The 57,671-nt window shown below is 49.0% G+C and carries 41 protein-coding genes (1 of these 41 running past the window's edge); 9 read left to right on the plus strand and 32 right to left on the minus strand.

The window, feature by feature from the left end; all coding sequences use genetic code 11:
- Positions 1 to 5: 5 nt before the first annotated feature.
- From ACXIT9_RS00005 to ACXIT9_RS00050, 10 genes are all read right to left on the minus strand, one after another.
- Complete coding sequence (locus ACXIT9_RS00005) at positions 6 to 872, minus strand: metallophosphoesterase family protein (protein ID WP_458054191.1); 867 nt, start codon at positions 870 to 872, stop codon at positions 6 to 8.
- Positions 826 to 2,250: a sodium:solute symporter family transporter gene (locus ACXIT9_RS00010; RefSeq protein ID WP_458054192.1), complete on the minus strand. Its 1,425-nt coding sequence runs from the start codon at positions 2,248 to 2,250 to the stop codon at positions 826 to 828. The genes ACXIT9_RS00005 and ACXIT9_RS00010 overlap by 47 nt, the downstream gene beginning before the upstream one ends.
- Positions 2,235 to 3,692 (minus strand): SusD/RagB family nutrient-binding outer membrane lipoprotein, encoded by a 1,458-nt coding sequence (locus ACXIT9_RS00015; RefSeq protein ID WP_458054193.1) that lies wholly within the window; start codon positions 3,690 to 3,692, stop codon positions 2,235 to 2,237. The genes ACXIT9_RS00010 and ACXIT9_RS00015 overlap by 16 nt, the downstream gene beginning before the upstream one ends.
- Positions 3,693 to 3,704: 12 nt before the next feature.
- Positions 3,705 to 6,941 carry a SusC/RagA family TonB-linked outer membrane protein gene (locus ACXIT9_RS00020; protein ID WP_458054194.1) on the minus strand — a complete coding sequence of 1,079 codons (3,237 nt, stop codon included), beginning with the start codon at positions 6,939 to 6,941 and terminating at the stop codon, positions 3,705 to 3,707.
- A 204-nt stretch (positions 6,942 to 7,145) separates the two neighbouring features.
- The gene (locus ACXIT9_RS00025) at positions 7,146 to 8,015 is read right to left on the minus strand and encodes a sterol desaturase family protein (protein ID WP_458054195.1); all 870 of its coding nucleotides are present in this window, start codon (positions 8,013 to 8,015) and stop codon (positions 7,146 to 7,148) included.
- A 62-nt stretch (positions 8,016 to 8,077) separates the two neighbouring features.
- Positions 8,078 to 10,792, minus strand: a complete 2,715-nt coding sequence (locus ACXIT9_RS00030) for a hypothetical protein (protein WP_458054196.1) — start codon at positions 10,790 to 10,792, stop codon at positions 8,078 to 8,080.
- Between the two features lie 344 nt (positions 10,793 to 11,136).
- Positions 11,137 to 12,750 carry a RagB/SusD family nutrient uptake outer membrane protein gene (locus ACXIT9_RS00035; RefSeq protein ID WP_458054197.1) on the minus strand — a complete coding sequence of 538 codons (1,614 nt, stop codon included), beginning with the start codon at positions 12,748 to 12,750 and terminating at the stop codon, positions 11,137 to 11,139.
- Between the two features lie 11 nt (positions 12,751 to 12,761).
- The gene (locus ACXIT9_RS00040) at positions 12,762 to 16,013 is read right to left on the minus strand and encodes a SusC/RagA family TonB-linked outer membrane protein (RefSeq protein ID WP_458054198.1); all 3,252 of its coding nucleotides are present in this window, start codon (positions 16,011 to 16,013) and stop codon (positions 12,762 to 12,764) included.
- Between the two features lie 28 nt (positions 16,014 to 16,041).
- Complete coding sequence (locus ACXIT9_RS00045; RefSeq protein ID WP_458054199.1) at positions 16,042 to 17,037, minus strand: FecR family protein; 996 nt, start codon at positions 17,035 to 17,037, stop codon at positions 16,042 to 16,044.
- Between the two features lie 116 nt (positions 17,038 to 17,153).
- Positions 17,154 to 17,666, minus strand: a complete 513-nt coding sequence (locus ACXIT9_RS00050) for an RNA polymerase sigma factor (protein WP_458054200.1) — start codon at positions 17,664 to 17,666, stop codon at positions 17,154 to 17,156.
- A gap of 307 nt (positions 17,667 to 17,973) precedes the next feature.
- Here ACXIT9_RS00050 and ACXIT9_RS00055 point away from each other — a divergent pair, with 307 nt between their 5' ends.
- Positions 17,974 to 18,228: a hypothetical protein gene (locus ACXIT9_RS00055; RefSeq protein ID WP_458054201.1), complete on the plus strand. Its 255-nt coding sequence runs from the start codon at positions 17,974 to 17,976 to the stop codon at positions 18,226 to 18,228.
- A gap of 24 nt (positions 18,229 to 18,252) precedes the next feature.
- On the opposite strand, the gene ACXIT9_RS00060 is transcribed toward ACXIT9_RS00055, so the two are convergent.
- From ACXIT9_RS00060 to ACXIT9_RS00115, 12 genes are all read right to left on the minus strand, one after another.
- A complete protein-coding gene (locus ACXIT9_RS00060) occupies positions 18,253 to 19,959 on the minus strand; it encodes an amidohydrolase (protein WP_458054255.1) in 1,707 nt (568 codons plus the stop codon).
- Between the two features lie 128 nt (positions 19,960 to 20,087).
- Complete coding sequence (locus tag ACXIT9_RS00065) at positions 20,088 to 21,407, minus strand: aminotransferase class I/II-fold pyridoxal phosphate-dependent enzyme (protein ID WP_458054202.1); 1,320 nt, start codon at positions 21,405 to 21,407, stop codon at positions 20,088 to 20,090.
- 89 nt (positions 21,408 to 21,496) lie between these two features.
- Entirely contained in the window at positions 21,497 to 22,264 is a 768-nt protein-coding gene (locus ACXIT9_RS00070; protein ID WP_458054203.1) for a formylglycine-generating enzyme family protein, read from the minus strand.
- Positions 22,254 to 23,414, minus strand: a complete 1,161-nt coding sequence (locus ACXIT9_RS00075; RefSeq protein WP_458054204.1) for a 6-bladed beta-propeller — start codon at positions 23,412 to 23,414, stop codon at positions 22,254 to 22,256. Before ACXIT9_RS00075 ends, ACXIT9_RS00070 begins: the two co-directional genes overlap by 11 nt.
- Before the next feature lie 51 nt (positions 23,415 to 23,465).
- The gene (locus ACXIT9_RS00080; RefSeq protein WP_458054205.1) at positions 23,466 to 23,726 is read right to left on the minus strand and encodes a hypothetical protein; all 261 of its coding nucleotides are present in this window, start codon (positions 23,724 to 23,726) and stop codon (positions 23,466 to 23,468) included.
- A 453-nt stretch (positions 23,727 to 24,179) separates the two neighbouring features.
- Positions 24,180 to 24,662, minus strand: coding sequence for a hypothetical protein (locus ACXIT9_RS00085; protein WP_458054206.1), 483 nt, complete (start codon positions 24,660 to 24,662; stop codon positions 24,180 to 24,182).
- A 5-nt stretch (positions 24,663 to 24,667) separates the two neighbouring features.
- The gene (locus tag ACXIT9_RS00090) at positions 24,668 to 26,077 is read right to left on the minus strand and encodes a RagB/SusD family nutrient uptake outer membrane protein (protein ID WP_458054207.1); all 1,410 of its coding nucleotides are present in this window, start codon (positions 26,075 to 26,077) and stop codon (positions 24,668 to 24,670) included.
- Between the two features lie 9 nt (positions 26,078 to 26,086).
- Complete coding sequence (locus ACXIT9_RS00095) at positions 26,087 to 29,488, minus strand: SusC/RagA family TonB-linked outer membrane protein (RefSeq protein WP_458054208.1); 3,402 nt, start codon at positions 29,486 to 29,488, stop codon at positions 26,087 to 26,089.
- 81 nt (positions 29,489 to 29,569) lie between these two features.
- Positions 29,570 to 30,610 (minus strand): FecR family protein, encoded by a 1,041-nt coding sequence (locus ACXIT9_RS00100; RefSeq protein WP_458054209.1) that lies wholly within the window; start codon positions 30,608 to 30,610, stop codon positions 29,570 to 29,572.
- 97 nt (positions 30,611 to 30,707) lie between these two features.
- Positions 30,708 to 31,295, minus strand: a complete 588-nt coding sequence (locus ACXIT9_RS00105) for an RNA polymerase sigma factor (protein ID WP_458054210.1) — start codon at positions 31,293 to 31,295, stop codon at positions 30,708 to 30,710.
- A gap of 345 nt (positions 31,296 to 31,640) precedes the next feature.
- Positions 31,641 to 33,947, minus strand: coding sequence for a catalase/peroxidase HPI (gene katG / locus ACXIT9_RS00110; RefSeq protein WP_458054211.1), 2,307 nt, complete (start codon positions 33,945 to 33,947; stop codon positions 31,641 to 31,643).
- A 254-nt stretch (positions 33,948 to 34,201) separates the two neighbouring features.
- Positions 34,202 to 35,803: a calcineurin-like phosphoesterase C-terminal domain-containing protein gene (locus ACXIT9_RS00115; protein ID WP_458054212.1), complete on the minus strand. Its 1,602-nt coding sequence runs from the start codon at positions 35,801 to 35,803 to the stop codon at positions 34,202 to 34,204.
- A gap of 392 nt (positions 35,804 to 36,195) precedes the next feature.
- On the opposite strand from ACXIT9_RS00115, the gene ACXIT9_RS00120 reads away from it, so the two are divergent.
- From ACXIT9_RS00120 to ACXIT9_RS00130, 3 genes are read left to right on the plus strand one after another with little or no spacing between them, the layout of a single operon-like run.
- On the plus strand, positions 36,196 to 37,953 hold the full coding sequence (locus tag ACXIT9_RS00120; RefSeq protein ID WP_458054213.1) for a hypothetical protein: 1,758 nt from the start codon (positions 36,196 to 36,198) through the stop codon (positions 37,951 to 37,953).
- 2 nt (positions 37,954 to 37,955) lie between these two features.
- On the plus strand, positions 37,956 to 40,757 hold the full coding sequence (locus tag ACXIT9_RS00125; protein WP_458054214.1) for a tubulin-like doman-containing protein: 2,802 nt from the start codon (positions 37,956 to 37,958) through the stop codon (positions 40,755 to 40,757).
- On the plus strand, positions 40,754 to 42,976 hold the full coding sequence (locus ACXIT9_RS00130) for a hypothetical protein (protein WP_458054215.1): 2,223 nt from the start codon (positions 40,754 to 40,756) through the stop codon (positions 42,974 to 42,976). Before ACXIT9_RS00125 ends, ACXIT9_RS00130 begins: the two co-directional genes overlap by 4 nt.
- A 6-nt stretch (positions 42,977 to 42,982) precedes the next feature.
- Here the strand turns inward: ACXIT9_RS00130 and ACXIT9_RS00135 are convergent, their stop codons facing one another.
- Complete coding sequence (locus ACXIT9_RS00135) at positions 42,983 to 43,270, minus strand: hypothetical protein (RefSeq protein ID WP_458054216.1); 288 nt, start codon at positions 43,268 to 43,270, stop codon at positions 42,983 to 42,985.
- Between the two features lie 20 nt (positions 43,271 to 43,290).
- Positions 43,291 to 45,009, minus strand: coding sequence for a helix-hairpin-helix domain-containing protein (locus ACXIT9_RS00140; protein ID WP_458054217.1), 1,719 nt, complete (start codon positions 45,007 to 45,009; stop codon positions 43,291 to 43,293).
- A 179-nt stretch (positions 45,010 to 45,188) separates the two neighbouring features.
- On the opposite strand from ACXIT9_RS00140, the gene ACXIT9_RS00145 reads away from it, so the two are divergent.
- The 3 genes from ACXIT9_RS00145 (at position 45,189) to ACXIT9_RS00155 (ending at position 48,349) form a co-directional block, all read left to right on the plus strand.
- Positions 45,189 to 46,805 (plus strand): hypothetical protein, encoded by a 1,617-nt coding sequence (locus ACXIT9_RS00145; protein ID WP_458054218.1) that lies wholly within the window; start codon positions 45,189 to 45,191, stop codon positions 46,803 to 46,805.
- 63 nt (positions 46,806 to 46,868) lie between these two features.
- The gene (gene pyrR, locus ACXIT9_RS00150; RefSeq protein WP_458054219.1) at positions 46,869 to 47,423 is read left to right on the plus strand and encodes a bifunctional pyr operon transcriptional regulator/uracil phosphoribosyltransferase PyrR; all 555 of its coding nucleotides are present in this window, start codon (positions 46,869 to 46,871) and stop codon (positions 47,421 to 47,423) included.
- 2 nt (positions 47,424 to 47,425) lie between these two features.
- Positions 47,426 to 48,349 (plus strand): aspartate carbamoyltransferase catalytic subunit, encoded by a 924-nt coding sequence (locus tag ACXIT9_RS00155; protein WP_458054220.1) that lies wholly within the window; start codon positions 47,426 to 47,428, stop codon positions 48,347 to 48,349.
- Between the two features lie 155 nt (positions 48,350 to 48,504).
- Here ACXIT9_RS00155 and ACXIT9_RS00160 read toward each other — a convergent pair whose 3' ends face one another.
- From ACXIT9_RS00160 to ACXIT9_RS00175, 4 genes are all read right to left on the minus strand, one after another.
- Positions 48,505 to 49,704 (minus strand): 6-bladed beta-propeller, encoded by a 1,200-nt coding sequence (locus ACXIT9_RS00160; RefSeq protein WP_458054221.1) that lies wholly within the window; start codon positions 49,702 to 49,704, stop codon positions 48,505 to 48,507.
- Between the two features lie 124 nt (positions 49,705 to 49,828).
- Complete coding sequence (gene pruA, locus ACXIT9_RS00165) at positions 49,829 to 51,463, minus strand: L-glutamate gamma-semialdehyde dehydrogenase (protein WP_458054222.1); 1,635 nt, start codon at positions 51,461 to 51,463, stop codon at positions 49,829 to 49,831.
- Between the two features lie 81 nt (positions 51,464 to 51,544).
- Positions 51,545 to 52,240, minus strand: coding sequence for a YjjG family noncanonical pyrimidine nucleotidase (locus ACXIT9_RS00170; RefSeq protein ID WP_458054223.1), 696 nt, complete (start codon positions 52,238 to 52,240; stop codon positions 51,545 to 51,547).
- Positions 52,237 to 52,623, minus strand: coding sequence for an ArsR/SmtB family transcription factor (locus tag ACXIT9_RS00175; protein ID WP_458054224.1), 387 nt, complete (start codon positions 52,621 to 52,623; stop codon positions 52,237 to 52,239). Before ACXIT9_RS00175 ends, ACXIT9_RS00170 begins: the two co-directional genes overlap by 4 nt.
- Before the next feature lie 149 nt (positions 52,624 to 52,772).
- Here ACXIT9_RS00175 and ACXIT9_RS00180 point away from each other — a divergent pair, with 149 nt between their 5' ends.
- Positions 52,773 to 53,405, plus strand: coding sequence for a carboxypeptidase-like regulatory domain-containing protein (locus ACXIT9_RS00180; protein WP_458054225.1), 633 nt, complete (start codon positions 52,773 to 52,775; stop codon positions 53,403 to 53,405).
- 222 nt (positions 53,406 to 53,627) lie between these two features.
- Here ACXIT9_RS00180 and ACXIT9_RS00185 read toward each other — a convergent pair whose 3' ends face one another.
- From ACXIT9_RS00185 to ACXIT9_RS00200, 4 genes are all read right to left on the minus strand, one after another.
- On the minus strand, positions 53,628 to 55,055 hold the full coding sequence (locus ACXIT9_RS00185) for an aminopeptidase P N-terminal domain-containing protein (protein ID WP_458054226.1): 1,428 nt from the start codon (positions 55,053 to 55,055) through the stop codon (positions 53,628 to 53,630).
- 12 nt (positions 55,056 to 55,067) lie between these two features.
- Entirely contained in the window at positions 55,068 to 55,397 is a 330-nt protein-coding gene (locus tag ACXIT9_RS00190) for a YbjQ family protein (protein WP_458054227.1), read from the minus strand.
- A 10-nt stretch (positions 55,398 to 55,407) separates the two neighbouring features.
- Positions 55,408 to 56,577, minus strand: coding sequence for a homogentisate 1,2-dioxygenase (locus ACXIT9_RS00195; protein WP_458054228.1), 1,170 nt, complete (start codon positions 56,575 to 56,577; stop codon positions 55,408 to 55,410).
- A gap of 139 nt (positions 56,578 to 56,716) precedes the next feature.
- The gene (locus tag ACXIT9_RS00200; RefSeq protein ID WP_458054229.1) at positions 56,717 to 56,911 is read right to left on the minus strand and encodes a CsbD family protein; all 195 of its coding nucleotides are present in this window, start codon (positions 56,909 to 56,911) and stop codon (positions 56,717 to 56,719) included.
- A gap of 139 nt (positions 56,912 to 57,050) precedes the next feature.
- Here ACXIT9_RS00200 and recQ point away from each other — a divergent pair, with 139 nt between their 5' ends.
- Positions 57,051 to 57,671, plus strand: partial view of a DNA helicase RecQ gene (gene recQ / locus ACXIT9_RS00205; protein ID WP_458054230.1) — the start only. 1,590 nt of this gene lie beyond the right edge of the window; 621 of the gene's 2,211 nt are visible here — the first part of the coding sequence; the start codon lies at positions 57,051 to 57,053; the stop codon falls past the right edge of the window.

Consider the following 57,671-nt stretch of genomic DNA (forward strand, 5'->3'; position numbering starts at 1 on the left):
CGAACTTAACGACTAGAAAAAACCCTGAAAAATCCTTCGGGAAGCGCTAGAGAGCAGCCCTGCTGTCGGGCCTCTGCCTCCGGCAAAATGTCACAGTTGTCCCAAATCCCCGTACTCAAGGTCAGCGCATAGGCTTCCGGCAAACAGGCCGCACGCATAGCTGCCTGCGCCTCCAAATAAGGGTAAGCAAGGCGCTCGAAAGCCACATAAACACCCCCCTTTTGCGCACGAAGGCGCGCAAACCAGGTATGAGTACCACCGTCATTCGCAGGCATGCCGATAACGCCCGGGTTTAACCAAAGACCATTCTCCAGCTCCTCGTAAAAGGGCAGCCCACAGTGCCCGGCAATAACAATATCTGCCTTTAGCAGGTCAAGCAAGGCTGCCTTTTCTGCAGCAGGACTGGAACGAAACAGGAAGGCACTCTGATCGGGGTAGCCCCCATGCAGCAAAACTACCCGCAGCCCCTGCCAGTCCCACCGTAACAGCTGCGGCATGCCTTCCATAAACGCCAGCTGACGTGCCCCAATGCGGCGCTGCACGAAAGGAAACCAATGCTTGCTCAACATATCGCAGGTACTCCCTTCCTCAAAATTGCATCCACAATCTTTCTCCCCAGAAAGCAACTGATCCTCGACATTGCCCCGTATGGCATGCACGCCCCAATCTTCCAATAGCGCATAGCATTCCGCCGGAAAAGCCCCATAGGCCGCCACATCGCCCGTACAAAAACACGCTGAAGGAGCTATCCCAAGCACCTCCGCACGCTCACGAAGCGCACGTAAGGCGGATAAATTACTGTAAACACCGCCAAAAAGCAGTAACTCATCGGGTGCCGCTTGTCGCCAACTTAGTGTTTTTTCGAGGGTCATACGTCAAATAAGATAATGGAACAAAGAGAAGAAAGCCGCCTATAAAGGCAAGGACATTAAAGAAAAGCAATCCCGCATAGGGACCAGTAGTAAAGTACCAACTACTCTCCTCAGGAGCGAAAATAACAGCCAGACCCGCCAAAAAGCCCAAAACCACTGGCAGGTGAAATGCAAGAGGATGCATGGCCCGCTTTCGCGGCAACAAAAACACCGGACCCAGACCTAATACCATCGTGCCACTAATCGTGCTGGCTGAAAGCAAGGAGGGCGAGAAAAGTAGCGGCAAGCTACCCAGCACAGCCGTTACAGCCATCAACTGCCGCCCTTTCGAAATCTGCACCCCTGCCCTTGGAAATAGCCGTAAATCTCGACTCAGCAGCTTGGTGAAAGAAGTAAAGGTCGAATCCAAGGTGGAGGCCGCAGAAGTCAGCATAATCGCATTCACCACCAGCAGCATCCCTATTCCGAAATAACGGGTCACAGCCACCGTAGGACTCACCCCCACCATAGGTAGCCCCCGCGCGAAAACCCCCGTAAAGGAAAAGCAGATAATACAAAGCGCTCCCAAGATGCCGGCCAGCCCAAAAGCCAGCAAAGCCTTCTTCGGACGCACCAAAAAGCCTCTATCCGTCATCACCGGGTCATGAAAACCGTAACTCAGCGCCTGTAAAAGCGCTACCAGCAGCAAGTTTAATCCCGTCGCCCAAGACCATACGCTACCTTCCAGGAAAGAGCGCTCCTGCCGGGCCATCTCTGGAAATAAAAGCCCTAAAATAAAAGCCAAAAGGCCGATGAAGAGAATCATCTGGATGACATCGGTAAAAATACTGCTTTTCATCCCGCCCTTCAGCGTATACCCAAGCGTTAAGGCGGTAAAAACGACTATACTAAGCACATAGGGAGCACTGCCCTGCGGGCCAAAGTGCAAGCCGATTACCATGGCATTGGACCAAATTTCATTCAAAAGGCGCACCGCCAGGAGCAAACTGAACACCACTAAGGCACTACGCCCATAGTGACTGCCTAAAAACTGATGCAAACTCGTAGCACCAAAGCGGGTGCGGAGCCTGTAAAGGATCCCCCCCGTCAATAAAAAACTCAAATAATAGGTCGCATAGGCCAAGCCACCCACCAACCCAAAAGCATATCCCAAGTCGGCAGCATTCATAATGGACTTAGCAAAAAGCCAAGAGATGACCAAGCTGGCCGTCAACGCCCAAAAACCGGTCTCCTGATGCTTTTTAGCGCCTCGAAAGAACTCATAGGCACTCGTGGCCAAAGGGGCATAGTACAGGAGCGCCCCAAAGCCCACCAGCACCATGCCCCACTGTAACCCAAGCACATAAAGGGAACTCTCTACTGCTATCTCTTCGCCCACCAAACGTCTACGTTAAAACTATTGCCCTCCGTGGCCGCTGCAGCCTTCTGGAAATTAGCATTGTTCAGCGCATCCTCGGTAGCCGGATAGGGCATACGACGCGGCATCACCCCATTATTTAAAGAGGCCGCCACCGGAAGTAAAGCCGGAAAGCCTGTGCGACGATGCTCCGTCCAGCCTTCATAGAAATTTACCGGCATAGCCAACCATTTTTGCACCATAATTAATTCGATTTTATCTGCTGCTGTCGCAAAGGACGCAGGACCCTGACTCAAGTAGGTAGCCGGTAAAGGTACCTGCCAGAAGGCAAAAGCTTCCTGCACCGCCGCCTCATACCAGGGCTGCGGATCGCCTGAAAGCAGACCCCGCTGCATGGCCTCAGCCACGAAAAACTTCTGCTCGAAACTCGTCAGAAACTGCCCGCGCATCGCCCCACCTTCCTCACGGAAAATTCGACCGGAAAGACTGAAATCGGCTATCGAGATCGAGAGCTGCGAGGCATCCTGCCCGTTTCGCAATCCACGAAATGCCTGAGGATCGTTAGCCGTAGGCCGGAAATAACGCCCCGCACGTGGATCTTCGAAGCGATTTAAGATGCCTTCCATCGTTTCTGACATCAAAAATAAATTAAAATCCCCTACACGAGCCGTCACCAATCGAAAATTATTCGGCTGCCCAGCGGTGAAGTTGAAAAAAGCATCGTCCTCTGGAGCTAAAATCAATTCACCAGCAGCCCACATCGCCTGCAGCTCAGCACGAACATCGACGGCCCCTGAAATACGCATCAAGAGCTTGAAGCGTAAACTATTTGCGAAGCGCTCCCACTTTTTTAAATCTCCACGAAATAAAATATCGCCAGCCAATCCCTGTGGTGCCCCCGCAGCGGCTTGCAACTTTTCCACCGCTTCCCGCAGCGTAGCGATAAGCCCATTCTCACCCAAGTAAATATCCTCCTGTGCATCGTAACGCGGCTGGGTAATCCCTCCCGTACGCCCTTGAAGCGCCTCACTATAAGGAATATCGCCGTATAAGTCGGTGAGCTGGGCGAACATTAACGCACGAAGCACCAGCGCCGGACCCTCATAGACTTGAAAAACAGGGTTTTCACGTGATAAAGCCAATAAGTTTTCATTATCCCGAAGATTTTCAAAGAGAAAAGGCCAAGGATTCCCCCCGTTTTGCGGCTGCGTCAAACTATGCCGATCGAAGAGGTTAAAGTCCACAGCCATAAAGTACTGACCAAGGAGATTCCCCGCCACAAACCCCTCATGAGATGCATTTTCGATGTAATCAAATAACACCTGACGCAGTAAAAACTCCGGCTGCACACTCACCGGTACCGTAGGATTTGTGTTGATCTCCGTAAAATTTTGATCACAGCCCCCTAAGCTTAACACGATTAAAAGGCAGGCTGTCTGAATACGTATATAAATGGCTTTCATGTCTTTTCGGAATTAAAAGTTAACCTGTAAACGAACTCCCATACTTCGCGGCGTCGGATAGGCCATGTCTTCCACACCCCCTTGGACGCTCTGACGCTGAAAGGATACCTGCTCCGGATCAAAATGAGGAATACGACTCCACATCCACAAATTCCGACCGATCAGTGCGACCTGCGCCGACTTAGCCCGCTTCTTTAAAAAGTCAGCAGGTATGTCATAGCCGATCGACAGCTCGCGCAGGCGAAGAAAGTCTGCGCTGAAGGTATTGTTTTCCTCATTATTTCGGTCATAGAACTGACGGAAAAAGGTCTCCGCAGGAATTGGAGTGGTGTTCGGCACAAAGTTCGGACTCTCCGCAGTCCCAATATTCACCACACCCGGCACGATAATCCCTTCTTCCGGCCGGTTCACCGTTTCGATCAACTGCCCCCCAGCACCCGCGAAAGCTGTTGTTCTGGAAACCACCTGCCCCCCGATGCGCCAGTCCAGTAATGCCGACAAGCTAAAATTCTTATACGTAACGGAGTTCGCGATACCGATCATAAAGTCTGGATTATAATTACCCAGCAGCCGCAGGTTGTTGTCATTAATAAACTCACCCCGCTCATTGACGATAAACTGCCCCTGCTCATCACGTAAGTATCCAGTTCCCCACATATCTCCCAGACGACCACCCTCGGACACAATGTACCAAACCGTCTGATTCACATTATCATACACGCGATTAAAATCCAGCACAAAAGAACCCCCAGGCAATGATTCCACACGATTCGTAAACTGAGTGAAATTTAAATTAATGTTCCAAAATAGATTTTTACTGCGAATAGGCTTGTAATCTAACATGACCTCATACCCGAAAGTCCGTACTGCACCCCCGTTGATGTTCCGGAAATCAAAGCCTGAACTATTGGCGATCGGCTGAGAGATGATTTGATCCCGTGTCAGCATATTGAAATAAGTGAAGTCAATCCCAATTTTATTCCGTAACAAGCGCAAATCCGTCCCAAACTCCCAGCTGGATATCCGCTCAGGGCGCAAGTTGGCATTAGGGATTACCTGCTGCTCGCTGAAGGTAGGATTACCCGCCACAGGAACGCGCGGCTGAAAAGTACCTATCGTCTGGAAAGGACCCGTATCATTCCCCACTTCTGCATAGCTAGCACGCACCTTCATGAAGTTAATCGCCTCCGGAAGCTGGAAAAAATTACTCGGAATAAAAGCCGTAGACACCGACGGATAGAAAAAGCCCGTGGGGTTCGTGCCATCAGCATTCGCCAAGGCCGAAGACCAGTCATTTCTTCCCGTAATGTCCACGAAAAGATAATCCTTGAAGCCTATTTTAGCGAAGCCATAAAGGGAATTTATCCGCTTTCTACCGAAGTCTTGAAAATACTGTATCGGGCTGGCGGCGTTCGCCAAAGTAAAAATCCCTGGCTGTGCCAGCTGTAACGTCTGGGCTTGCGTCATCTCTGCAAGCTGATCCATCCGGTTTGCACCCCCTGAGATCGCGATGTCCCAGTTGCCAAACGTGTTTTTATAATTCACTAAAAGATCACTATTGGTCTCCTGATAAAAGAAGGTTTGCTCCGCAAAAGCCCCCAACGGAAAACGATTCGAACTAAAAGCACGACGGAAGGCACGCTCCTCATTTTGACGCTCGCCACCCGAACGCGCCAAGAAAGACCAGTTGTCATTTAACTCATAGCTCACCGCCACATTTCCGATCACACGAAAACGGTCGAAGCTATTTCTATTCTCCAAAAGCGTGAAGAAAGGATTGTCGAAGAACGTATAGTTATACGAAAACTGCTGAATGCCTTCTAAACCGGGCTGCCAAAAATCCCTTAAGGAGTTGATGTTCGTCTGCCGGCCCATCCAGCCGACCATAGCATAGTTAATATTCTCCGACCCGTACTTGGTAGCAGGGCGATTATCACTCCCCGTCGTCAATGCATTAAAGTTCCCCACTACTTTCAGCTTTTCGATGGGCTGAAAAGTGAAATTTCCATTCACCGAGCGGCGGCGCAAGTTTACCCCTGGAATAAACGAGTCACTGTTTAGATCCGTAAAGGACAGCCGCGAGCTAAAGTTGTCCGTTCCAGCTGTCAGCGCTACATTATGTATGGTCGTGGTACCCAGCTCGAAAAAATCACGCACATTATTCGGCTGCGAAACGAAAGGTGTCGGTGTGATCGGAAGACCACCATGCACGCGGGTATCACCCCCGCGAACCACAGTACCATCCGGTAACGTCACCGGACTATCAAACTGCGGGATGAGCAAGCCTGCATCCAGTCGCGGCCCCCAGCTGAAGGTGATGTTATCGTTTACACCGCCACCGAGCCCATCGCGAAATGCGAACTGCCCGGAATTGCCTTGGCCAAATTCATTTTGGAACTGCGGCAGCCGAAAGGGGCGGTCGAAAAATAAGCTCGTATTCATACTCACACCTATGCCTTTTTGGCCCTCCCCTTTTTTCGACGTCAGCAGAATCACCCCATTAGCCGCTCGAGCCCCGTAAAGCGCCGCCGCAGAAGGCCCCTTTAAGATGGTCACACTTTCGATATCGTCAGGATTGATATCCATCGCGCCATTTCCGAAATCCACCTCCATAAACCCATTCGCCGTATCATCGGTAATATTAACTAGGGTAGCATTATTAATCGGCATCCCATCCAGCACGAAGAGCGGATTGTTATTCGTAAAAGACGATTCCCCACGAATGCTGATACGCGAAGTAGAGCCCACTCCTGTGGAGCCCTGCGTCACCGTAACACCCGCCACACGACCAGCCAAATTATCCACTACATTCACCGACTTTACCTCACTCAGCTCACTGCCACGCACCTGCTGCAAGGAATAGCCGAGGTTCTGGTACTGCCGCTCGATCCCTAAGGCAGTCACCACCACCTCAGATAAGCTTTCACCCGGACTGAGGAGAACCTCATAGTTGAACTGCTGCGGAAACAGGGTCACCTGCTTATTTTCATAGCCCACATAAGAAAAATTTAACTGGCCCAGACTTTCAGGCACCTGCAAAATAAAAAAGCCTTCCAGGTCCGTGGTACCACCCACCGCCTGGCCCTCGACGAGATAAAACACATTTACCCCGATAAGAGGAATCCGCTCTTCCGCATCAAGCACTTGCCCTTGGATCTCACGTAGCTGCTGCGCAAAAGATGGGACTAGGATTCCACCGAAAAACACCAGTAGAAAACCGAAAAAAAACAGCGTAGAAGTTTTTTTCATATAGAAGATTTCGAAGAAATTTTGGGGAAAGATACGGAGAAAATACACGCATGGATCCTATGAGAGAAAACATATCTACTGATGTACCTATTTTTCTTCGCCCTATTTGGCGCTCCGCGCAAAGAAAAAAGAGCGAAAAGCCCGCACACTTCCCGCTCATTTGATTCCCTTTAGCCGTAACAACATCCTAATAAGGGGATAATTTCAGCTCAACCCCGATTTTTCTTCCGTACGACCAGGCACAAGCTCTGCCCGATGCGGCGGCTTTCGATAAGGCTGGAAAGGCAGCTTTAAAATCGTCCAAATGTCATCACTTTCCCTTGGATCTGGGTGTGTGTCGAGCCCATACCGCAGGGTTCGGTTATCCACCGCCCTGTAAGTCCCAAAAAGCCGGTCCCAAAAAGAAAAAATATTACCGTAGTTGCAGTCTGTCAGCGGCTGCTGCTCGTGATGGTGCACACGGTGAATGCCTGGAGTGCAAAATACCCAGCCCAGGGCGCGGTCCACCGCCAGCGGTAACGCTACATTCGAATGATTAAACTGCGTCAGCACCACGCTGAGCGACTGATACATCATCACCATCCAAATAGGTGCCCCTACTATCAAAACAGCAAACAGGGTGAACACAAAGCGCAGCACCGACTCCCCGGGATGATGGCGATTAGCAGAGGTGGTATCCACATGCCGATCTGTGTGATGCACCAGATGAAACTGCCACATCCACTTGACCTGATGCTCCAGCCAATGAATAAAATAAGCACCGATTAAATCCATCAACAGAATCCCCAGTAACACAAAGGCCCACAGCGGTAGCTCCACCAGGTAGAGCAAACCAAACTCCTCAGCCACCACCCAGTCCGCCGCCTTTACCAAAAGAAAGGCCAGGGGTAAATTGACCAGCACCGTCGTCAGCGTCAAAAAAAGATTCGTACGCGCATGCTTCCACTTGGTATACGAAAAAGTAAACAGTGGAATCAGGTACTCCAGTACCCAAAATAAGGTCAAGCCACCGACTAATAAAAGCGTCCGGTGGCTTGAAGGAATCGTTTCGAAATAACTAATGATATTTTCCATGGATTTCCTCGTCAATCGTCCTTTAAGTTAAAGCATTTTACGAAAAACCCCAAATGTCACACTTAGTCACCCCCCAGCCTCAGCACTTTACGCGTAATGCGGCCGACCTCATCCATGCCTTCCACCACCACGAAATGCTTGGGTGCTTCATCGCTGTTAAAGTAATCCAAGTAAGCGGTTTCGCCAGGGACTAGCTCCACCTCGGGCGCCCAGAAAAGTGTCACCCGCTTATCGTTTAAGAAGTTTTTTTTCTCCTCCTCATCGTATGCCGGTACATAAAATTCGCGCGGAATGGCGAAGCCCCCTTGTCGGGTGAGCAGCGTCCCGGGGGAATTGGCCTGCGCTCGCTCAGCACCTGTCTTCATGTAAATCGCGATCGCTCCATTTGCTCCCTGAGAGCCGAAAATCGCCGCCCTCGCAGGATCCTTAAACACATCGATAAACGAAACATCGCGCGGATTAATCGTCAGTACCGTCTCGATGTCCACGGGCTGATTATCGATAAGAAACAGCGGATCCGTACCGCCCTGCACAGAGCCCACACCTCTGATCTGCACCGAAGCCCCTAACGTAGTGGCCACGATGCGCACCCCGGCCACACGCCCCTGCAGCATCTGCAACACGTTCACAAAGCCCTCCGCACCAGGGATATCGTCTGTCCGTACGGTCACATCACCATCTCCATAAATCTTCCGCTGCCGTTCGTCCTCGGCCTGAATCGTCTCCGCCTGAATGGTCACCGCCTCCAAGTCGATGAGCCGCTCCTCGTCCAGCATGGTATTCATGAGGCGACGCGCATTAAAAGTGGCCAGCAGCGCTGCTGGAATTTGGCCCGGGGCCAAAACCTCCGGATCTAGCGCAGTGAAGTAGCTCTCCGGAACCTCTAAAACGATTTTCACAAACTCCCCCTTACGCTCGTCCTTCGCCGACAGCACCACCGTCGTCGTATCGAAATAGTCCATCTCTACGAAAATAAAGCGCCCATCCTCTCCGAAGCTCGTCTGGATGATGCCCTCCCCATCGTCGTAAATCGCGCTTATGGAACCCCCGCGCAAGCCCCGCCGAGAACTTTCCAACTCCTCCACGCGTCCTTCGATGTTAATGCCGCGCTCGATCAGGCGCTTTACCTCCGGAAACTCCATTTCCTGCACCTGCTGCCAGTTGATCTTCCGCCAGCCCTGTGTACGCATCAGCAAGTCGCGTGCACGCAAGGTCTCTTCAGACTTATCCTTAAAATAGTAGGCCGCATGATGGATTTTTCCCTTCAGATCTCCCGCTAAAAAGAGGGACGTGTATATGTTTTCAGGCATAGAGGTGGGGTCCTCCGACTGCGCCGCATCCAAGACCGCTACGGAAACTTTGGCCGGCAGGCCTTCCTCCTCTTCTGCGAACTGAAGCGCTAAGCGCTGCGCTGCACGGGGTCCCTTCCCAGAAGATTCATCTCGAACAGTCACCTCGAAAACGGCTTCCTCCTCCTCATGGAAATATTGGCGCTCTAAAAGAGGTTTGCCAGCACGTGTCACCACTGTGAGCGTGTTCACCCCAGGAAAAAGCGTATTTTTCGGGATGCGTGAGCCCCAGATGCCATTCGTCAGCACCCCCGGCACCATAAAAGAAATTAGATTTTCACTTTGGTTAATCAGTACCAGGTCCTCCTCCACATTGCCCTGAATAAAAACCGTCACATAGTTCAGGTCTGGCCTGTCCACCAGCTGAAGTACAAGCCCTTTTTCCTGAATTTCAGGCAGTGTTAGCGGAAAGCGGGCCTCAGAACTGGGGTCCTTAGCCTCTATCGTGAGCGCAGCATCACGGGCCACCTGCAGACTAAACTCACCCATACCCGAGAAAACGGTAGGCACCTCTGTGAGTTCCTCCCCCTGCTGCACCCGCAGGAGCACCTCGGCAGGACTGCCATCCGGATATTGCGCGCGAAATGCCACTGTCTGCTTAAAGCCGTCCACCAGATGGCCCCCTTCAGGTAAAAGCTGCACATCCACCTGGTGAAACGAGTAGGGAATAGCGAAGCGCTTGCTCACCTCATAGGACTCGTTTTCGACAAAATAAAATTCGATATACTGCTTCTTGAATGGCTGCTTTTCCCAGCTAAACTGAAACTGCGCCTCCCCCTGGCTATTTAGCTGCAGCTCACTTTCCCGGACCTGCTCGCCTTCGGCAAAAAGCGCGTAGCGCAAAGCGGCATTCGCCAGTGGCTGCCCGCCTTTATTCCCGGCCTGAAGGAGAATTTCATAGGTCAACTTGTCCTCTCCTTCCACCACATCGAGCACCTCGAAAAGAGGGTAAAAACTGTCGTTCTCCGCATCTACTACCTGGATGCCGGCAGAAAAAAAATGATCATCACCGAAATTTTCCATCCAAGCGGTGTAGGCCTTGACGCGGTACAGGCCTTCAGCTGCGAAATTAGGCAGGGTAAGCGCACCATGTCCATGACCACCTTGGAGTTGAATCTTCTGTTCCTCCACCTTTTGTCCATCACCATCGAAGAGCACCACATACAGCACTTGGCTAAGTGGGGATGGAAGACGTCGGCTGCCGGCCGTCAGATAGGCCTTAAACCAGACCGTTTCCCCGGGTGTCACGGTGCGCTTATCCAGATGCAGATGCACTCGCTCGCGCGGATTATTGGCTTCCAGCTCCTGAAAATAACTTAAAATAGCCTGCAAATAGGGATCCTCACTAGCCTTTTGGGCGAATAGAGGCGCTTGGGTAACGAAAAACACCAGCAGCATGAAAAGTAAGGAAAAACGCAAGGTACGCATACGAAATCAGCTAAAACATTAATTATTTAAAATATTTTCTACACATAAGTCAAAACCAAAATAAACACTTCTCCTGTTAGAAAACAAATGCCAACGCCTAAAAACTAGGGGAAGCAACGAAATTTTAATAGATTTTAAGAAATTTGAGCGCACCGAAAACTGACCTTAGCTTCTTCTTTATTTTTACGCATCCGCAAAAAGCTAGGCATACCTCCCTCAGGCAGCAGCTACCGCCCCACCCGCGAGGAATGTGAGGCCTTCCGTTGGGCATTTATAAAAAACGCAAAGACTCATCAGGAGCCTTTGCGCGAAAAAATATAGATCGAAGACCTTGTTTTTTTATCTTAGTAACCAGGGTTTTGAGGAAAATGATTACTTGTTCGGTCTATTTGAGACTGAGGGATAGGTCTTAGTACATGATGTTCTCGTATGAGGCTCGCGGCATTTGGATTATACTTTCGCACTCGTTCTAAAAGCTTACCCGTTCGTTTTAAGTCTGGCCATCTGTGCAATTCCCCTGCGAGCTCCCTACCTCTTTCGTCTAATATGGCATCGATATCTAACTCTTCCTCTTTTAGTAATGGAATGCTCGTTCCGGGTATTTCTGCTCGTTTTCTTACTACGTTGAAATAATTAAGCGCCTCAGCTCGCTTACCTTGGAACATTAAGGCTTCAGCTGCGATTAGGTAAGTTTCTGCTAGTCGCATATACATATAATCTCTTCCATTGTTTCGAAGTCTCGGATAGCGATGCTTCTGAATAGTAGGTGAGAAAACATCATTTCTATCTTGGATTCGAATCAAACGGTATGGAAGAGCAGCTACTTGGTCATCAGATAACTCCTGCATAAACGGATCATTAGTAAACCAAGCTGCAGTATCTCCTAAGGCTCTTCCTGCTGGGATATTTGGGGCGTCATTGTAAGGCCAAACCTCTTTAAATGTTTCCTTGTAACGTGCGTCATTTCGAATATGGAGTCCTTCCTTTCGGTAATCATTTCCAAATAGAGTTGTTAGGGCATAGTCTGTAGGCCAAAAGCGGGCGATACCCACATGATAAGTATCATCTCCAATCAAACCCGGCAGCAACCACTGACGTGGACTAAAGAAACGCTGAAGCTCATTACCTGGATTGTTTACTTCTGGGTTATCTCCCCATTGTACAGACCATATCACCTCTTCATGTCGCTGGTTAAAGGGGTCAAAAACATCTGCATAATTATCTAACAAGCGATAGGGGCCATTTTCGATCACATCGATCGCATGTGTAGCTGCCTGATCGAAATCTCCTTTTGTGAGGTAAACTTTAGCCAAATGATTAATTGCAGCATAGCGTGTAGGCCTACCAAACTGAGTCTGTTGCACGGGAAGGTGTTCACTTGCGTCTATCAAATCTGCAAGAATAGCAGCATATATTTCTTCTTCCGGCATTCTATAGGCCTCTAATTCTACTTCTTTCGTTTCTTCCAAAGTGAGGTGAATAGCACCAAAATGTTGCACCAATACGAAGTAATAGTGTGCACGAAGAAACTTCGCTTCAGCTATGTAACGTTCCCTTATAGATTGTTCGAGACCTGAAACGTTCGGAGCACGACTTATGACCGTATTTGCGTAATTAATTCCTTGATAAAAATGCTCCCAGACTAATATCCCTCCTGAGGGCTCCAAGCGAGTAGAAGCGTTTAAACCTGGCCCGTAGGAATCCCACCAAGAATTGTAGCTCTGGCCTTCTTGAAAAAGATCGGTACCATAGAGGTTCATGAGCATACCCGGTTCCCTTCCATAAAACCAACGCAAAGGCTGGTAAGCACCTATAAGTGCTTCATTTATGCCTTCTGGGGTAGAAAATTGTACGTCTGCGACGGTATCTGTAATCATATTTTCACTTAGATCGGCACAACTTTGTGCCAGCAGTGCCATAAAGGCTCCCATATAAATTAGATAGAAATGCTTTTTCATTTTTAATGCGGTCAAAAGGTAATGTCTAAACCAAGTAAAAAGGTGCGATAATTCGGCATATCGTGATTTCGGGCACCCTCAGGATCTAAGCCCGGGAATTCCGTGAATGTAAACGGATTCTGTACGCCACCATAAATGCGCGCACGTGTGATTCCGAGCCGGTTAGTAAAAGTATCCGCTAGAGAATATCCAAATGTTATGTTACGTACGCGGATAAAACTAGCATCGAAATAACCCATCGGGGTGGAGTAATCATGTCCACGTACACGAGGTCGTGGGAAGTCATTACTCGGGTTTTCGGGTGTCCAGTACTGAATATTTCTAGAGTTTAAGTTATAGCCCCGTCTAAGATTAATCATACCTCCTAATGAGGTTCCGCCTGCCTCAGAAAAAATTGTTATGCCTTGGGTAGTAAATACAAAGAACGATAAATCAAAATTGCGATAGCTAAAGCGATTATTAATACTTCCAGTCCAGGAAGGAACATCAGAGCCTAAAATTCTTCGATCATTGGCATCAATACGGCCATCGCCATTTATATCTCTTAGACGTATATCACCTGGGACGTGGCCGTAGGTTGCGGCAATATCACGCTCGCTTTCCTGCCAGATTCCTTCAAATTCCCAGTCGAAATAAACATTAATTGGATACCCAATAAACCACCTATTACCCGGATCATCTTCTTTACCACCGTACAAGGAAACTATTTTATTACGATTGGCATGAAATACTACATCTGTCGTCCAACGGAAAGCTCCTGGACGATTAGCCTCAATAGCAACAAACGATACATTAAACTCGAATCCTCTATTTTGTGTGGCTCCAACATTTTCTAATACACGCGCAAAACCAGAGGTGGGAGGAAGCTGCCTGTTCATGAGAAGATCTAAGGTATTTTGTTGATATATCCCTACTGTGCCAGCTAACCGACCACGTAAAAGTGAAAAATCTACTCCTACGTCCACTTGTCGTGTTCGTTCCCATCGCAAAGCACTGTTCGCTAACTCCAAACTTTGAAACCCAAATACTGCATCGTCACCGAAAGCATAGCCCACACGCTGAACACGGCCTTGTGTTTGGTAAGGATTGATTCCTGTATTGCCCACCTCGCCGTAGCTGACGCGAAACTTTAGCTCATCAAAAGTCGATTGTCGTTGCATAAATCCTTCTTGATCCAAGAGCCAAGCAAAAGCTGCTGATGGGAATAAGCCATATTTATTTCCTTCGGCCAATCTACTGGATCCATCCACCCGACCCGTGAGGGTGAATAAGTACTTATCTGAAAGGCTATAGTTTAAGCGCAACATGTAGGACTCCAAGGCCCATTCTGTTAAAAAGGAACTCCTGCCTGTCGTTTCTTCTGCCGTGCCTAAATTGTGATAGCGCTGCTGTTCGAATGGTAATCCGCGGACCGAAAGCCCCATCCCTTCTCCTGTAAAAGTCTGTACACTATACAGTGCTGTCGCACGCAGCTTGTGTATGTTTTTCCACTCCACTTGATAGTTAATCAAGTTTTCATAGAGTAAGTTTTGGGCTCTTGAGCTATTGACTGCCGCTGTAGACGTTTGCCAAGTATGTGTTCCTCTCTCACTAAAAGTTAAATCAGGCGCAAAATTAAATCGGTATGTTAAGCCTTTTGCTACATTCACTTCCGTGTATAAATTTGCAATAATTCGCGTTCTGTCACGCTTATCAATAAACAAATCTCGGTCTAGCGCTAGCGTAGGAAAACTTTCACCTACGGCAAACTCACTCCTGAGGGCCTCTTGAGCACGTCCCGGGTAGTCTAACGGACTTCTTAGAATCAAGTCCCTAAAATTGCCGCCACGATATTCGGTACTCGTCGTCACTTGAGCAGAAATGCCCGCTTGCAAAAATGAAGATACCTTTTGATCTAAATTGACTCTCCCCACAAATCTCGAAAAATCATTATTTGCTACGATTGCCTTATGGTTCAAATACGTTCCAGAAATTGCATAGCGTGTGTCTTCCGTCCCACCCCGAACGCTTAATTGATGATTTTGCTGAAATCCTGTTTGAAATGCCTCCTGCTGCCAGTCCGTATCTACTCCGCTGCGAATCGCATCCATTTCCCAGTCTAAAAAAAGGGCTTCATCCGTTGTATAAGTCCCTTGATGCCGTGCTGCTTCTCGATTCATTTCGATGTACTGTGCTGCATCCATAAGGTCGACACGATTCGCCATTTTTTGAATACCTGCAAAAGTGCTATATTCAATCTGAGTTCCTCCTGCGTACCCTCTACGTGTAGTGATTAAAATAACTCCATTGGAACCTCGAGACCCATAAATTGCAGTAGCCGAGGCATCCTTTAAAATTTCAATGGACGCAATATCAGAAGGATTGATATCCATTAAATTACCTTCAATGGGGATACCATCCATGACAATTAATGGATCATTTCCAGCCACTAAAGATCGTGCACCGCGGATTCGAACCGTAGAACCTGCTCCAGGTCGATAACTGTCCGCTACCACATCTACACCTGCCGCGCGACCTTGTAAAACTTGTTCAAAAGAATAAATAGGTTCAGCCACGATATCTTTCCTTCCAATAGAAGAAATAGAGCCCGTTAACTCTCTTTTTTCTACCTCTCCATAACCTACTACTACAAACTCTTCCAGAGAATTCTCATCTAAATGCATCGTAATGGCAAGCTCCGTCCTATTCCCAACTTCGATACGTTCCGTCCTAAAGCCGATAAAAGAAATCTGTAAAATATCCCCGGGAACTGCTTCTATAGAGAAATATCCATCCACGTCGGTGACCGTACCTCGGGTAGACCCTTGTATTAAAATGGAAGCACCAGGAACAGGCTCACCCTCAACATCAAGTATTCGACCTACTATGGTTGGAAAATCGACTACCGCTGGGACCTTAAGGCTGTACTTTCGTTTACTAATGGCAATTACTTCACCAACCTGTAAAAAATGAAGCCCGACATTTTCGCTTAGCTCACTTAAGAGTTGCTCCATATTTTTGCTCCCCTCGGAGATCATGATCGGCTGTTGAGCGATCACTGGATCTGCATAGGTAAAGCGAAATACGGTCTGGGAAGAAACTTCATCCATAAGAGCAGATAAATTTTGTGCCCGCTCACTGATGTAGACTTGTACAGATTTTAATTCTTGTGCATCTGCACGGGAAGCCATTACTAAGCCTACCCCAAAATAAAAGAGTAAAGCTTGAAGGCATAAGAGACTCGTAATCCTCATAAGTAACGGGATTAGTACATTTTTTTTCATAGTTTTGCTGAGTTAGCTTGTTGATAAGTTAATTTTCCGGCTGTGGCACTATGGCAGTAGTGCCGCAGCTTATTTTTTCTGCATGTATTTCTAATATTTGTTTAGTTAAAGTAAATTCTAATCCGGTAGTATGTGCTAGTAGAGTGAGAATTTGCTGCAGGACGAGCTGATCAAATTCTCCCGTTACCAGACAAGACTCCCCACCACCATTCCAAATGATGGCCTCTAGCTCAAAAAAATCACCCAGTGAGCGAATCACTTCATGTAGCGCTGTCTCTCGAAAGACTAAGCGCTCCTGTGTCCAAGGAAGCACCAGTGCAGCATCAACCTCCTGAACCTCGCCTAAGCCAGCCAAACGATTTAAGGATAGCCGTTGATTTGATGCCAAACGCTCAGAGTAACCAGATTCACCTTGAACCTCCACACTTCCACTTAGTACAGTGACATGTCCTTTGGATACATTCTCTTTAAGTGAAATAGCAAAGGAAGTTCCTAAAACACGAACTATTGCCCCATCCACAATCACTTGAAAAGGAGGGTATTCGTCATTTCTTTTGACTTGAAAAAAAGCTTCCCCATCCAAATAAACAGTTCTATCTGCTGCAAGTACCTGAGGAAACCGAAGGGTAGCGCCACCCCTAAGAAGCACCTCCGTACCGTCTGAGAGCATAACTTTCCTCCTTTCCCCTTTAGCTGCTTTAACCTCATGGTAGGTGCTGGGTAACGTTGCTACATTTTCCGAATCACTCATCATAGGAAGAAGCCATATCGTTAATCCAAGCAGAATCAGACAGCAGGCTACCAGTAAGGCAGACCTATACTGGCCCCAGAGAGGTTCAGGCCGTATCGCTAACCGTCGCTGTACCGCTTGAAGTGCACGGTCACTGTCGATTTTAACTACGTCTGCTCCCTCGCTGGACCGAACATCTAAAGAAGTGTACCACTTAAAAAGTGTATCTGTATCCTGTTCACTAGCTTGTCCACATAAAAATCGCCAGAGGACCTGGCTTATATTCTTAGGCATATATATCTGGTCTATACCCTTGAAGTGCCAAAATTTGGATTTGCTTACCGCAAAAAGTGATTACCAAATCATGAACATAATGAAATATAGATCATAAAAACTTCATATGCAGTGTGCTAAAAAAACAAGTGATGCTGCCGCTCCAACTCTTCTCTCAGTTTCTTTACCACCTTATTCATACGATTATGAACCGTCTGGGAAGAAAGCCCTAACTCAAAAGCTATTTCGGAAATCTGAACACCTAGTAACTTATTTGCCTCAAAAATATAGCGATCCCTGTCAGAAAACTTGGCTAAGGCTAAAAGCAACTGTTCATAGAGCTCTTCAAAACTCAGAAACTCCTCTGTATTTCTACTCACGGGCTCTTCAAGGGTAGAAAAAACGCCTTCTGACTTATTTTTGGCATAATAACGAAATACTTTATAGGTTACCGAAGCATATAGGTAGGGCTTGATCTCTTTTGGCTGGCTTAAAGTTTGACGATTTTTCCACATCTGACAAAAAACATCTTGAACCACATCTTCAGCAAGTTCAAGCTGGCCTGTTTTTCTTTGCGCATAATGCACAAGTTCAGCATAGTGAGTTAAAAAAAGATGATTAAAGGTTTTAGAGGTTAAGAAACTAGGCATAGTGCTGGGGGTAATTCATAAAAACTTTTCTTCGGCTTACTAAAGCTAAGAAGCACTATCCCGATCACCATAAAAATTAGATTATCAAACTATGAAGTAAAAAATGGCAATTCTTTTTTAAACATCGGTCTGAGCAATTTCCATCATTAAAAGATCCTTTGCCTCCCTCAGGCAGCAGCTACCGCCCCAACCGCGAGGAATGTGAGGCCTTCCGTTGGGCACATCAGCACTCCATACCCTTGTCTTCTAAAAAATAGCATGTAATTTCGCCTCATAAAGGGCCTGCCGGCCAAAAAAATAACTTCTTATGCTCTTCCAAAGCCCCGACTACCCCGCTCCCCTCTCCGAAACACGCTTCCACCGCTGGCTAGAAGCCGGACGCGCTTCGAAAATGCCCTACGCCTATATGGCCATCCTCTGGGATGAGCTGGAAGGAGCCTACCAAGTGCTTTACCTAGAAGAAAGGCAACAAGTGCTGGCACTCCCGCGCTTTAAACAAAGCCCCGAGCGCCAGACACTTATAGCTGCCTACGACCTCTACACAGAAGGCAAAATCGCCTGATAGGAGCCGCGCTTAGACAGCTTCTTAATCCTCCGCAGTATAGACAATCTTGCCGCCGACCACAGTCATCTTTACCTTCGTTTTTAACAGGTCCTGATCCGCCACCGTCAGCAAATCTTGATCGAAAATCGTGAAATCAGCAGCCTTGCCCACAGCCAAACTACCCTTAAAGTTTTCCTCAAATTCCGCATAGGCGCCATCCAGCGTGTATGACTTCAAAGCCTCCGCACGGCTCATCTTCTGATCCGGCTCGAAACCCTCCTCCGGCTCGCGCGCTAAGGTCTGGCGCGTCACAGACGCAAAATAAGAGGGAATCGGATCCAATGGCTCCACCGGCGCATCCGTGCCATTCGATATCACCGCACCCGACTGTAATAACTTCTGCCAAACATAGGCCCCATCCTTGATGCGCTTGGGGCCGAGCCGCCAAATAGCCCATGGACGATCCGAGCTCAAATGAATCGCCTGAATCGCCGCGATCACGCCCATAGCACCGAACCGGTCGATGTCGTCTACATGCAAATGCTGCGCATGCTCGATACGGAAACGGTGATCCTGCACCTCTGGGAACTTCGCGAAAGCCGCCTCATAGCGGTCCAGCACCTCGCGATTCGTGCGGTCGCCGATCGCATGCGAGCAAACCTGAAAGCCTAGCGCCAAGCCTTTCTCCGCCACTTCTGTCACCAGATTAATCGGCATCGTCTCATGCCCTCTATGCCCCGGCTTATCCGTATAATCTTCCAGCAGCCACGCCCCCCAAGGGCCTAGCGCTCCGTCCATGTTCAACTTGATCGAGCGCACCGTCAGCAGGTGGTCCTCATCGATAAGCGGCCCTTTCGCATACCACTCTTGGAGCAGCTCCGGCTGCCGGCTCGTCAGCATCACGTACATCCGCGCCGTCAGACGCCCCTCCTCCTTAAATCGGGCCAGCAGATCGATGACATCCTGCCCGCTGCCCGCATCATGGAAAGAAGTAATTCCCTTCTCAGCCAGCTCTTGCAGCGCCAGCTCCAGCGCTCGCTCCATACGCTCCGGCGTATCCTGCGGCACTAACTTGCTCACCAAGTAAGAGGCCCGCTCCACTAAAACCCCCGTGGGATTCCCTTGCGCATCGCGAATGACCTCCCCTCCTTCTACCTCTTGCACACGATTTTCGGAGCCCAGCACCGTGATGCCCGCCAGCTCCATCGCCTTCTGATTCACAAAGGAGGCATGGCCCGAAGCATGGGCCAGATACACCGGATTATCCGGCGTTACCGCACTTAAAGCCTCATGGGTTTGGAAGCCCTTTACCGTCTGCTCCGGCATCTGGATCCACTTGTCCTGGTGCCAGCCACGCCCCGTAATCCACTCCCCAGGAGCCATCTCCTTAGCCGCCTCAGCGACCTTTTCGACCAGCTCCTCGTAGGTTTTAACGTACATCAAGTCGACGTCCAACTTATTATACCCGATGCCCAACAGGTGCGCATGCGATTCGATAAAGCCTGGCGTCATCGTGCGCCCTTTTAGATCGATCAGCTGGGTGCCATTGCCGCGGTAAACGTCCAGCTCCTCCAGCGTCCCCAGCGCCAAAATCAAGCCATCCTTCACAGCTACGGCCTCCACTTCCGGCTGATCCGGCTCCACAGTGTAAATTTTACCCCCGGTAAAAATCAGGTCTGCCTCCGTGCCAGCTCCCGAACAGGCGGCCAGCAGTAGGGAAACAAGCAATGCTTGCAACAGGTATTTCATGCGTTTCATTTATTTTGATGGTGTGCTCGAAGGTAACCATTTCCCACGAACACAAAAAATCCATCCTTACAAGCGGTCGATGGAAGGAACGAAGGTTGTTTTTGGCCCATGGGCCAAAGCATGCTTCCTCACCTCGCTTCCCTGCAGCGCTGGATAAAGGCAGTCAGGCGAGCTAGGGCCTCCCCTAAATCCTCAGCGCTCATCCCACTGATCACCATGCGAAAATAACCCTTTTGGCGATGCCCAAAACCAGTTGTGGGAGTAAGCAGCACGCCCGTCTCCTCATAAATGCGCAGCCAGAGCGCCTCCTCATCCGGTTCTTGCCCGGAAGGAAAGCAGTCTTGCAAGCTAAACCAGGCAAACAAGCTACCTGCAGCATGAAAATAAGGTACCTGCAGGGGGGCAAAAGCCCTGGCCACCTGCACAAATGCGTCAGTCAGCGCCTTTTTATGACGGGTTAAAAATTCCTGCATAAAGGCTTTGTCTGCCAAAAGGCGGGTCAGTATCCACTGGGTGTAATTTGACATCCCATGGGTGAGCGCCGTATTCCGGAATGCCTGGATCAGCGCCTCGGAGTAACTGTGCAAAACGCCCACACGGAAGCCCGAAAGACCTAAATCCTTAGAAAACGCATACCAAAGGTGCAAGTAGGGACTTTTATGCCGCGCCATGATAGTCCCAAAGCTGCAAAAATGAGGCTTTTCGATACGCTGCGCAGCCAGCTCAGGATGACTCCAGTCCAGCTGCGAGAGCCCATAAATTTCATTCACAATCAGGTGCACCTCTTGCGCCATGCACCACTGCGCCAGCTGCTCCAACTGCGCCTCCCGGTAAATACCTCCCGTCGGATTATCGGGCTGGGTGAGGATAAGCATGCGCATGCGCTTCCCCTTTGCACGGAGTGCTGTGGCCTGCTCCTCCACTGCCGAGAGAGGGAGGTCTAGGTAAGGACCGCGATGCGCTAAGGTGTCCGCCACCGGAATATCCACCCGACGAACGCGGGCGAATGCCTGCAGATCAGCCCTATAAACAGGATAGGCAGGAGCAGGGATGGCCGCTACATCTTCTGGATCAGCGAGCAGGAAAGCACTCATCTCGATGATGGAAGTAGCGCCGACAGCGGTGGCGATGGTCTCCGCAGGGGGCGCTTGCGCAAAGAGATGCTCCCCCAAAAAATCAGCAATAGCGGAACGAAACTCAGGAACACCGGCCGGATCTCCATACGTAGCTGCCCACTCCGGCGGCGCCTCTTCCGCAGCCAAGCCATGCAGGCGCTGCTGTAAAAAGGGCCAGTTCAACAGATTCTCTGCTACATTTAATAGCAGCTTGCCCTGCGGATTTTTCGTGGGGTGGTAGCGGTTTTGCATGCCTTCGAAGTAGAGGTTTAAATCTACACGAGAGGGACTTTGGGCGGCAGCCCTACCGAGGGAAGAAAGTGATGTGGACATGAAAAGATTGCTTTTAAGTACGTATACGACAGTAGCGAACGTACGAAAAATATCCCGAAATCGCATAACACCTCCCAAGTGTTCTATACCTACAAGTCTTTCACCAGCCGAATTCCCAAGGTTCCCGAAGGCCAATCGATCGGCCAATTGAGCTGTGCATTATTCGTAATCTTTCCGATTTCACAGGTCCCTTTATCGTCCACAAAGGAGCCGCCTATCCGCACGAACTGCCCTGGGTTAAGGACAGAATAGACAAGCTCTTGTACATTTCCTGCGAGATCATAAATTCCTAATTCATTCGGTGCTTTGGTCCCCACCGGTTCGGGAAAATAATTATCTGAATTCTTTTCGTACCAGGCCACCTGCCTGATTTTATCCCCTCCAGGATATAGAAAGGGGTAATCTGACTGACCCGCTTTAGCCGCATGCACCCACTCGTCATAAGTAGGTATACGCTTGTCTACCCACTGGGCATAGGCTAAAATGTCCTCCGGCGCCAAGGCCATCACCGGCCTATTTTGAAGCGCTGGCTCCGTGGCCATATCCAGAGGGATGCCTCTCTTGGCATAATAAGGATGTGTACGCCATGTTTCATCCTCAGAAACTTGCCAGCCCTTACGAGGAACGGTTATCTTAACGCCCCCGATGCGCTCCGCCACAGTGACATACCCGGTAGCTTGTACAAAGGCATAAAATTCTGCATTTGTAACCTCATATTGGTCCATATAAAAGGCAGAAATCGTGTCATTACCTGGCACGAGGACCATGCCCTTAGGTGCAGATTTAGGCTGCTGCGCCTGCAGCGCAAAGGAAAACAGCCCTATCAGAAAAAAAGAAACAAGTCGCTTAATTTTCATAGACACATAAAATAAATTTTCGAGATTGATTTTTAAATCCAGGAACTACTGTTTCTAATGTAGCCAGCAGATCCGTATGTTCCTCTTGGTCTAGGTACATGTCAAAAAACTCATCCTCTATCAGTTTCATCAGTTTTTTATCATGGATTTCCAAGTGGGGTAGCAGGGGAAGACCAAGCCTTTCATCCACCAGCGTCTGGGCTAATTGAAACTGGCCGTTTTTCTTATTCAAAACTCCCCAGCGTGTCAGAGCCCCTGATTTCACGAGCAGCATCAGCTCCAGATTTTTTGTTCCCACATAATTATCGGCAAATGCCAACTGATTTCTTTCTGCTAAAAGATCCATAAACTGATTAAAGGACTCCCGCTCGTAGAAATTGTCGGTAGGCGCTACGTCCTGCAGCATGAGCTGCTTCCCCAATGCTCCCTCTTCCTGAAAGAAAAAAATACGGGTCCCGAAGGCAGGCGCTAAAACTGCCTGACCCGACTGAACGGTTAAGGGCTTCTCTCCCGTAATGGAATACCTCAAGCCTGCAGGAGTAGGAACATGCTCAGCCACGCGCTCTAAATTTTCAGCTTTCAGAACGCTGAGCAAGGGGGCACCTTCGGACTGCGCGAATGTGGGACTCGGAAGGGTATGCAGATACACGAGCCCATTTCCCGCATAGGCGATATAATTATAGAAGCCATCGTCTGGGAAGGCCCTATCCCGTAGGTACTTTCCTTCACTGCTAAACTCAAATAGTTTTCTTCCATAAGCACCAAGTACTAAAAGCGTCTGATTATCCCAGTCATAGGCCATATCTTCAGCATCAGGTAGCTCACCGGGACCATTTCCGCCTAGGGGTATTTCAGCCACAAAAGCACCTGACTCCTCAAAAATAAAGATCCCCTCCCCTAACTCGGCATCTAAAATAAAAAACTTGCCATCACCTGCTAGGATTTTATCCGCCTGATAAAGTGCTACTTCCGCCGACACATCCAGAAGCACATAGCTCGATTTTTTAAAGAAAGGAACGATATCAAATTCCTCCACCTCTGCGAATTTACCAAATTCCCTTTGCTCTACGCCCTCCGCCGCTTGCTCTTTCGGAGCACTGCAGGCAAACCAAAACAAGACGCCGGCCATTAAAAGAATAGATTGCCTCATACTAATCAGAAAGCTAAAGTTGCATCCCCAAAAAAGGGGATGCAATTAAATTTATTTACACAATGTTGAATTACATGTTTCCTGAAAAGCAGCTTTGCAGGCTACTTTTGATCCAAAACCTAACTCCACCCCAACGGATGCACCACTTGTTTGGCTATAACTTATTTTAACCTTAGGGGACTTGACACAGAAAACTTCCTTAGGCCCTTTTCCACCATCCGATTCTAATTTCTCCTTTTGGGCTACTCCTAAAAACGGCAATGAAAAAACGCAACAGCATACGATACTTGAAACGGCAATAAACTTTTTCATTTCATAAATTATTTAATTTACCGATGTCTAACGCATCCAAACTTGATTAATAGAACAATTGGTTGACTAAATCCTTTATAGTTTGACCAAAATAAAAAGAAAAAACTTAAAGTCAATGTATGAACAAAAAAAATTTACATTATTTTTTTTCCACCACCTAGTCCCCATACTAGCGTTATTCAAATAAAAAGTAGACACAATCGATTACAAGCCAATTTTCGGGGGAACGCGCCCAGGAAGAGCGTACGCCCTCTTGCTAAAACTGCAGCCGCAGGAAGTAAACCAACACTTACACAGCCGAAAAGTAGCGAAAGGATACTTAAAACGCACTAGGACATAGGAGGAGAAAGCAGATCGCGAATGCTGAATTAAAACCTAAATAGCCGGCAAAAAAAAGACCGCTGAAACAGCGGTCCTTTGAAGTGAGTATGAAGATTGTTTTACATGTTTCTATTAACGACGGATGTCGATGCCGATGCGTCGGTTATTAGCGCTAGCGCGCACTTCCTCGGTAGGCTGCAGTTCAAATACTAGACGCACCGCTTGGGTATTCGTGAGCTCTGGTATCTCTACTGTCACGAATCCAAAGGCCTCACCTGCAGGGATACGCACCATGCGGCCCTGAGGCAGGTTAAAGTGAACGCCTTCTTGCGCCGTGGTAGCTGACGTTACGATGCGCGCCTCGATTTCAATATCTTGGTCATGCAGACCACCGAATAAATTGACCCGATACTGACGTACACCTGCATTATTTCGAAGCGTTCCAATGACAGGAAAATCTAGTCCAGGTGCAGTAGTTCTTCCTACAGAATCATCAAATTCCACGGTTAGCGTAGTAAAGAGAAAACGCTGGTCGATGTCTTCAAAGCAGCCTGTAAGCAAAAAGCTCATCAGGAAAGCGAACAGGAAAGTAGCTTGTTTTTGTATTGTTTTCATAGCGTTTAGTACCCTCTGTTTTGTTCTAAATTAGGATTAATCTCGATTTCTCGGTTTGGAATGTTATTCAGAATACGGAAATCATTAAACTCAATCACGCCGAATTCTTTCACGATATCTCGACCCAGACGCTTCAGATCGAAGAAACGGTGCCCTTCGAAGCAGAATTCACGTCTTTTCTCGATAAGGATCTCTTCCAGAACCTCAGGGCCTGATAAGCCACTTAGCGCCTCTAGGCCCGCACGCGTACGTACACGATTTAACTCTTGCAGCGCTAGGTCGAACTGTCCCAAGTGATAATGCGCTTCTGCCTTATTGGTGATTACCTCTGCAAAGCGAATAACAGGAACATTATCCAGGTTAGGAACACCATTTTTGCTGGCAAACTTGTTCGTTTCTCTGAAGTTTGTATTCACCCCAAGGCCTCTTTGGATCAAACCCTGACGCAAGTCATCTGCTGCAAACTGCGCAAATAAATCATCCGTAAACACCACGTTTCCATGAGAAGCCGGGTTCGGGTCATTCAAGAAAGTACGCGTCATGTAGGTAGCGCGAAGCGATTCATTTGCTCCGATGTTATCAGGAGCCGCAAAAACAATCTCGAAGAAAGACTCCGGATGCACAGGCGATCTCCACACTTCTACTGGATCAGAAGGGAAAGTAGCCGCTCCACTTGAGAAAGCCAGTTCCGCCTGCTGAATTACACGCTGATAATCACCATTGTAAAGGGCTACACGGGAAAATAAGGCAGCCGCAGCTCCTGCCGTCGCAAAATGAGGACGACGTGCATTGCCGACAGGCAGTAAAAACCCGTAAGCCTGCTCTAGGTCATTATAAATAAAGTTGTAAACCTCCTCGATGCTGGCACGAGCGGGAAGAGTAATCTGATTCACCGCAAGCACACCCGTAGTCAAAAGAGGAACCCCGCCCTTATTCACTTCTTCGATAATCGCAGTAGGATCGTAGGCATACACCCGCATCAAATCATGATAAATTAAGGCACGTAAGAAGTGTAACTGACCGCGGATATTGTTCTCAAAATCCGTTACAAAGGCCTGCTCATCTAAGGCTTCGAAAATCAGATTGATCTGATTCAAACTGAAGTAAGCAGCCTGCCAGTTGTTCATATGAGCGCCTGGGTTGTTATTAAACTGTCCCACCAGACGATTTCCAGCCCCTGTGTTAAAGGCATTGTCCGCTAATAATTCTGGGATCGCCAGAAAATCTCTGCCGTACATTGTCACCTGACGAAGACGTGCGTAGACGGCATTCGTCGCTGCCGTAATGGCCTCTGGGCTCGTCAAGGCAGTAGCTGAATCTACCGACTGCCGAGGCTCCACGTTTAACCATTCTGCACAAGAGCTCAGTGTAAACACCAGGCCCAGTATAAAGTAGTTGAATCTATTTTTTTTCATGTCCAAAAATTAAAAACCGATTTGAATACCTGCCGTGTACGCACGCGTCTGCGGGATAGCCCCCTGTGTAGAAGTAAAGTTACCTTCACCGATGACCAGCTCAGGATCGTATCCTCTCCACTTCGTAAAGGTCAGTAGGTTGACCCCTTGTGCGTAGACACGTGCAGAGCGTAATTTCATTCTGCTAACTAATGGACGTGGCAGGTCGTACGAGGCCGACAGCTGACGTAAACGGATGAAAGAAGCATCTTCTAAGAAACGAGAGCTTGCACTCACGTGCGAACGCCCCCCTGGCTCTGTACCGCCATCAAATGGACGGGGAACAGTTGTGATTTGACCCGGCTCTGTCCAGCGATTCAAGTAAATGCTTTCCAGTGCATTTCGGTTATCCTGACCATTTCTGAACCAGAAGCCCATCTGTCCTGAGTTCGAAAGCTCACGTCCATAATCATACTGGAAGAAAACACTAAGGCTGAATCCTTTGTAAGTAAAGGTATTCGTGAATCCACCGAAGTGCGAGCTCAAGCCATTCCCGAAGGTGGCAAAATCGTCTGGCGCGATTGGGTTATAAATGATGTCGCCATTTCTATCGAAGAACATCGGACGTCCAGTAGCTGAATTCACCCCTGCATACTGCGCTAAGAAGTTTGTTCGTAGCGGGAAGCCCACACGTACCGACTGATTGCCCGGTAATACATCATCCCCACCTAGGTCAAGTACTTCATTGTTAATGAAGGTAATGTTAAAATTAGTAGACCACTCGAAGCTGCCTTTTCGAAGATTCACCGTACGAATTTCTAATTCCAAACCTTCATTCTTCAGCTGGCCCACATTCGAGGTAACATTACTAAAGCCGGAAGTCCAAGGAAGCGGTCGATCCAAAAGTAAGTCATTACTTAAGCGTCTAAATACTTCCACAGCACCACTTACACGTCCATTAAAGAAGGCATAGTCAATACCGATATTGGTGGTAATATTACGCTCCCAAGCCAGTAAGGAGTTCTCGATTCCTGAAGGTCGGAAGCCAGGCTCTTGGTTATAGTTAGTCGCCGTAGAGCTGCCGAATAAACCTAAAGCTTCGAAGTTGCCGATATCATCATTACCCGTTTCCCCATATCCAGCACGAAGTTTTAACTGATCGATCCAGCTTTTATCGGTTAACCAAGACTCTTCTGTCAAGTTCCAGCCTGCTGAAACAGCAGGGAACCAACCGAAACGATTGTCACGACCGAAGCGAGAAGAACCATCGTAACGCAGAACCCCAGATAAGAGGAATCTTTTGTTATAATCGTAGTTCACTTGAGAGAAAACCCCCATACGTCTAAAACCAGTCCAGTTTCCTGAGGCACCCGAGATAACTGCTGCAGCTTGCATGGTTCTAAACTGATGCGTAGTAAACCCTTGTCCACTGATGGAAGAAAACTCACGGATATCACTTCTAAATTCACCCCCTAAGAGCGCGTTAAGGTTATGACCTCCCTCAAACTTGGTATTATAGGTTAATACTTGGTTGGTGATGAAGTTCACATTACGGAAACTCTGTGTGGTGAGTGAACCCTGATTCGCAAACCCAGAGCGTGTTCTTGGGTCCGTGTAGGTTTCGCTGTCGATCACACGGAAATCCACCCCATAGAAACTTTTAAAGCTCAGGTTATTGTAAATTTTATAGACCGCGTCCACGTTCGCCACGATAGACTGCGTACGGCTTTGCAAGGTATTTAAAAGCGTTTCCGAAATAGCATTTCGGTCCATAGCGCCCGGAAAACCTTGAACAGGTGCGTTCAAGCTTCCATCATCCAGGAAAATAGGGAGCCAAGGCAGCATCATAGGAGAAGAATACTGAGGAGCAGCAAAAGCTCCCGTAGAACCGGAACTACCTGTAGTACCATTCTGAACGATGCTGGCCAGGTTAATATCAAAACCAAAATCCAAGCGCTCGTTTTCTTTATGACGCACACGGAACTTACCCGTACTACGCTGGAAATCGATACCTACCACGTTCCCATCTGCCTGATTATGAGAACCAGAAATAAAGAAGGTCGTCTTATCGTTCCCCCCTCTGGCGCTGAATTCTACATTTTGTGTCCTACCCATCTGAAAAGCCTCACGCTGCCAGTTGAATGTAGGCAAAGCCGCGATATCCGCATCTGAAAAGTTGTCCGGAAAGCCCAGCTGCCGCAGCGTATTTACACGGTTTACCTCAGGGGTACGGTTCGGAAAGCGGTTTTGAACAGCCGTCAAACGGGCGTCCATAAACTGCTGGCTGTTCATCATACGCACTTCCGGCATAGGCTCAGTAATCCCAGTAAAGAAGTTTAGGGTAAATTCTGTTTTACCAGACTTACCAGACTTAGTCGTCACTAAAAGTACCCCATTGGCTGCCTGCGCACCATAAATAGAAGCCGCAGCACCATCTTTTAACACCTCGATAGACTCGATGTCATTTGGATTTAGAAAGGCCAGTGGGTTACTCGCCGTATTTCCCGCCGTCGTGTTCGTATTTAGCTGCACACCATCCACGATGATAAGCGGCTGTGAACCGGCTGTAATAGAGCCCACGCCACGGATCTGAATCGAAACAGGCCCGCCTGGCACCCCATTATTCGCCATAATGTTTACCCCTGCGACTTGACCTTGTAAAGCTCGGTCAAAAGAAGCTACTGGGAAGTTTTGAATCACATCGCCTTTTACAGAAGATAAAGCCCCTGTAATCGAACGCTTCTCCTGCACGCCATAGCCGGTCTTCACAAACTCCGCCATCTCAGAAATCTCTTCCCGTAGGGAGATTGCAAAAACACTCTGATTACCTACCGGCTGCTCTAAAGTCCTAAAACCAATAAAGCTGACGAGAAGCACATCACCCTGATTCACCCGAAGACTGAATTTACCATCTAAGTCTGTAGTTGTCCCACGAGTGGTTCCTTTCACCAAAACACTGGCGCCCGGAATCGCTTCCCCTCTATCATCCACCACGGTTCCAGAAATGGTTCGCTCCTGAACAGCACGCGTAAGCTTAGCCGCGTCAGCATTCGTCGCCGAACTTTCGCCTGCCTTGATAATGATCTGACGCCCATCTACCTCATAACTAAAGTTGTACGCCTTGGCCGCTTTTCCTAAAACTTCTAAAGCATCTTGATTATCTAAAGAAAAATCAATAGCTTGACCCGCTAACTTTTCCACTACCTTATCGTTATAAACGATGAGATAGTTACTGTTACGCTGTATCTCTTCGAATAAAGAGATCAGGTCTCTGTCTTTACGCTGAACGCGCATTTCGGCCTTGTTTTCAGCGGCCTGAGCTCCTGTCGGAGCAAAGTGGAAACCTTGTGCCATAAATACGGCTGCGAGCACCCACGATTTCGTGGAGCTACGCCGTACCTGCACCATTTCCTTCAAGTAATGGTTTAACATGTGACGCTTACATTATAGTTGAACTTGCTTAAGGGCGGGAGGGGTTGTTGCAGCAGCCTCTCCCTTTATTATTTTTACTACTTAAATTCTATAAATCAACACTTTCCGCGCATCGATACGTTTGTAATTTAAATCCGATGCCGTCGTCACGAAGTGTAACACCTCCTCGATATCCTGGCGTAAATCCAGCCGACCACTGATGGTCTCCATCGCTAGCTGAGGATCACTAAATTGAATATCGACATTATAATAACGTTTAATATCCTTACTCAGCCGCGTGAAATTCGTCTTGCGATACATCATATAGCCCTCTTTCCACGATAAATGAGGTGCCGTATCCACTAGCTTGACTCGTAACTCAGTTTCGCCTTTCTGATGCACCCCCAGCTGCGAAGGGCTAAGGAGTAAACTTTCTACCTCCCCACGCCGAGCCTTTGCCGCTAGGCGTACACTCCCATGCACTAACACCGTGGTATTACGCTGCTCGTCCGGATAAGCACGCACATTAAAAGCCGTACCTAAAACATCCACCGTGGAGTCTTCCATCTCCACCCGAAATGGCCGAGTCGCATCCGCCACCACCTCGAAAAAGGCCTCACCACTTAAATATACCTTGCGCTGACTGTCTTCGAAACGATTCGGATACACCAATCGAGAGCCTGCATTCAGCCACACCTTAGAACCATCCGCCAACTTAACCGTGGCCCGACGTCCGTACGGAACTGTCAGCGTGTGGTTTTTAGGCTTACGTACAGCCTTTTCCTGAGAGGCCTCAGCATCCTCCGAGAAGTCGAAAAACTTCTCCCGCTCCTCGAAAGTCAGCTGCTCTTCCTCCCCAAGGTCTAAAGCGATGTATTCCTGATCACCTACCTCCTCCTGAAGGTTAGCCCAGAACCGCTCCTCCTCTAAATCTTGTACCAAGTGCACATAAAGAACAGCCACAGCTGCTAACAAGCCGACGAAAACAGCCGCCCATTTTAAAAGCATCCGACGGTTTTCTCGCTGCCGCTCCCGCTTGATACTTCGTGCTATCTCTTCCCATAAGAGCTCACGACGCCCTTCAGCGATCCGCGGCTCCGAGGAAAAAAAGCCCCTCCATATTTCCTTCCAATGCTGTCCCAAAAGAACACAGGTTATTGTTAATTGATAAACAAAGAGAATTTCGCCCCCTTCATCTAATAGAGAAGCTTACAGAGAAAATATAGACGCGAAAAATAAATTATTTTTCAAAATAAAAATCAAAGCCCTTTGCCACCACCACATCCTGCAGGTTATCACGCAGTTGCTTTACCGCGCGGTACAGCAGCGTTCGACAGGTCGCCACATTTAATCCCATCAGCGCTGCAATCTGATCATAGGTAAAATCATTTTTGAAGCGCAAGTACAGCACCTCCATCTGACGATCCGGAAGCTTGGAAATCTCTTGAAAAATCTTTTTGCGGACACGTTCATTTTCCTCTACCTCCTCGAAAAGCGAAAAAAATTCCTCCTTAGAAGGAAAGGCCGGTGGAAAGGAGTCTACCTGAAAACGCAGCTGCCGAGCATTCTTTTCAGCCGCAGCGATTAATTTGCGCTTCAGCGCAAACATCAAATAATAAGCAGGAGCCTCTACGTCGGAAAGATTATGACGATACTTATAAAGATCTAAAAAAAGATCATGAATGGCATCTTCCACGTCCACTGCCGCCATCCCCAGGCGTAAACCATAGTCGTGCAGCCCCACCACATGGGCATCATAGAAATAACGGATAGCCGCGCTATTCCCTTCTTTTAACTTTCTCCAGTATCGTCGCTCCTCTATGCTCACAATAGAAACGGTAAGTAATGCTAATCCTTGCTTGGTTAGGTGAAAACAGGAACGCTCACCTATTATGCACGAAATATGAAGTAGAAAAAATCAAAAAGCAAACACTTTTCGATAAAAAGACAAGGTTTGTTTTTAATGTACAAAATCGAACAATTCATTTTTTAAGAAAAAATAGTATATTCTTTGAATTATCTCATTTCAACAGAAAAAATAAAGTACAGCAGGGGGGATAAGCCTATGGATACCAAATAATAGTTTGAAAAAATAAGCCCGCCCCTTCTTTAGGGGTGGGCTCATACTTTATCTAAATGGTTTTCAGAAGAAAATCCGTTTAGCCTATACAGTTTATTCCTCTTCTGTGGAACTCATGTAGATCTGAGGGGCCTGATGCGTGATGTCAAATCGGTCTAACATCATCACTTTCGTCCAAGCACGTACGAAATCATTTACAAATTTCTTATGGTTTTTCTCCGTACCGTAAACCTCCGCCAAAGCGCGTAATTCAGAATTAGAACCGAAGATCAGGTCAGCACGTGTGGCTGTCCACTTCACCTCTCCTGTCTTGCGGTCACGCCCCTCGAAAATCTCTTGATCCTCATCGATAGCTTTCCACTCATAACGCATGTCGAGTAAGTTAACGAAGAAATCATTCGTCAACTGCCCCTCACGCTCCGTGAAAACACCATGCTTGGAGCCATCATAATTCGCTCCCAAAGCACGCATACCTCCCACAAGAACTGTCATCTCAGGAGCTGTAAGCGTTAATAGCTGCGCCTTGTCCACCAACAATTCCTCCGTAGAAAGTGTGTACTTCGTCTTTAGATAGTTGCGGAAACCATCTGCCATCGGCTCGAGTAAGTGATAAGAATCTACATCTGTCTGCGCTAAAGAAGCATCACCACGACCCGGCACGAAAGGCACATTCACCTCTACGCCAGCTTTTTTGGCTGCATCTTCTACCGCCACATTACCCGCAAGGACGATAAGATCTGCCATAGACACCTTACGTGTACTTGACTTAGCATTAAATTCCTGCTGTACCTTTTCTAAACCTGCTAGGATACGCTTCATCTCTTTCGGATTATTCGCCTCCCAGTTCATAAAAGGCTCCAGACGAATGCGAGCGCCGTTTGCACCCCCTCTTCTGTCCGAACCGCGGTAAGTGGAAGCCGAAGCCCAAGCCACATGAACCATATCACTGTTCGATAATCCTGAACCGCGAAGCGCAGCCTTAAGGTTATCGATATCCTGCGCGTTTACCATGCCGTAGTCCGGTAGAGGAATAGGATCCTGCCAGATCAACTCCTCTTCAGGAACTTCAGGACCTAAGTAAGCCGTTCTAGGACCCATATCACGGTGTGTCAACTTAAACCAAGCGCGGGCAAAGGCATCATTGAAGGCGTCTGGATCTTCTAAAAAGCGTAAGGCGATTTCTCTATAAATAGGATCCTTAATCAAGGCAATATCCGTCGTAAACATGTATGGAGGGTGCTTTTTCTCCGCATCGAAAGCATCCGGAATGATCATCTCAGGATTTTTTGGAATCCAGCGGTGACCGCCAGCAGGATTATCCGTCTTCTCCCACTCGTAGGCGAATAAAAACGTCAAATAATCATGATTCCATTTCGTAGGAGTAGAAGTCCATGTCACCTCTAGACCGGAAGTAAAGGTATCCGCACCCTTGCCTGTACCATTAGAATTTTTCCAACCGAAACCCTGCTCTTCGATACTAGCAGCTTCGGGCTCCTTGCCGATTTTATCCACATCGCCCATTCCATGCGACTTGCCTAAGGTATGCCCTCCAGCGATAAGTGCTAAGGTCTCCTCATCATTCATTCCCATACGACCGAAAGTCTCCCGAATATCACGGGCCGAAGCGATCGGATCACCGTTTCCTCCTGGACCCTCTGGATTCACATAAATTAAACCCATCTGCACTGCCGCTAGCGGATTTTCTAACTCACGATCCCCAGTGTAGCGCACATCATCCGCTAAAAATTCCTTTTCTGAGCCCCAATACACATCGGTTTCCGGCTCATACACATCCTCACGACCTCCAGCGAACCCGAACGTCTTAAAGCCAGATGACTCTAAAGCCACATTTCCCGCCAAAATCATTAAATCCGCCCAAGAAATGTTATCCCCATACTTCTGCTTGATCGGCCAAAGTAACCTTCTCGCCTTGTCCAAATTCGCATTATCCGGCCAGCTATTTAGCGGTGCGAAACGTAGCTGCCCTGAACGGGAACCTCCTCGACCATCACCCGTACGATAAGTGCCCGCACTGTGCCACGCCATGCGTATCATAAGCCCTGCATAACTGCCGAAATCCGCCGGCCACCAGTCCTGCGAATCGGTCATCAGCACCAAAAGGTCCTGCTTTACCGCATCGTAATCCAACTTGTTAAACGCCTCGATATAATTGTAATTCGGATCCATCGGCGTAGACATCACCGAATTCTGACGTAAAATCTGTAAGTTCAACTGGTTCGGCCACCAGTCATCCTTACCCGCCTTTCGTGTAGCAGCCCGCATGGTGGCACCTGACCAGCCATCGACCTCTTCGCCTTTGTACTCCTTTTTCCCCTCCTGAGCCTCAACTAGGAGCGGACTAGCAGCTAACAAGGCAGCCATCATTAAGATTCTCTTCATATTTATCTGATTATTGGTGAATTTCTTACTAACCGAACGCTAATTTACAGCCATAGTTCGCATAGATGAAATCGATAATATCTATATTCGATAGGTTTTATCTATCAATCACCTTTAATAACTCTACTTCCTCATCTCCCTATCGAATAACTGCACTGAAAAGCAAAAGTTTACCTAAGCCAAAAATGAAAAAAGCACATGCCCTAAAAAAGAACATGCGCTTTTACTTTGCCCTTCGGGCTACAACTTCTCCTCTAACGCTGCATCGCCTCAGGAGCAGCGACTACGCGGAAGGTACGCGTCGCACGATGCTTCTGCCCATAGCTGTCCGTGGCTTCTACCTCGAACGTGTGCGTGCCAGCAGGCAGATCTGTCGGCACGTTCGCCGTCCACAGGTGATCGGTCAGCACCGGATTAGAGGGGCGCCGGCCGGATAAAACCTCATCGGCTACATCCCAAGCAAAGGTCTTTAAAAAATACGTCGGATCCACCGACTCCACCTGACGCATGGCCTGCCACTTGCCGCCATTTATACGGTAACGCAAGCTATTATCTGCTGCTCCCACGAAGAAATTCGCGATCAACTGAGCGCTGCTGCGCTTGCCTGCTTCGATCACCTTCGGTGCAAAAAGCTCCATCTGGTACTCCGCAGGCTTACCGGCAGCCTTGTAGCGCGTCTTGTACTCGGTGCCTGAAACCTGTAAAAACAGATATCCATTCGGGCTGCCATCCCGCATCGTCGCATCTGGCAAGCCCGCTTCTGTCATCGTTCCCTTATACCAGTCGCCGGAAGGCGTGCCTACATTAAAATGGTGATGGGCCTTGTCCTGTGCAAAACCATCGCCACGGCCCCAGTAGGTCTGCTTCATGTAATGCGTGTGGGCAGAGAAAGAGACCGAATTCTCAAAGGGTGACAGCAAACGCAGCAAGGTCTCCCGATCAGCATCCCGAAAGCTATCCCCATTTTCTTCAAAAATCGGGATGTGCATGAACACGACTACGAGGCGATCCTTTGGCACGAGTGCCAAATTATTTTCTAGCCAAGTCAGCTGGTCCTCACGCATACCGCCCCAGTAACCCTTTCCATCCCGCGGATCCGGGTACAGAATGTTTTCTAAAACGATAAAATGAGCATCGCCTTCATTAAAGGCATACGTCGCCGGTCCGAAGGTAGCCGTAAAGGTCTCATCACTAAACGCATCTTTCTCCACATCGAAGTTCATGTCGTGATTGCCCATCACACTAAACCAAGGAAGGCCCACCTGCCCAATGGTCTTCGCGTAGTACGGAAAAAGGTCCAGCTTGTCTCCCACGATATCACCGAGAGAAACCCCGAAAGGCATCTCCTTCAAATTGGGAATTTGCATCACCTCTTGCACCACGCCGCGGTTAAAATACTCCAGCTCTTCTAGGCTGTAGGGCTGAGGATCTCCGAATACCAGGGCGGTAAAATCGGTCTTCTTAGCTCCAGGGAGCAAAGGGAAATCCACACTTTTCGGCAGTGCTCCCGTAGGTGCGGATCCTGGATAGGTAAGCCCCTTAGGAGAGCCCTCCGGCTTATGGATGTAATAAAACTGCGGCAGGTTGTTTTCATTTACCGGTAGCGAAAAATCCGCAGGCTTGACCACGAAAACGGTTTGGCCCGCCTGAATAGGTAAAGAATAGCGGCCCTCAGCATCGGTCAGCACCACCTCCACACCATTCGAGACGGCCACTTCGGCAATACCCCTTTCGCGGCGCTCTTTTTTACCATTGCCATTCAGGTCCTCGAAAACCTGGCCTGTAACGCGCTCCTGAGCAGAGAGGCTGAAGCTCATGCCTACCCCGAGGAGCAGGAAACAAAATTTTTTCATCATAATAGGGTTTTTCTTACGGCCTACGGCCAAAAATTAAGTTGTGATCGACCAAAGACTCCCCACAAAATAACCGGAAAGGAGCGAAAAGTAGATCAACTTAACATTAAGCTTTTAAGAAGGAATTGTAACATTCCCATCATCTAGCCCCCTCCCCCAGCCCTAAACTCTCTGTCCTCTAAGCTACTACCTAGAAAATTCACTCGCCCTCAGCATGCGTTTATTTACAAAACACCTACAGTTCTTCTTCCTGCGGCGCACTTGCAAAGTCAATCACATTCTCCACTTGAGGCTGCTTAACTTTAAGTGAATAATCGATAGGGAACATGGCTCGACCAAGCTCCTAGCATGAAGCCCTTCGAATTCTATACATGCTGATCGAAATTTTCTGTTCTATGAACACTTCCTCTCACCGGATAGCCCCAGGGCTGCTTTTCTTCTTTTCGTGTTTTTTCTTCTTTTCAGCCACCCTTTGCGCCTACTCGGCGCAAAAAAAAGAGAAAAGAATTTATATCCTCGATGGTACCGCCTCCATGGTGGGCTTTGGTGGGGCCGAGAAGGTCTGGCATAAGGTACAGCCGCTGCTCATCGAGAACATTACGGAGATAAATGAACAACATGCAGATCTGGTGCTGGTTGTTTTCGCGGATAAACTCTACCAAAAAATCGAAGGGAAGGATAACATCCTGGCATTTATCAGGCAGTACACACCCGACTTAATAAAATATACCAATATTCAAATCGGCTGGGAGGCAATCTCCGACCTACTGGACCCTACGCTTTTTAACTTTGTCACGTTTATCACGGATGGCATCCATAATCAGCCGGGAATTAGCGTGGCCGATCTGGTGCGCACCATCCAACAGGTGGACCAGCAGCTGGCAAAGGTCCAAGCTTTCACTTGTTTCGTACGGTTAACGGAGGCATCTATCCAGCCTGAAATCACGCAGACCCTCAAGCAAACCAACTATATCACCTTCTTAGATGGCATTCGCTTTCCTGTGGTGCTGCGCCCTAAAACCAGCACCTTAACACTCAACTTACGCGATGAAAATGCCCTGGTGGAAACCATCTATTTCGACATCTTTAATGAACAAGATTTTCCTGAGCAGCTAACCCTGAAAGGGCTCTTAAAGGACGAAAAACAAGCACTTAGCCTGACAGGAAGTAACTTTACCCTCGCCAAAACCAATCCCACGCTGAAGCTTAGCCTACAGCCTACCGGCGCTGCAGAAGCGGTAGCCGAAACGGCAATTCGCGAAGTCGTCCTGGCGCTACAGTCAGAAGACCCCAATGTGCTGCTGAGCCAGCCTGCCATTCGCTTAAAACTCGTCAACAAACCTGAAAGATACCTCTCCCTAACGACCAGCACCCAACTGGGAAAAGCACGGAATTACCCTGCTTACCTGTGGGGGAAGGCCCATACAGATACGCTCCGACAGCAGATCGCATTGGCTTGGAGTGCGGATGCCAAAATCGCTAACGCTACCGCAGAACTCATCTGGGAGTTTGCCGATACTGAAACCCCTGCAGTGTTACTTATAGATGGACAGACCTCGCCTAACACTCGACTGGAAGTAACTAGCAATCAAGACACTGTAGAGGTGGTTTGGGTGCCTGGATTAGCGGGATCCCAAGGACGGCAATTTGGCGCTCTCTCCGTAGAAAGCCGCCATTTAGACCGCACGAACGTAACGGAGCCGCTCACCTTCAGCTACCAAAATGCGGTGGGTTGGCATCCCCTAAAAACAAGCCTTTTCTGGATAGGAATCTGCCTGATAATAGGGCTCGTCCTGTGGTTTTTAGTGCTGCGCAACCTCATCTACAAAAAATTCCCCCGTGTGACCATACAGTTCTTAGAGCCCCAGTTTCGGATGGTAAAATTAAAAGGTGCCAAAGCGTTCTCCTTAACGAACAAAAGGCCCAAGCAGTCAGCTCTTTCGACTCTTTTTACAGGTGAAAATCGCTATCTAATCGACCTGAATCTGGGAGATGAGCTCCTCTTCCTCCCGGGGAAAAACAAGAAAAATCCGATTCGGCTAAAACCCAATCCCCGCTACACCATCCATCCGGTAACTGTCTTTTTAACACCATTTTCAGAATACACACTCTTAGAAAACAATAAAATAATCGCTAAAATAAAAATCGCATAACCATGGCAAAGCAACTACGACGCACCCTTTATATCGGACTGGGAGGCACAGGCCTTCAGGCTATCCTGGAAACTAAAAGAAGACTTTTAGAAACCTATCTCGAAATCCCTCCCATGATCGGCTTTTTGGCCGTGGACACAGATGCCAATGCCGCCAATAAAACACTACCTACTAAATTCGAAAAAGTCCCCGACGCTACACTGGACAAAAGCGAATTTTGTAGCTTGGTGGTAAATAATCCACGTGCTATTTTTGATCAGCAGCAAAATTTATTTTCCTGGATGCCCCCAGAAAACGCCCAGGCCATGGTGGCCATCCAGTTCGGTGCAGGACAGGTGCGGACCACCGGTAGATTTGCAGCCATCTGTAATTATAATGCGCTAGAAACCGTTATCTCGAATAAAATCTCGCAAATCGCCTCAGCAGAGCATATCAATAATAATAATTATCGCCTGGCGAATGACACCCTCGAAATCCACATGGTATTTTCTTTAGGGGGAGGCACCGGAAGCGGTACTTTTATCGATGTAGGATACATCTTAAAACACATCGTCAACACAAAATTTTCCTTAAAAACGAAGACCTTCGGATACGCAGTTTTACCAGATGTCTTCGCCCAAATGGACCCCGGAGGCACATCCATGCAGCGCGTGCGTCCAAATGGCTTCGGCGCATTGATGGACCTAGACTTCCTCATGCACCTAAATCCTACCAGTGAGCCGATCACGATCGACTATGGAAACGGCACCCCACTCCGCTTTAAAGAGTCTCCTTTCGAATCCGTAACATTAATTAACAACAGTAATCAAAGCGGTCACATCTATACACGCGTAAACGATTTAGCTGAACTCATCAGCCTAGGCCTTACCATCGGAGGTAGTGATCTAGGCGCAGGCGTGCAAAGTGTCATGGATAACGTCGTTACCATGGTAGCCTCTGGCTCTCTAGATGTGGAAAATAAGAAGGCTTGGGCCAATGGAATGGGCATCTGCGAAATTAACATCGACGGAAACCGCCTTGCCAACCTCTATGCGGAGAAGGTGATCGAAAAACTAATCTTAAACCTAGAGAACGTCAGTGGTGACAGTAGCTCCACAGTAAACGCCTGGATCGATTCACCTGAAGTGATGATCCGCGAAAACAACGGAAGGGATGATTTAATTAATAAAATCCTTGACGCAAACCCTAGAGTTCCGCTCCTCGATATCGATGATGTTAAAAATCCTGAGCCCTATTTAAATCAGTTCATCGAAAGTGCAAAAGTTTCACCTGAGGAACTCCATAAAACCACAGTTTCACTTTTAAACACCAGCACTACACAGCTCAAAGAATTGTTTAAAAAAGAGCTCAATAAGCCCTGTGGACTGGGAAACAGCCTCCAAATCGCGCAAGAGCTACTGGTTAGCTTTAATACCTTCAAAAAAGACATGCAGGAGGAGCGAGAAGAGTTTAAAACCCGCATCGCAAACCTAGAAGCGCAAATGAAAGTGGCCGCGCAAGAGCTTGTGGAGGTGGCAAGTAAGTTCTCCTTTCGGAAAAAAGCGGCAGTGGACGAATGCAAACAAGCCCTTATCAGTATAACGAATGAGCTGGCTAAAAGCCACAGAGAAGTAAGCCGCCGAGAGTACGCGATTATTTTTTATACCGACTTGAGCCAAAAGGCAAGAGAATTTACAGAAAAACTCGAGCATCTAAGAGAGCAGCTAAGTAGCTTATCGGAACAGTCGAAGGTAAAAAGTAATAGCCTTACAAACTCTATCAATTTAAACAGTAAAACCTTCGTCATCGAGCTTCAAAGCCGCTATGCCGCTACTGTCACACCATCAGATAGCGATGCGTCCGTTGAAAATTTTATCCAAAGCTTAGATGGAAATAAACTGTTCGACTTTATGGGCATGAACGAAGAGCTCATGCGCACACGCCTCTGGGATTATAGCGCTAAACTTACGGGCACACGGAAATGGCGAAATATTTCGATTAACGAAGTCCTCCAGGACCTCCCTAAAGAACAGCTTGATCAAATCATCCAGCAGTCCATCCAAAAATCTATGCCTTTGTTCGCCTATGATTTTAAAGGTATCGTGATCAATAAAAACCTACACCAATCCTTCTTTGTGGGCCTACCAGAAAGTACCGGCGCCAGCCTACTCGAGAAAGACAGTTATTTCAAATCCTTCCTTCCTGCCAATACAAACGTCAATTTCACCAGTACGGGAATACAAGACCGCATCATCATTTACCGTCAACTTGTCGCCGTGCCTGTGTATGCTGTGGTAGGGGTTTCTGGCTATGAGGCGATTTACAAGCAGGAAAAAGGCCGTAAAAACTTCCACATCGATAAAAACTGGGAAAACCGCATGATTCAAGAAAACTTCTCTATTCACCCGGGAACCGATGAAAGCAATGCACTAGAGCTATGGGTAAAAGGGCTGCTTCATGGCTTTATCGAAAATAAAGCAGGCAGCTACCGCCTAAAATCCAGACTCCTCGGGAAAGCACTCGCAGATCACTGGCACACTCTGGACGCAAGTGGTTTTAGAGACGACGCTTTTCATGTTTTTACAAAACAACTCCCTCAATTCGAATCCGAGCTGCAAGAAAACATTCGCGAAAAAGAACAAAAAGAAGGGAATAGGGAGGTAAAGCAGCGGCTCCAAAGTATGACCGCGGAAGCCTACCTAGCCACTTATTCGCAAGTAGGCATTTCCGCGGAAGAACTCACTAGGGAAGAGAAGAAGTTCGGAGGTGTCATGGACTTACTCGAAAAAGAACTCAACTATATTCATACGGAACTTGTAGGATGAACTATCAGCTAATCACCGTCTGCATCGGTAAGCCATTAACTGCCCTCTACCAGCATTTTCAGCATCTGAAATTGCGCCAAACAGCGAATGAGGAAGAAATGCGTGTGATCTATTTTGACCTAGACTTCGAAAGCACCCTTATCGGCTTTGGTAAAGAACCTGTAGCCCCCTCGCTCGATAGAGAGGGGGCTTTACTCCGGCTTCAAAAAGTCTATGAAAGCAGCGTAAACATCGCCAGCGGTCAAAACTTCCTGCACATCAATGTAGTCCTTGCCACAGGCGACCAAGAAGCAGAACCCCTAACAGAAATGTTCCTTTCCCTAGTGGACGAGCTGAGACTAATGAGTAATGCGCAAATAAAAATTCTTACCATCGGTATCGCAGCTAATCTTACCCAAGGGCTTTTAGCCCACAATTATCTCAGCGCTCGCTCACGGGAAATTCAGGCGAAAAATCTAGCCAGCCTACTACGAACGGTAGAAAAAAAAGAACATAGCTTGCTGATTTTAGAGAACAAAAATAGCTCCGGACTTAGCCTCCAGTTTGAAATCAGCCACCTATCAAGAATCCTCTTTGAATGGGCAAATACACTCAGAACGAATTACCGGCAGTTCAAACTTGTCTATGAAAAAATAGGGGTATATAGCCTGGGAATGGCTTCCGTCTATTTCGACCCCGTAGAACTACGACTCCAATTGACCTGCATGGCACTCCGGCAGCTGTATGCCTCCGCAGGAGTTGAAAAGCAACAAGAGAACAGCCCAAAACTATCCCCTACCCCGGTACTTTTACCCCTCCATGCCGAGGCATTTAAAAAAGACTACCACGACTCGCTAACTAATATCAACCGTAAAGAAGTTGAGAGCGCGTCCGAAGAAGAGCAACATGCCCTAGCTTTTTGCAAATCAAAAATGCAGCGCATCATGAGCTCCATACAAGATGCCCCGCTTTCTATTCCCGAAAAACGGCAGCTGCTCCTTGCCTACAAGGCAAAGGTCCAAGAGCTACTTCTACCCATTCCCCCGAAAGCATCTCTCCCATTTTCTCTTACCTCCTTAGTACAGGTCCCCAAACTCTCCGTACCTTATGCAGCTGATGTGTCGCATGCGCTGGGAATTCACCTAAATGGGATACGCTCCTCCCAAGCAATGCCACCACCCCAAACGAGTGCGTCACCGGTTTCTGAGAGCCAAAAAGTAAAAGCGCAGCTAGAGGCCGTGAAAGTGGAGCTTGAAAATACGGAAAAGCGCTACACACGAGCCGCATCCCTGCACCGCCTATACATCACCAGCGCGGCGCTGATCGCCTTAACGGGCGTAGCGCTCCTACTGCTCCTTGTAAGCATCCTCCCCGGAAGCATCACGCTACTCAGCAGCCTAATTCCTCTTCTCTTTCTAGCACAAAAAGGAAAGCTACACTCCGAAATCACTGAACAAAAAGTCAGCATGAAAACGCTAGAAGAGCAGCTGAAAACAACTACAGAAAAGCAGGAGCAAAAGGATTTCATCAGACGTATGACCAGTAAATTAAACAAGACGTGGACAGCCTCTTTAGCCCAATTACAGGACCTGTTCGAAAGGCAGCTTACCTTCTTTAAGCAGATGGAACAGGCCTACATCCACTTCCAACCTCTGGCACCCTCTTGTGCAGAAGAAGTCGTAGGCCCCTTTCTTTCTGTCATCTCCTGCGCAAACAGAGAAGCCCTCTATCAGGAGCTCGTGGCACCTCACATGGATGGAAAAAGACCAGAAGACTTCTTTCAAAAAGAAGCGCTAGAAGACGGGAGTATCGCAAAACCCTTTGAGCAGCTGCGCGAACAGGTAGAAAGGCAAGTGGCCGCATTAATCGCAGAACCCTGTGAGGACTTCCACCTTGGCCTGTTTTTAAATGCCAAAACGGCCAGCCCTCATTTTGGAAACCCATTTTCCATCGCCCATTACATGCACCATCTGGAACGGTACAGTGCCCCCTTCATCTTCTTGAAAGATCTCCACCTCGGCGCTCATGAAAGTCCTGAACATTTTATCTTTTATCCCCAGCAGGACTTGGAATGTGCCTCGCTCATCAGTGAATTTCAAAAACACTTCCGCCTGAAACCCCTCTTTCAAGAGTGCAGTGGCGCAAAGCAGCAGCTCCTAAGCTTTCAAATCAAAGAAATTACCGATTCAGCTTCGATCATAGCCTTGCATCCAAGCGTACTCACGAAAGTAAGGGATTAGCACGCCCTACATCACCAGAATAAAAAACAATAAAGAAACCCCCAGCACTAAAATCATCTGCTTGGCCTTCTCCTGCGTCTCCGCACTCACTTTGCGCTTGCGCATCGTCATCACCGCGATGCTCAGGCCGAAAAGCTGTAAAAAGGTCCCTACACCGAAAAACACACCCATCGGCAGGGCGACCAGCCCGAGGGTGACATTCACCAAAGCCAATAAACTCACGCTGATACCACTCAGCCCAAAAAGAAAGGAGCGCCGTAACAGCTCCTTCTCATCCTTTGCATTCCACTTCATATCTTCTTCTAACACGAAAGCTAAGCCTTCCGTTTCTTCTTTTTTCGTTCTTCAAAATACCGCGCCAGCTCCTCCTGAGACCAGGCATTTAAGGTCATTTCCGGACTAAGCCCTCCCTTTTGGCCCACCAGCACCCCGAAACGCATGTCTGCATATCCCTCCTTTGTATGAGCATCAGGATTGATAGCCAGGCGCACCCCCTTCGACAGCGCATAATGCACCCAGCGCCAGTCTAAATCCAGCCGCCAGGGATTGGCATTAATCTCGATCGCTACCTCCTGTGCAGCACAGGCGTCGATGACCGCCCGATGATCGATCGGATAGGCGGCACGCCGCAAGAGTAGACGCCCCGTAGGATGCCCCAGTATCGTAGTATACGGATTTTCGATCGCCCGAATGAGGCGCTGCGTCGCCTTCTGACGATCCATGGAAAGGCCCGAATGAATCGAGCTGACCACGAAATCAAAACCCGCCAGCACCTCCTCCGGATAATCCAAACTCCCATCCGGCAAGATATCACTCTCTATCCCCTTAAAAATCCGGAAGGGCGCCATCTCCTCATTCAGCGCCTCGATTTCACGCCACTGCCGCTCCACCTCCTCGATCGAAAGCCCGCCCGCATAACTGGCCGCACGGCTGTGATCGGAAATCCCCAAGTAAGTCAGCCCCAGCTCCCGCGCTGCCTCTGCCATCTCACGAAGCGTATGCTGCCCGTCACTGTAGGTACTGTGATTATGAAGCGTCCCCACCAGATCCTGCTCCTCCAGCAGCGCCTTCGGATCCTCCGCCCAGGTAAACTCCATCAGCCCCTCTCGCAGCGGCGCCGGAATAAAAGGGAGCCCCACATGCGCATAAAAAGCCTCCTCACTCTCCCAAGTCCCCTCCTGGAACCACTGAGCCAGTGGCTTCTCCTTTATCGGATGCAGTAAATGGCCCTTTGCGCTGCCGCGCAAAAACCACTGCCGCTCCCAGTCCGACTCCGAACAGGCATGCACCACCACCTGCAAGCCTTCCCGCTCCCAAGTCCCCCGAAAGGTAAAAGGACTACTGCGCTGCGCATCCACCTGCAAGCCTAAAGCAGACAGCTGATCGGCAAACTGCGCCATAAAACGCAGCGGATGCTCCACCGCCACTAACAGCTCCAACTCCTCGATGATCTCCAGCGCCCGACGAAAGGCTCCCGTCGGCGCCACACGCAGCACCCCCTCAAGCGCCTCTATATCTGTCACCAATTGGCCCACCGCCTGCTCGATATCCGCATAAAGTCGCTTTCCAGCCTGCTCCTCTCGGAAGGCCAAAGCCTCCAAAATGCTCTCTTGCGTCTTCTTGCCAAAGCCCTTTAGCGCCGCCACCTGACCCGAGCGACAGGCCTCCATCAACTCATGGGTGGAGCTGATGCCTAGCTCCTTCCAGAGTGCCTGCACCTTTTTGGGGCCTAGCCCCTTCAGCTCCAGCACTTCCAGTAGCCCATCAGGCGTCTTCTCTAAAAACTCGTCCAAAACCGCATGGCGGCCCGTCTGCGCTAAGGTGGCGATCACCTCAGCGAGGCTCTTGCCGATACCCGGAATCTCGCGAAGCTCCGCCTCCGAAAGCCGTGAAGCATCCTGCTCCATCCCCCGCTCCAGCGTATTCACCGCCTTCTGGTAGCTGCCAATTTTAAAACTGTTTTCCCCATGCAGCTCCATTAATTTGATGAGCAACTTCAGGGTTTTGGTAATTTCTTTATGTCCTAACATCATGAAAATCGAAGGATCTATACATCATTCCGAACCCCCAAGCGAAGGAAGTCCAATCTTTAGGACAAAAGTGCAGAAATATTGTTTTAAAATAAAATCAAAGGCCTTACCTTTAAACAGAAGAAAGAAACAGAGCGTTTTCCCTTCGTACGGACGCTCCCACAGCAAAAATGGGCCCTGCTATGCAAAAAATTGACTATTTTTTATTGTGCACCCTCCTTTGGCTCGGCCTCAACAGCCCCAGCTTGGCACAGCTGGACATCCTGGCCAGAATCGAACAGGAAGTCAAGCCGAATGAAAACCCCTATCTCTTTCTCCCCATGCCCTCCGGCCTGATCGGCTTCCGCGAATACAACCCGAAACCATTTACTAGTGACACCGCGCTGGAGTATTTTGTCACCGACCGCCTGCTGGAGCGCGATACCCTAGTGCGCATTCCACTCCCAAAAAATCATAACCTGCTCGGCTTTGACAGCGACAATCGTCAGCTGTATCTACTCTTCCAAAAAGGGGATTTCAGCATGGCCCGCTACATGCTGCGTATCGACCTAAACAGCCACACCTGGGAGGAATACCCCTTAGAAAACCTCTACGAGATGGAAATGCGTGAATTTTTTGCCTTTGGCGGCAAAGTCATGTTCATGGGCATGGCCGATCTTCGCCCCGTAATACAGCTCTTCGATCCCGAAGATGCCAGCTTGATCACCGTACAAGGCATCTATGCCAAAGAAACCCAGATCGTGCACCTGCGAAAGGATCCCGAGCTGGATATGGTAGACATTTTACTCAGCAACAGAGACCGGCGGAAAAGAAAAGTATGGAACCTGCTCTCTGTGGATGCCGAAGGAAATCGCCTGCGAGATGTCCGTATTTCGGGACCTGAAAATTCAGACCTGGAGCTCATCGATGGGAACATCGGTACGATACGTAATTATCAGCAGTCCATCATCGGGCCTTACGGCAAAAGGCGCACAGAGGCCTACCGGGGTCTGGCGAAAGTAAACATCAATGAATTCGGAGAATACAGCATCAGCTACTTGAACATCGAGGACATGCCCGAATTTTACAATTACCTCAAGCCGGCTGCCCGAAAAACGCGCCTCCGCAGCCTAGAACGGCAGGTCGCAAAAGAAAAAATGCCCACCATCCGCTCTGTCTATACCACCCGCGAAATTCAGGAATTCGGAGACGTCACACTTATCTACACAGAAAATTTTAATGCCAACTACTCCCGCTTTGTCGCTCGCGACGGCGCTTATGCCAACCACATGTTCATGTCTAGACCCTACTTTGGGGCTATGCCCCTGCCCATGCACTATGGTGGCTACCGGCAGTTCGGCTCTCCAAATGTGTCCCAATTTAAATACAATGCCGCCCACTTTATCCTCATCGACGCAGACGATAATATCCTCTGGAATAACAGCATAGACCTAAAAAATACGCTGAGTCTAAATGCCAATCGTTTCGGAGAGGTAGCCTTCGATGGAGAACGCCTTTTCTTTGTATACGTGCAGGATGATGACCTTATCGCTAGCTACATGGAAAATGGAGAATGGATCGCACAGGATATTAAAATCGAGCTCGAACATCCCGAAGAAGGAGTGAAAATTCAGCGCACACGGGAAGAAACACTGCGGCTCAACTGGTGGTATGAGGATGTATTTTTGCTGAGCGGGGTGCAAAGCGTACGCCGACCGGATGAAAATGGGCGAGAGAAAACGACAGACATGTACTTTATCAGCACGATTCGCCTGCAGGCCGATGCCTTAGAAACAAAAATGATGGCCAATGAACGCTGATTTCAACTCCTCACCATCCGCTCGCCTAAAAAATAGCTGTATATTTGTGTGACCATCTAAAGCATGCAGAAACGACTTATCCTCCACGAAAAGCGCTTGGCGCTCACCCTGAAGCGGTTTTGTTACCAGCTCATCGAAAATCATGACACCTTCGAAAACACGGTACTTTTAGGCTTGCAGCCTAGAGGAGTGGTCGTTTTAGAGCGTCTGGTAAAGGAGTTAGAAGCGATCACCGGAAAAATTATCCCAAACGGCCGGCTAGACGCCACCTTCCACCGTGACGACTTCCGCCGACGGGACCTGCCCCTGCTAGCGAATGAAACGAAAATCGACTTTCTGCTAGAAGGGAAAAACGTGGTGCTCATCGATGATGTGCTCTATAAAGGACGCTCTGTACGTGCAGCCATGGACGCCATGATCGCCTTTGGGCGGCCGCGAAAGGTGGAGTTAATGGTGCTCATCGACCGCATGTATAGCCGTGATTACCCCATTCGCCCCGACTATTACGGCATGCAAGTGAACACCCTCGCCACAGAATATGTCCATGTGCAGTGGAAAGGAAGTAGCCCCGACAGCATAGAAGATGGAATTTGGATCACAGAAAAAGGCAATAACTAACCATGTCCCAGCTCAGCACGCGCCACCTCCTCGGCATAAAAGAAATCACCGAAGCCGACATCCAGCTGATCTTCGAAACAGCAGCTAACTTTAAAGAGGTCATCAACAGACCCATTAAGAAAGTCCCCTCCCTACGCGATATCACTATCGCCAATATCTTTTTCGAAAACTCCACCCGCACCAAGCTTAGTTTCGAGCTGGCAGAAAAACGCCTCTCAGCCGATGTGCTCAACTTCTCCTCCAGCAATAGCTCAGTAAAAAAAGGAGAAACCCTGATCGATACGGTAAATAATATCCTCTCCATGAAAGTGGATATGGTGGTTATGCGCCACAGCAGCCCCGGAGCACCGCACTTCCTGAGCAAACATATCTCAGCGAACATCGTGAACGCCGGCGATGGCACCCACGAACACCCCACCCAAGCCCTTTTAGATGCCTTCTCCATTCGAGAGCAGTTCGGAGATGTAGCCGGAAAAAAAGTCGCCATCATCGGAGACATCCTCCACTCTCGTGTGGCCCTGTCGAACATCTTTTGCTTGCGCAAATTAGGCGCAGAGGTCATGGTCTGTGGTCCCGCCACCCTCCTGCCTACCTACATCCGAAGCCTGGATGTGCAGGTTACCCACGAGGTAGACGAAGCCCTCGCTTGGTGCGATGTGGCCAATGTCCTACGCATTCAGCTCGAACGCCAGCAAATCAAATACTTCCCCTCCCTACGCGAATACGCTCAGTTCTTCGGAGTGGATAAGGCCCGCCTGGCCAAGCTAAACAAAGAAATCGTCATCATGCACCCCGGACCTATTAATAGAGGCGTGGAGCTGCATAGCGATGTAGCCGACAGTGAACAAGCCATTATCCTCAAGCAGGTCGAAAATGGCGTGGCCGTCCGCATGGCCGTACTCTACCTTTTAGCGTCACGGGGCTAAGTGCGCCCACTCGCCTGTTGCCGACGAAAAAATACTGGACACGAGGACCGACTGCTGTCCCACCCCCACCAACTAAAATACAAAAAGCGCGTGAGCGGCCGCCCATTTACAGCTACCGATCACGCGCCTTGGCACCAACTGGTGCTCTGCAGATTTTAAGGAATACGTACCTTATACAACATAAGAATAGGGTCTTCCTCATCCGTAAGCGCCTCCTGAGCGGCCTGGAATGCATCCAAATGCTTCCCCTTCAGCCCCCCTTTGCGCTCTAGAACTTCCACCAAAGCCGGTGAAAGCAGCTCTGCAAAAGCATCTTTGGCCGTACTTTTTCGCTCGATATCCCCCACAAAATCCACCACCGTGTACTTCATGTCCGGGTAGCGAATAAATAAATTGTAAATAGGCGCTGTCGACATATCTTCTAAATCCATATCCGGATTTTTCTTCAAGCCGAAAACCATCAGCTGCATCATGTCACCCGCCGCAGCGATATTGCCGACATTAAAAGAATACTTCTGCTGCATAATCAACTCATCGACACCCTCATAGTCGGATTTCGCCGACTCCGGCATCGGATTATCCCCCAGCTTTAAGTGCACGATCGGACGCACCTGATCCTCCCCATCCAGCACATACAGCGTATCCAGCCCACCGGCATTTAAAACATAAAGATTCTCCCGTAGCTTGGCCGCATAGGACTCCACTAGAGAATAAGCGATAGGGGGTGCCTTGACAGGCAAAGGGATTAACGTATCCTGCTTCATGTCCCGAATCACAAAGGCCGTGAAGTAGCTGCCCGCATCTCCTTGATTTTCTAACTCCATATCTTGTCCCAGCAGGTAACGCTCATTGCCTAAATCCACCATGCTCGGAACATACATAGAACGGTCCATCAGATTCAACTCGTCCACGAAACTACCGTCATCGAGTCGGTAACGTAAACGCTTCACCAAGCTTGGAAACACGTGCACATAGTCCCCCTCAATGGCTAGACTTTCTACACCACTATATTCTCCGGGGCCATCGCCTTTCTTATCGAAGTGCAGCAGCAGCTCTCCCTGCCTATCAAAAATATAGATCCCCGAATTCCCCGCAAAGTTCACCTTCGCCACCGCGATATGGGTATCACTGATGCCGAAAACAGGATTGCCCATCAAAAAACTGAGCGGCTTATCCTCCGGAACACGGAGCGGAATAAACTCTACGCTCTCCAGCGCATCCCCTAAAGAACGGATGTCCGCCGCCTGTACATGCAGGTGCGTGAGTGAAGCACTCTCTTCTGAACTGCCTCCACAGGACCAGAAGCTCGCAGCCAAAAGCATGGCGCCGATAAATACAGAATTTTTTTTCATCATGTTTTGAATTAACAGCAAAAGATACAGCCCTTCGTCCTAAAAAGCAAAAAGTGATTTCTCCCTAAGCAGAAATCACTTTTTGTCTTTAAATAAGGATAGGCAGCAGAAAAGCGCTTTTCACCCTTTAATCTTCGCCTAAAAACGGATAGCGATAATCCACAGGCGGCACAAAAGTCTCCTTAATGGTACGTGGAGACACCCAGCGCAGCAAGTTGATCATAGACCCCGCCTTATCATTCGTCCCACTGGCACGGCTTCCACCAAAAGGCTGCTGCCCCACCACCGCACCGGTAGGCTTATCGTTGATATAGAAATTCCCAGCAGCATTTTTTAGCGCCTTCGTGGCCAGCTCGATGGCATAGCGGTCCTGAGAGAAGACCGCCCCCGTTAACGCATATGGAGACGTCTGATCCACCAGCTCTAGCACCGTCTCAAAGTGCTCTTCATGGTACACATAAATCGTCAGCACGGGGCCGAAAATTTCCTCTTGCATCGTGCGGTACATCGGGTCTGTGGTCACCAGCACCGTAGGTGCAATGAAATAACCCTTCGACTTATCATAGGTGCCTCCGGCGATGACCTCCACCCCTTCAGCACCCTTGGCCTCCTCGATGTAAGCGACGATCTTATCGAAGGCCTTCTCATCGATTACCGCATTGATAAAATTCGTAAAGTCTTCCGTGCCCCCCATCTTCATGCTGGCCAGGTCCGCTAACAGGTGACGCTTCACCTCAGGCCAGATGTTGGACGGGATGTAAGCACGTGAAGCAGCAGAGCACTTTTGACCCTGAAACTCGAAAGCCCCACGAGAAAGACCTACAGCCACAGCTTTCGGGTTGGCAGATTTGTGCGCCAGCACAAAATCCTTACCCCCCGTCTCCCCAACAATACGCGGATACGACTTGTACGTATGGATATTCGCCCCGATCGTTTTCCAAATGTGCTGAAATACACCTGTTGACCCCGTAAAGTGAATGCCCGCGAAGTCAGGATGCTTGAAAATAATGTCTCCGGCCGTAGGGCCATCAACGTAAATCAAGTTAATCACCCCATCAGGAACTCCCGCCTCCTGAAATACCTCCATGAGCACCTGCGCAGAATAAATCTGTGTGTAAGCAGGCTTCCAGACGATGGTATTTCCCATCATAGCAGGCGCAGCAGGAAGGTTTCCAGCGATGGCCGTAAAATTAAAAGGAGTAAGGGCGAAAATAAATCCCTCCAGTGGGCGCTGCTCCAAGCGATTCCACACACCGTTTCCGGAAACAGGGGGCTGCTGCGCGTAGATTTCCGTCATGTACTTGACATTAAAGCGCAAGAAGTCGATAAACTCACAAGCGGAGTCAATTTCCGCCTGATAGGCGTTTTTAGACTGCCCAAGCATGGTCGCTGCATTCATTTTGGCCCGGTAAGGGCCAGCCAGCAGGTCCGCAGCCTTTAAAAAGATGGCCGCACGCTGCTCCCATTCCATGTTTTCCCAAGCATACTTAGCCCCTAAAGCAGCCGCAATGGCCTGCTCTACATGGCTGGCATCGCCCTCATGGAAGTAGCCCAGAATGTGCTGGTGATCATGTGGCGGACTGAGAGGACGCTTCCGCTCGGTGCGCACCTCATCGGAACCGATATACATGGGGATGTCCACCTGCTCCCCGCGGAGCTGCGCGAGCATCGCTTGCAATTCTTTTCGTTCTGCCGAACCAGGAGCATAAGCCTTCACAGGCTCATTTACCGGCTCCGGCACGTTAAAAAAACCTTTTAACATAGCCTATTTGAGTTTAATTTTCTGTAAAACAAAGATACTAATTTCCGCCGCCCAAGCACAAAATCCCCAGATTTATCCCTACTAAAGCAGGGATTTCAGTTGATCCAGCCGCTCTATGCGATGGGTCACAGGATGTGGACAGCTACGCCCGTTCGGCGTATAAAAAACCCGGTCGATGCCCGCATTAAGTGCCCCTAAAATGTCCGAATTTGGATTATCCCCGATCATGAGACAGGCCTCCGGACGCGAATCCAGTTGCCCCACCGCATAATCGAAAATCCTTCTGTCCGGCTTCTTGTGACCCGTAGTCTCTGAAGTGACAACCAGCTGAAAGAAAGGACTGAGCCCACTGCTTTCCATCTTCAGCGCCTGACTTTCATCGAAGCCATTCGTGATAATATGCAGTGGATAGCGTGGCTTTAAGTAATGAAGTAGCTCGAGAGCATAGGGCATCAGGCCCGCCTGGCTGCTGGTCTGCTGCATAAAGGCTTCCTCTAAGCCCGCAGGGACCGCCTGGGGATCCGCCTGCGCCACCTCGAAAATCCAAGGAAAGCGCCTTTGCCGCAGGCTTATCTTATCCACTTCCCCCTTATCATACATCGCCCAAAGCTGAAAATTTACCTCATTAAAGGCTTTCAATAGATTGTCCAGCGAATGAATCCCAAGCGAACGGAGCCCGAACTGCTCGTAAAGCGCATGGAGTGCATGGCGCACATTCGTGTCGTAATCCCAGAGCGTATGGTCCAGGTCAAAGAATATATGTTCGTAACGTTTCACTCGCCTCGGTAGGGATTAGTTTGCATTTTATTTTTGGCCAACTCACGGTTGCTATCCAGAATGCGGTACACCTCCTGGTCGCGGATAAGATGGACATCTTTCTGTATAAACTTAAAGGTCTGCAAAATGATTTCCTGCGCCTCCTCTAAGAGGTAATAAAAAATCCACTGGTCCACCCGGCGACTGCCGACCAAGCCCGCATTCTTTAAATACGCCAGATGCCGGCTCGTTTTCGTCTGGGTAAAATCTAAAATCAACTCAAGGTCAGAGATGGTCAGCTCCTTATTTTGGAGCAGCAGGTGCAAAATCCGCACGCGCGGCTCCTCGGACAGGCACTTGAAAATCCGCATCCCATAGCTGAGACTGATATTTTTTAGGCGCATTTAGATCTTTTAATCATTTTCCTCGCCTCAAAATAAGCAAATCATGCCGAAATTTCTTAATATTAATGATAAATTCGTATAACGAAACCGACCTGACTTAATTACGTTACTAAAAGAAAAAAGTGTTGAAAAAGCGATACCCCCATTTAATGCTTCTCCTCGGATTTTTCCTGACGGTGTCCTTTGCGCAGGCGCAAAGTGGCAGCGGGGAACAGCGGGAGCGGCGTGTCATCCAGTTATCGGGTGTGGTCCTGAATGCCGACAGTACGGATGCCGTGCCCGGGGTGAACATTTTTGTCCCTAAAAAAGGCCGTGGAACCTCCTCCGGTCGCTTTGGCTATTTCTCCATGCCGGTTTTAGAAGGGGATTCGGTCGTTTTTAGTTTTATCGGGCTAAAGCGGCAGACTTTCCGAGTGCCCGAAATGGTGACAGAGGATAAAATCAGCCTCATCGTTACCATGGAGGATGATGAAATGGGCCTTGCAGAGGTAGAAGTAATGCCTTACCCTACCGAAGAAGAATTTAAGCGCGCCGTACTGGCCATGAACTTGGATGACCCGCTGGCAGGAAATCGCGCAGGAAATATGAATCCCGAGACGCTGCTCCTCTACGCAGAAAATATGCCAGCCTCACCTAATGAAAACTTTAGAGGCTTCTATCGCGGACAAGGCATGCAAATCCAGGATCGCTACGGCCCCAGACCCTTTACGCTCCTCGACCCGATCGCCTGGTCTAACTTTATTAAATCCATCAAACGAGGGGACTTGAAGAAGCGCGATTAGCCGATGTGGAGGGAATCCCTGTAGTTTATTCCCCCTTGCCTCCTGCACCCCTCTACGCTCGAACATGAGAGCCCCGCGCTGCTCCATCTATACACATTTGACCTTCACGAAAGCCTGGCCTCTGTCAGGCTTTCGCTGTATAAAGAATACGTTCCCTCATTACCAAAAAAAACGCACACCCCTAAACAGGATGTGCGCCTCTACTAGGTAAAATCGGTTCAACTACTCCTTTCCGCCCCAAGAATCAGCGGAGTTAGCACCCACACTATAATACAACTTCTGCAAAACACCCTCCGAACGCATCAGCTCCTCGATATCTGCCACCGTTTTTGGCACAAACTCCGATAAATTTTCGAAGCCGCTCTCCGTAATCAATAAATTATCCTCTATGCGCACACCGATTCCCCACCACTTCGGGTCGCAGTCGCTGCCCTCAGGGATATAAATACCCGGCTCCACTGTTAACACCATCCCCGGCTTGAGCGGATCATAGCCGCCACGATCGTGCACGTCCAAGCCCAAGTGGTGGCCCAGGCCATGCGGGAAATAGCGGTGACGCTCCCCCTTCTTGATAATACCCAAGTCTGCTAAACCCGTATTGATCACCTCCGAAGCCGCTGCACTAGCCGCACGGAAAGAAACTCCAGGCTTGATCTCCTGAAAAGCAGCCTCCATAGAAGCAAGTACCAGCTCATAAATCAACTTCTCCTCTTCCGTGAAAGTACCCGAAATCGGAACCGTACGCGTGATGTCTCCCGAGTAGCCCCGGTACTCCGCGCCCACGTCCATCAGCATCAGTCCCGCCCGCAGGTCTCGCTCCGAATTGTAGACATAATGCAAAATCGTCGCATTATTTCCCGCGCCGACGATGCTTCCATACCCTACATCTTCAGCACCAAAGGCCTTATGCACAAATTCATGTACACCCTGAATGGCTCGCTCACTGACACCCGGCTTAATCGACTGTATGGCGGCACGGTGTCCTTCGCCACTGATGGCGACGGCTTTGCGCAGCAGCACCAGCTCCTCCGCAGTTTTCACCTCCCGCAGGCCACTCATCACCTGCTGAAAGGTGCGCTGCCCGACAAAAGGATTCTCCTGAACCCCCTCTTTGAGCTTGCTCGTCATGGCGATCAATCCCTTATTATGACCCGCTTCGATAGGCCCTAAATCCTTATACACCACCTGAGAAAAATTCCCCAAGTTGATCGGCCCCGGCTCCTGCAGAAAGGACTCATATAAAAATGCCGCTTCTATGCCCAGCTTTTCTTGCACCCCCTCGACACCCAGGCGCGTACCTTCCCACTGCTCACGGGCAGCATCTCGGCGCTGCACATAGAGCAGTTCCGTGTAGGTTTTGCCTCCGATCTGCTGTGGCTGCTGGAAGAGCACCAGCGCCGCATTCGGCTCTCGGAATCCTGTCAAATAATAAAAATCTGAATCCGGTCGATAGGCGAACTCTGTGTCGTTCGAGCGATTTTTCACCGGATTTGTAAACACGATCATGACCGCATTTTCGGGCAGTGCCGCCCGGGCCGCCTCCCGCCGCTCTTTATGGAAGCTGGCCGGCAGCCCATCATCAAAATACGATTGCGCCCTGGCGCTGATGGCTAGCCCGAAAAACAGGAGCCAAAGTGCTATTTTTTTCATCTTCTTTCCGTATTAGTAAGCATTTGTTTTCTCTACGCGGACTGCGGTACCCGAAGCGGTCACCATCAGCATGCCATCCCGGATGGTCTCATAGTCTAAGTCTATGCCCACGACAGCATTCCCGCCGAAAGCGCGCGCCTGGGCTTCCATTTCGGCCATAGCCGTGGATTTCGCTTCGCGCAAAACCCGCTCGTAGGCCCCTGAACGTCCCCCGACAATATCGGTGATGCTGGCAAAGAAATCTTTGAAAATATTCGCTCCGATGATGGTCTCACCAGAGACGACGCCTAAATAGGCGGTGATGGTATACCCCTCTAAACTGGGGGTGGTGCTTACGATCATATTATTTACATTAAGGTTCTGAAGGTGTCCAGCTCATCGGATAAGCAGCATCCACATACTGCAGCGCCTGTGTAGTCACATAGAGCGGTTTAAAGGTGTCCAGCATCACAGCATATTCTTCCGTCGCTTTCGCCCCGATCGATTTTTCCACCGTCCCGGGATGCGGCCCATGCGGCAAGCCCCCCATGTGCAGCGTGAAAGAGCCCCGGTCGATCCCCTTTCGGCTCATAAATTCCCCCTCCGCATAATAAAGCACCTCGTCAGAATCGATGTTGCTGTGGTTATAGGGGGCCGGAATGGCCAAAGGATGGTAGTCAAACAGCCGCGGCACAAAAGAACAAATCACAAAACCCCAGGCCTGAAACGTCTGATGCACGGGCGGCGGCTGATGAATACGCCCCGTAATCGGCTCGAAATCATATATCGAAAGGGCATAGGGATATAAAAAGCCATCCCAGCCTACCAGATCAAAAGGACTCGTGGCATAGGTATAGGGATACAACATCCCCCCTTTCTTGATGTAAACTGTATAGCTCCCCTTTTCCGGCTCCGTATGCAGGGAACCGGGTGGGCGAATATCCCGCTCGCAGTAAGGGGAATGCTCCAGAAGCTGCCCCAACTCATTGCGGTAGCGCTTTACGGTTTCGATCGGCCCGGCACTTTCGGTAATCAGCAGCCGCAGCGGACCCTCCTCCCACTCAAAACGGTAGATGGTGGTTCGAGGGATGACGATATAATCGCCTTTACGAACTTCCAAACGCCCAAACTGAGAAAAGAGCACCCCCTGCCCATCATGGACGTAAATCAACTCATCCCCATCGGCATTTTTAAAGTAATGCGGCATCACCCGCTCCTCTGGCGCACAAATCCCCATCATCACGTCTCCATTGATGAGCAGCATCTGACGCGCAGAAATATAGTCCTTCCCTGTCGTCTCGATGCCGGCCGTTTTTAAGTGCGTTTGGCGCAGTCCATGCTCCTTCGCCGCCTCCCAATGATACGGGATAGGCTCCCCGATCCCGGTCACCGCATTCGGGTTATGGATGTGGTATAAGTTGGAATAAATGCCCGAAAAGCCCTTAGAGCTCACGAGCTCTTCCTTATAAAGAGAGCCATCTGGCTGGCGAAACTGAGTATGCCGTTTCGGTGGAATCTCCCCGAGTCGATAGTAATAGGCCATAGCTTGTAGATTGGGTTTATAGCTGAACAAGTAAATTTACATCATCAGCCGCAGAATCCAAACGAAGCACTTAAAAAGGGGCGGCGGGGCGCAAAAAAAAAACCCGAACACTAACGGTTCGGGTATCGGGTGACTTCTCTTAGGCTTTGTCGTCTTCACCAAAAAGGAAAGCCTCTAACTTTTCTTTGGCCTCCCCCGTCTTTTGCTGCAACTTACCGAGGAGCTGATCCTCCTGCCCCTCCGCATAAGCCAAATCATCTTCGGTGAGCTCACCATACTTTTCTTTTAGTTTCCCTTTCAATTCGTTCCAGTTGCCTTTCAGTTTTAGTGACATGTGTGTATATGTTTAAAGGTTGTTAATTGATTAAATTCGTTTAAAAGTGTGCAAACTCCCTGCCAGTTTCCTATTTTTACCTGATCTTTAAGGGAAAAATGGAAAAACCCCTCCCGCTTCTGCCCAGAACAGACACACCATGATGATTTCACCTTCTTCTTCAGCATCTAGCACACAAACGAACAGCAGCGATCCGCAGGCCTTACTGGCACATTACTATGGATACACCGCCTTTCGAGGAGAACAAGAACGGGTCATTCGCCATGTCCATAGCGGAAAGGATGCCATCGTGCTCATGCCCACCGGCGGAGGAAAATCCATCTGCTACCAGATCCCTGCTCTGATGAAGCCGGGCCTGGCACTCATCATCTCCCCACTTATTTCCCTGATGAAAGATCAAGTGGATGCCCTAAACGCAAACGGCATCCCCGCCGCCTACCTGAACTCCACCCAAAGCCTGAGTGAGCAGCGCTTTATCAGCTCAGAAGTTGAAAATGGACGCATAAAGCTGCTCTACGTAGCACCAGAACGGCTCCAAAACGGAGATACGGCCTTTATAGATTTTTTAAAACGTGCAGAGCTCCACCTCGTCGCCATCGACGAAGCGCACTGCGTCTCTCAGTGGGGGCATGACTTTCGCCCCGACTACCTGAACATCGGCAAGCTGCGCCAGCACTTTCAGAGCATCCCCTTCATCGCTTTGACGGCCACCGCCGATAAAATGACCCGAAAAGATATCGCCGAAAAACTGGGACTACAA

Source organism: Nitritalea sp., from assembly GCF_054166705.1.

Excerpts from the sequence above, each read along its gene's own strand:
- ACXIT9_RS00005 (WP_458054191.1), bottom strand. The coding sequence starts at position 872 with ATGACCCTCGAAAAAACACTAAGTTGGCGACAAGCGGCACCCGATGAG.
- ACXIT9_RS00015 (WP_458054193.1), bottom strand. The coding sequence starts at position 3,692 with ATGAAAGCCATTTATATACGTATTCAGACAGCCTGCCTTTTAATCGTG.
- ACXIT9_RS00020 (WP_458054194.1), bottom strand. The coding sequence starts at position 6,941 with ATGAAAAAAACTTCTACGCTGTTTTTTTTCGGTTTTCTACTGGTGTTT.
- ACXIT9_RS00025 (WP_458054195.1), bottom strand. The coding sequence starts at position 8,015 with ATGGAAAATATCATTAGTTATTTCGAAACGATTCCTTCAAGCCACCGG.
- ACXIT9_RS00030 (WP_458054196.1), bottom strand. The coding sequence starts at position 10,792 with ATGCGTACCTTGCGTTTTTCCTTACTTTTCATGCTGCTGGTGTTTTTC.
- ACXIT9_RS00035 (WP_458054197.1), bottom strand. The coding sequence starts at position 12,750 with ATGAAAAAGCATTTCTATCTAATTTATATGGGAGCCTTTATGGCACTG.
- ACXIT9_RS00040 (WP_458054198.1), bottom strand. The coding sequence starts at position 16,013 with ATGAAAAAAAATGTACTAATCCCGTTACTTATGAGGATTACGAGTCTC.
- ACXIT9_RS00045 (WP_458054199.1), bottom strand. The coding sequence starts at position 17,037 with ATGCCTAAGAATATAAGCCAGGTCCTCTGGCGATTTTTATGTGGACAA.
- ACXIT9_RS00050 (WP_458054200.1), bottom strand. The coding sequence starts at position 17,666 with ATGCCTAGTTTCTTAACCTCTAAAACCTTTAATCATCTTTTTTTAACT.
- ACXIT9_RS00055 (WP_458054201.1), top strand. The coding sequence starts at position 17,974 with ATGCTCTTCCAAAGCCCCGACTACCCCGCTCCCCTCTCCGAAACACGC.
- ACXIT9_RS00060 (WP_458054255.1), bottom strand. The coding sequence starts at position 19,959 with ATGAAATACCTGTTGCAAGCATTGCTTGTTTCCCTACTGCTGGCCGCC.
- ACXIT9_RS00065 (WP_458054202.1), bottom strand. The coding sequence starts at position 21,407 with ATGTCCACATCACTTTCTTCCCTCGGTAGGGCTGCCGCCCAAAGTCCC.
- ACXIT9_RS00070 (WP_458054203.1), bottom strand. The coding sequence starts at position 22,264 with ATGAAAATTAAGCGACTTGTTTCTTTTTTTCTGATAGGGCTGTTTTCC.
- ACXIT9_RS00075 (WP_458054204.1), bottom strand. The coding sequence starts at position 23,414 with ATGAGGCAATCTATTCTTTTAATGGCCGGCGTCTTGTTTTGGTTTGCC.
- ACXIT9_RS00080 (WP_458054205.1), bottom strand. The coding sequence starts at position 23,726 with ATGAAAAAGTTTATTGCCGTTTCAAGTATCGTATGCTGTTGCGTTTTT.
- ACXIT9_RS00085 (WP_458054206.1), bottom strand. The coding sequence starts at position 24,662 with ATGAAAACAATACAAAAACAAGCTACTTTCCTGTTCGCTTTCCTGATG.
- ACXIT9_RS00090 (WP_458054207.1), bottom strand. The coding sequence starts at position 26,077 with ATGAAAAAAAATAGATTCAACTACTTTATACTGGGCCTGGTGTTTACA.
- ACXIT9_RS00095 (WP_458054208.1), bottom strand. The coding sequence starts at position 29,488 with ATGTTAAACCATTACTTGAAGGAAATGGTGCAGGTACGGCGTAGCTCC.
- katG (WP_458054211.1), bottom strand. The coding sequence starts at position 33,947 with ATGAAGAGAATCTTAATGATGGCTGCCTTGTTAGCTGCTAGTCCGCTC.
- ACXIT9_RS00115 (WP_458054212.1), bottom strand. The coding sequence starts at position 35,803 with ATGATGAAAAAATTTTGTTTCCTGCTCCTCGGGGTAGGCATGAGCTTC.
- ACXIT9_RS00120 (WP_458054213.1), top strand. The coding sequence starts at position 36,196 with ATGAACACTTCCTCTCACCGGATAGCCCCAGGGCTGCTTTTCTTCTTT.
- ACXIT9_RS00125 (WP_458054214.1), top strand. The coding sequence starts at position 37,956 with ATGGCAAAGCAACTACGACGCACCCTTTATATCGGACTGGGAGGCACA.
- ACXIT9_RS00130 (WP_458054215.1), top strand. The coding sequence starts at position 40,754 with ATGAACTATCAGCTAATCACCGTCTGCATCGGTAAGCCATTAACTGCC.
- ACXIT9_RS00135 (WP_458054216.1), bottom strand. The coding sequence starts at position 43,270 with ATGAAGTGGAATGCAAAGGATGAGAAGGAGCTGTTACGGCGCTCCTTT.
- ACXIT9_RS00140 (WP_458054217.1), bottom strand. The coding sequence starts at position 45,009 with ATGATGTTAGGACATAAAGAAATTACCAAAACCCTGAAGTTGCTCATC.
- ACXIT9_RS00145 (WP_458054218.1), top strand. The coding sequence starts at position 45,189 with ATGCAAAAAATTGACTATTTTTTATTGTGCACCCTCCTTTGGCTCGGC.
- pyrR (WP_458054219.1), top strand. The coding sequence starts at position 46,869 with ATGCAGAAACGACTTATCCTCCACGAAAAGCGCTTGGCGCTCACCCTG.
- ACXIT9_RS00155 (WP_458054220.1), top strand. The coding sequence starts at position 47,426 with ATGTCCCAGCTCAGCACGCGCCACCTCCTCGGCATAAAAGAAATCACC.
- ACXIT9_RS00160 (WP_458054221.1), bottom strand. The coding sequence starts at position 49,704 with ATGATGAAAAAAAATTCTGTATTTATCGGCGCCATGCTTTTGGCTGCG.
- pruA (WP_458054222.1), bottom strand. The coding sequence starts at position 51,463 with ATGTTAAAAGGTTTTTTTAACGTGCCGGAGCCGGTAAATGAGCCTGTG.
- ACXIT9_RS00175 (WP_458054224.1), bottom strand. The coding sequence starts at position 52,623 with ATGCGCCTAAAAAATATCAGTCTCAGCTATGGGATGCGGATTTTCAAG.
- ACXIT9_RS00180 (WP_458054225.1), top strand. The coding sequence starts at position 52,773 with ATGCTTCTCCTCGGATTTTTCCTGACGGTGTCCTTTGCGCAGGCGCAA.
- ACXIT9_RS00185 (WP_458054226.1), bottom strand. The coding sequence starts at position 55,055 with ATGAAAAAAATAGCACTTTGGCTCCTGTTTTTCGGGCTAGCCATCAGC.
- ACXIT9_RS00190 (WP_458054227.1), bottom strand. The coding sequence starts at position 55,397 with ATGATCGTAAGCACCACCCCCAGTTTAGAGGGGTATACCATCACCGCC.
- ACXIT9_RS00195 (WP_458054228.1), bottom strand. The coding sequence starts at position 56,577 with ATGGCCTATTACTATCGACTCGGGGAGATTCCACCGAAACGGCATACT.
- ACXIT9_RS00200 (WP_458054229.1), bottom strand. The coding sequence starts at position 56,911 with ATGTCACTAAAACTGAAAGGCAACTGGAACGAATTGAAAGGGAAACTA.